General features: G+C 70.8%; 77 protein-coding genes and 2 pseudogenes (1 of these 79 cut by a window edge). 65 read left to right on the plus strand and 14 right to left on the minus strand.

The features are described from left to right. Positions 1-28: 28 nt before the first annotated feature. On the minus strand, positions 29-439 hold the full coding sequence (locus tag ACWGH0_RS19505; RefSeq protein ID WP_453405408.1) for an organic hydroperoxide resistance protein: 411 nt from the start codon (positions 437-439) through the stop codon (positions 29-31). A gap of 99 nt (positions 440-538) precedes the next feature. On the opposite strand from ACWGH0_RS19505, the gene ACWGH0_RS19510 reads away from it, so the two are divergent. Continuing rightward, positions 539-1021: a MarR family winged helix-turn-helix transcriptional regulator gene (locus tag ACWGH0_RS19510; protein ID WP_453405409.1), complete on the plus strand. Its 483-nt coding sequence runs from the start codon at positions 539-541 to the stop codon at positions 1019-1021. A 66-nt stretch (positions 1022-1087) separates the two neighbouring features. Here ACWGH0_RS19510 and ACWGH0_RS19515 read toward each other — a convergent pair whose 3' ends face one another. Beyond that, positions 1088-1477, minus strand: a complete 390-nt coding sequence (locus ACWGH0_RS19515) for a VOC family protein (RefSeq protein ID WP_453405410.1) — start codon at positions 1475-1477, stop codon at positions 1088-1090. A gap of 47 nt (positions 1478-1524) precedes the next feature. Here ACWGH0_RS19515 and ACWGH0_RS19520 point away from each other — a divergent pair, with 47 nt between their 5' ends. Further along, on the plus strand, positions 1525-2286 hold the full coding sequence (locus ACWGH0_RS19520) for a nucleoside/nucleotide kinase family protein (protein ID WP_453405411.1): 762 nt from the start codon (positions 1525-1527) through the stop codon (positions 2284-2286). A 4-nt stretch (positions 2287-2290) separates the two neighbouring features. Beyond that, complete coding sequence (locus tag ACWGH0_RS19525) at positions 2291-3478, plus strand: aminopeptidase P family protein (protein ID WP_453405412.1); 1188 nt, start codon at positions 2291-2293, stop codon at positions 3476-3478. A 99-nt stretch (positions 3479-3577) separates the two neighbouring features. On the opposite strand, the gene treZ is transcribed toward ACWGH0_RS19525, so the two are convergent. Both treZ and ACWGH0_RS19535 read right to left on the minus strand, forming a co-directional pair. Further along, on the minus strand, positions 3578-5332 hold the full coding sequence (treZ, locus tag ACWGH0_RS19530; RefSeq protein ID WP_453405413.1) for a malto-oligosyltrehalose trehalohydrolase: 1755 nt from the start codon (positions 5330-5332) through the stop codon (positions 3578-3580). Positions 5333-5402: 70 nt separating this feature from the next. Further along, a complete protein-coding gene (locus ACWGH0_RS19535; protein ID WP_453405522.1) occupies positions 5403-6356 on the minus strand; it encodes a GNAT family N-acetyltransferase in 954 nt (317 codons plus the stop codon). Between the two features lie 151 nt (positions 6357-6507). Between ACWGH0_RS19535 and ACWGH0_RS19540 the strand changes: the two genes are divergently transcribed. Next, the gene (locus ACWGH0_RS19540) at positions 6508-7056 is read left to right on the plus strand and encodes an FHA domain-containing protein (protein WP_453405414.1); all 549 of its coding nucleotides are present in this window, start codon (positions 6508-6510) and stop codon (positions 7054-7056) included. Positions 7057-7234: 178 nt separating this feature from the next. Here the strand turns inward: ACWGH0_RS19540 and treY are convergent, their stop codons facing one another. Then, the gene (gene treY, locus ACWGH0_RS19545) at positions 7235-9598 is read right to left on the minus strand and encodes a malto-oligosyltrehalose synthase (protein ID WP_453405415.1); all 2364 of its coding nucleotides are present in this window, start codon (positions 9596-9598) and stop codon (positions 7235-7237) included. Between the two features lie 330 nt (positions 9599-9928). Continuing rightward, positions 9929-12046, minus strand: a complete 2118-nt coding sequence (gene glgX, locus ACWGH0_RS19550) for a glycogen debranching protein GlgX (RefSeq protein WP_453405416.1) — start codon at positions 12044-12046, stop codon at positions 9929-9931. A 187-nt stretch (positions 12047-12233) separates the two neighbouring features. Here glgX and ACWGH0_RS19555 point away from each other — a divergent pair, with 187 nt between their 5' ends. The 4 genes from ACWGH0_RS19555 (at position 12234) to ACWGH0_RS19570 (ending at position 16710) form a co-directional block, all read left to right on the plus strand. After that, the gene (locus ACWGH0_RS19555) at positions 12234-13091 is read left to right on the plus strand and encodes a Tat pathway signal sequence domain protein (protein WP_453405417.1); all 858 of its coding nucleotides are present in this window, start codon (positions 12234-12236) and stop codon (positions 13089-13091) included. A gap of 73 nt (positions 13092-13164) precedes the next feature. Then, positions 13165-14487 carry a copper amine oxidase gene (locus ACWGH0_RS19560; RefSeq protein WP_453405418.1) on the plus strand — a complete coding sequence of 441 codons (1323 nt, stop codon included), beginning with the start codon at positions 13165-13167 and terminating at the stop codon, positions 14485-14487. A 109-nt stretch (positions 14488-14596) separates the two neighbouring features. Next, complete coding sequence (locus ACWGH0_RS19565) at positions 14597-15841, plus strand: SAV2148 family HEPN domain-containing protein (protein WP_453405419.1); 1245 nt, start codon at positions 14597-14599, stop codon at positions 15839-15841. A 146-nt stretch (positions 15842-15987) separates the two neighbouring features. Further along, the gene (locus ACWGH0_RS19570; protein ID WP_453405420.1) at positions 15988-16710 is read left to right on the plus strand and encodes an exonuclease domain-containing protein; all 723 of its coding nucleotides are present in this window, start codon (positions 15988-15990) and stop codon (positions 16708-16710) included. 66 nt (positions 16711-16776) lie between these two features. Here the strand turns inward: ACWGH0_RS19570 and ACWGH0_RS19575 are convergent, their stop codons facing one another. Then, the gene (locus tag ACWGH0_RS19575; RefSeq protein WP_453405421.1) at positions 16777-17640 is read right to left on the minus strand and encodes a phosphotransferase enzyme family protein; all 864 of its coding nucleotides are present in this window, start codon (positions 17638-17640) and stop codon (positions 16777-16779) included. Positions 17641-17763: 123 nt separating this feature from the next. Between ACWGH0_RS19575 and ACWGH0_RS19580 the strand changes: the two are divergent. Beyond that, positions 17764-18471, plus strand: a pseudogene (locus tag ACWGH0_RS19580) (carbohydrate ABC transporter permease); the annotation flags it as partial. An 86-nt stretch (positions 18472-18557) separates the two neighbouring features. On the opposite strand, the gene ACWGH0_RS19585 reads toward ACWGH0_RS19580, so the two are convergent. From ACWGH0_RS19585 to ACWGH0_RS19595, 3 genes are all read right to left on the minus strand, one after another. Next, positions 18558-19844 (minus strand): site-specific integrase, encoded by a 1287-nt coding sequence (locus ACWGH0_RS19585; protein WP_453405422.1) that lies wholly within the window; start codon positions 19842-19844, stop codon positions 18558-18560. 77 nt (positions 19845-19921) lie between these two features. Beyond that, entirely contained in the window at positions 19922-20125 is a 204-nt protein-coding gene (locus ACWGH0_RS19590) for a hypothetical protein (RefSeq protein ID WP_453405423.1), read from the minus strand. Positions 20126-20289: 164 nt separating this feature from the next. Continuing rightward, entirely contained in the window at positions 20290-20709 is a 420-nt protein-coding gene (locus ACWGH0_RS19595; protein ID WP_453405424.1) for a hypothetical protein, read from the minus strand. A 176-nt stretch (positions 20710-20885) separates the two neighbouring features. On the opposite strand from ACWGH0_RS19595, the gene ACWGH0_RS19600 reads away from it, so the two are divergent. The 18 genes from ACWGH0_RS19600 (at position 20886) to ACWGH0_RS19685 (ending at position 29271) form a co-directional block, all read left to right on the plus strand. Further along, on the plus strand, positions 20886-21131 hold the full coding sequence (locus ACWGH0_RS19600) for a helix-turn-helix domain-containing protein (protein WP_453405425.1): 246 nt from the start codon (positions 20886-20888) through the stop codon (positions 21129-21131). A 1-nt stretch (position 21132) separates the two neighbouring features. Next, the gene (locus ACWGH0_RS19605) at positions 21133-21441 is read left to right on the plus strand and encodes a helix-turn-helix domain-containing protein (RefSeq protein ID WP_453405426.1); all 309 of its coding nucleotides are present in this window, start codon (positions 21133-21135) and stop codon (positions 21439-21441) included. 88 nt (positions 21442-21529) lie between these two features. Continuing rightward, positions 21530-21772, plus strand: a complete 243-nt coding sequence (locus tag ACWGH0_RS19610; RefSeq protein ID WP_453405427.1) for a hypothetical protein — start codon at positions 21530-21532, stop codon at positions 21770-21772. Further along, a complete protein-coding gene (locus ACWGH0_RS19615; RefSeq protein ID WP_453405428.1) occupies positions 21769-22365 on the plus strand; it encodes a hypothetical protein in 597 nt (198 codons plus the stop codon). The genes ACWGH0_RS19610 and ACWGH0_RS19615 overlap by 4 nt, the downstream gene beginning before the upstream one ends. Further along, positions 22362-22619, plus strand: coding sequence for a hypothetical protein (locus ACWGH0_RS19620; protein ID WP_453405429.1), 258 nt, complete (start codon positions 22362-22364; stop codon positions 22617-22619). Before ACWGH0_RS19615 ends, ACWGH0_RS19620 begins: the two co-directional genes overlap by 4 nt. Continuing rightward, positions 22616-22954, plus strand: a complete 339-nt coding sequence (locus tag ACWGH0_RS19625; protein ID WP_453405430.1) for a hypothetical protein — start codon at positions 22616-22618, stop codon at positions 22952-22954. Before ACWGH0_RS19620 ends, ACWGH0_RS19625 begins: the two co-directional genes overlap by 4 nt. Further along, the gene (locus tag ACWGH0_RS19630; protein ID WP_453405431.1) at positions 22951-23685 is read left to right on the plus strand and encodes a hypothetical protein; all 735 of its coding nucleotides are present in this window, start codon (positions 22951-22953) and stop codon (positions 23683-23685) included. Before ACWGH0_RS19625 ends, ACWGH0_RS19630 begins: the two co-directional genes overlap by 4 nt. Beyond that, complete coding sequence (locus ACWGH0_RS19635) at positions 23682-23996, plus strand: hypothetical protein (protein ID WP_453405432.1); 315 nt, start codon at positions 23682-23684, stop codon at positions 23994-23996. Before ACWGH0_RS19630 ends, ACWGH0_RS19635 begins: the two co-directional genes overlap by 4 nt. After that, entirely contained in the window at positions 23993-24187 is a 195-nt protein-coding gene (locus ACWGH0_RS19640; RefSeq protein ID WP_453405433.1) for a hypothetical protein, read from the plus strand. The genes ACWGH0_RS19635 and ACWGH0_RS19640 overlap by 4 nt, the downstream gene beginning before the upstream one ends. 103 nt (positions 24188-24290) lie before the next feature. Beyond that, entirely contained in the window at positions 24291-24557 is a 267-nt protein-coding gene (locus ACWGH0_RS19645) for a hypothetical protein (protein WP_453405434.1), read from the plus strand. Further along, positions 24554-24985 (plus strand): hypothetical protein, encoded by a 432-nt coding sequence (locus ACWGH0_RS19650; protein WP_453405435.1) that lies wholly within the window; start codon positions 24554-24556, stop codon positions 24983-24985. Before ACWGH0_RS19645 ends, ACWGH0_RS19650 begins: the two co-directional genes overlap by 4 nt. Before the next feature lie 158 nt (positions 24986-25143). Then, positions 25144-25479, plus strand: a complete 336-nt coding sequence (locus ACWGH0_RS19655) for a hypothetical protein (RefSeq protein WP_453405436.1) — start codon at positions 25144-25146, stop codon at positions 25477-25479. Then, the gene (locus ACWGH0_RS19660; protein ID WP_453405437.1) at positions 25476-26339 is read left to right on the plus strand and encodes a PD-(D/E)XK nuclease-like domain-containing protein; all 864 of its coding nucleotides are present in this window, start codon (positions 25476-25478) and stop codon (positions 26337-26339) included. Before ACWGH0_RS19655 ends, ACWGH0_RS19660 begins: the two co-directional genes overlap by 4 nt. Further along, positions 26336-27229 carry a hypothetical protein gene (locus tag ACWGH0_RS19665; protein ID WP_453405438.1) on the plus strand — a complete coding sequence of 298 codons (894 nt, stop codon included), beginning with the start codon at positions 26336-26338 and terminating at the stop codon, positions 27227-27229. The genes ACWGH0_RS19660 and ACWGH0_RS19665 overlap by 4 nt, the downstream gene beginning before the upstream one ends. Beyond that, positions 27226-27696, plus strand: coding sequence for an endonuclease domain-containing protein (locus tag ACWGH0_RS19670; RefSeq protein WP_453405439.1), 471 nt, complete (start codon positions 27226-27228; stop codon positions 27694-27696). Before ACWGH0_RS19665 ends, ACWGH0_RS19670 begins: the two co-directional genes overlap by 4 nt. 68 nt (positions 27697-27764) lie before the next feature. Further along, on the plus strand, positions 27765-28130 hold the full coding sequence (locus ACWGH0_RS19675; protein ID WP_453405440.1) for a hypothetical protein: 366 nt from the start codon (positions 27765-27767) through the stop codon (positions 28128-28130). Further along, positions 28127-28381, plus strand: a complete 255-nt coding sequence (locus ACWGH0_RS19680; protein WP_453405441.1) for a hypothetical protein — start codon at positions 28127-28129, stop codon at positions 28379-28381. Before ACWGH0_RS19675 ends, ACWGH0_RS19680 begins: the two co-directional genes overlap by 4 nt. Continuing rightward, complete coding sequence (locus ACWGH0_RS19685) at positions 28378-29271, plus strand: hypothetical protein (RefSeq protein ID WP_453405442.1); 894 nt, start codon at positions 28378-28380, stop codon at positions 29269-29271. The genes ACWGH0_RS19680 and ACWGH0_RS19685 overlap by 4 nt, the downstream gene beginning before the upstream one ends. 218 nt (positions 29272-29489) lie before the next feature. Here the strand turns inward: ACWGH0_RS19685 and ACWGH0_RS19690 are convergent, their stop codons facing one another. Beyond that, the gene (locus ACWGH0_RS19690) at positions 29490-29702 is read right to left on the minus strand and encodes a hypothetical protein (protein ID WP_453405443.1); all 213 of its coding nucleotides are present in this window, start codon (positions 29700-29702) and stop codon (positions 29490-29492) included. A gap of 337 nt (positions 29703-30039) precedes the next feature. Between ACWGH0_RS19690 and ACWGH0_RS19695 the strand changes: the two are divergent. From ACWGH0_RS19695 to ACWGH0_RS19795, 21 genes and pseudogenes are all read left to right on the plus strand, one after another. Then, positions 30040-30111, plus strand: a pseudogene (locus tag ACWGH0_RS19695) (ArsR family transcriptional regulator); the annotation flags it as partial. Positions 30112-30477: 366 nt separating this feature from the next. Beyond that, a complete protein-coding gene (locus ACWGH0_RS19700) occupies positions 30478-30771 on the plus strand; it encodes a hypothetical protein (RefSeq protein WP_453405526.1) in 294 nt (97 codons plus the stop codon). Between the two features lie 2 nt (positions 30772-30773). Then, a complete protein-coding gene (locus ACWGH0_RS19705; protein WP_453405444.1) occupies positions 30774-31493 on the plus strand; it encodes an ATP-binding protein in 720 nt (239 codons plus the stop codon). Then, the gene (locus ACWGH0_RS19710) at positions 31493-31807 is read left to right on the plus strand and encodes a hypothetical protein (protein WP_453405445.1); all 315 of its coding nucleotides are present in this window, start codon (positions 31493-31495) and stop codon (positions 31805-31807) included. Before ACWGH0_RS19705 ends, ACWGH0_RS19710 begins: the two co-directional genes overlap by 1 nt. Continuing rightward, on the plus strand, positions 31804-32172 hold the full coding sequence (locus ACWGH0_RS19715; RefSeq protein WP_453405446.1) for a DUF4326 domain-containing protein: 369 nt from the start codon (positions 31804-31806) through the stop codon (positions 32170-32172). Before ACWGH0_RS19710 ends, ACWGH0_RS19715 begins: the two co-directional genes overlap by 4 nt. Beyond that, the gene (locus ACWGH0_RS19720) at positions 32169-32480 is read left to right on the plus strand and encodes a zinc finger domain-containing protein (protein ID WP_453405447.1); all 312 of its coding nucleotides are present in this window, start codon (positions 32169-32171) and stop codon (positions 32478-32480) included. Before ACWGH0_RS19715 ends, ACWGH0_RS19720 begins: the two co-directional genes overlap by 4 nt. Beyond that, the gene (locus ACWGH0_RS19725; protein ID WP_453405448.1) at positions 32477-32698 is read left to right on the plus strand and encodes a hypothetical protein; all 222 of its coding nucleotides are present in this window, start codon (positions 32477-32479) and stop codon (positions 32696-32698) included. Before ACWGH0_RS19720 ends, ACWGH0_RS19725 begins: the two co-directional genes overlap by 4 nt. After that, positions 32695-33006 carry a helix-turn-helix domain-containing protein gene (locus ACWGH0_RS19730; RefSeq protein ID WP_453405449.1) on the plus strand — a complete coding sequence of 104 codons (312 nt, stop codon included), beginning with the start codon at positions 32695-32697 and terminating at the stop codon, positions 33004-33006. The genes ACWGH0_RS19725 and ACWGH0_RS19730 overlap by 4 nt, the downstream gene beginning before the upstream one ends. A 51-nt stretch (positions 33007-33057) precedes the next feature. After that, positions 33058-34761 carry a DNA cytosine methyltransferase gene (locus ACWGH0_RS19735; RefSeq protein ID WP_453405450.1) on the plus strand — a complete coding sequence of 568 codons (1704 nt, stop codon included), beginning with the start codon at positions 33058-33060 and terminating at the stop codon, positions 34759-34761. Positions 34762-34808: 47 nt separating this feature from the next. Next, the gene (locus tag ACWGH0_RS19740) at positions 34809-35249 is read left to right on the plus strand and encodes a hypothetical protein (protein ID WP_453405451.1); all 441 of its coding nucleotides are present in this window, start codon (positions 34809-34811) and stop codon (positions 35247-35249) included. Between the two features lie 71 nt (positions 35250-35320). Then, a complete protein-coding gene (locus tag ACWGH0_RS19745; protein WP_453405452.1) occupies positions 35321-35638 on the plus strand; it encodes a hypothetical protein in 318 nt (105 codons plus the stop codon). 79 nt (positions 35639-35717) lie between these two features. After that, the gene (locus ACWGH0_RS19750; RefSeq protein WP_453405453.1) at positions 35718-36041 is read left to right on the plus strand and encodes a MazG-like family protein; all 324 of its coding nucleotides are present in this window, start codon (positions 35718-35720) and stop codon (positions 36039-36041) included. Further along, a complete protein-coding gene (locus ACWGH0_RS19755) occupies positions 36038-36433 on the plus strand; it encodes an SLOG family protein (protein ID WP_453405454.1) in 396 nt (131 codons plus the stop codon). The genes ACWGH0_RS19750 and ACWGH0_RS19755 overlap by 4 nt, the downstream gene beginning before the upstream one ends. Further along, positions 36430-36666, plus strand: a complete 237-nt coding sequence (locus ACWGH0_RS19760; protein ID WP_453405455.1) for a hypothetical protein — start codon at positions 36430-36432, stop codon at positions 36664-36666. Before ACWGH0_RS19755 ends, ACWGH0_RS19760 begins: the two co-directional genes overlap by 4 nt. Beyond that, complete coding sequence (locus ACWGH0_RS19765) at positions 36663-37121, plus strand: hypothetical protein (RefSeq protein ID WP_453405456.1); 459 nt, start codon at positions 36663-36665, stop codon at positions 37119-37121. The genes ACWGH0_RS19760 and ACWGH0_RS19765 overlap by 4 nt, the downstream gene beginning before the upstream one ends. A 37-nt stretch (positions 37122-37158) precedes the next feature. Next, positions 37159-37638: a hypothetical protein gene (locus tag ACWGH0_RS19770; protein ID WP_453405457.1), complete on the plus strand. Its 480-nt coding sequence runs from the start codon at positions 37159-37161 to the stop codon at positions 37636-37638. After that, positions 37631-37984, plus strand: coding sequence for a hypothetical protein (locus ACWGH0_RS19775; RefSeq protein WP_453405458.1), 354 nt, complete (start codon positions 37631-37633; stop codon positions 37982-37984). Before ACWGH0_RS19770 ends, ACWGH0_RS19775 begins: the two co-directional genes overlap by 8 nt. Further along, complete coding sequence (locus ACWGH0_RS19780) at positions 37981-38190, plus strand: hypothetical protein (protein ID WP_453405459.1); 210 nt, start codon at positions 37981-37983, stop codon at positions 38188-38190. The genes ACWGH0_RS19775 and ACWGH0_RS19780 overlap by 4 nt, the downstream gene beginning before the upstream one ends. Continuing rightward, the gene (locus tag ACWGH0_RS19785) at positions 38187-38381 is read left to right on the plus strand and encodes a hypothetical protein (protein ID WP_453405460.1); all 195 of its coding nucleotides are present in this window, start codon (positions 38187-38189) and stop codon (positions 38379-38381) included. The genes ACWGH0_RS19780 and ACWGH0_RS19785 overlap by 4 nt, the downstream gene beginning before the upstream one ends. A gap of 35 nt (positions 38382-38416) precedes the next feature. Further along, positions 38417-39058 carry a hypothetical protein gene (locus tag ACWGH0_RS19790; RefSeq protein WP_453405461.1) on the plus strand — a complete coding sequence of 214 codons (642 nt, stop codon included), beginning with the start codon at positions 38417-38419 and terminating at the stop codon, positions 39056-39058. Beyond that, a complete protein-coding gene (locus ACWGH0_RS19795) occupies positions 39055-39291 on the plus strand; it encodes a hypothetical protein (protein WP_453405462.1) in 237 nt (78 codons plus the stop codon). Before ACWGH0_RS19790 ends, ACWGH0_RS19795 begins: the two co-directional genes overlap by 4 nt. Before the next feature lie 48 nt (positions 39292-39339). Here the strand turns inward: ACWGH0_RS19795 and ACWGH0_RS19800 are convergent, their stop codons facing one another. Continuing rightward, on the minus strand, positions 39340-39816 hold the full coding sequence (locus tag ACWGH0_RS19800; protein WP_453405463.1) for a GIY-YIG nuclease family protein: 477 nt from the start codon (positions 39814-39816) through the stop codon (positions 39340-39342). Further along, a complete protein-coding gene (locus tag ACWGH0_RS19805) occupies positions 39813-40334 on the minus strand; it encodes a DUF6907 domain-containing protein (RefSeq protein WP_453405464.1) in 522 nt (173 codons plus the stop codon). The genes ACWGH0_RS19800 and ACWGH0_RS19805 overlap by 4 nt, the downstream gene beginning before the upstream one ends. 280 nt (positions 40335-40614) lie before the next feature. On the opposite strand from ACWGH0_RS19805, the gene ACWGH0_RS19810 reads away from it, so the two are divergent. From ACWGH0_RS19810 to ACWGH0_RS19865, 12 genes are all read left to right on the plus strand, one after another. Further along, entirely contained in the window at positions 40615-41367 is a 753-nt protein-coding gene (locus ACWGH0_RS19810) for a GntR family transcriptional regulator (RefSeq protein ID WP_453405465.1), read from the plus strand. Positions 41368-41512: 145 nt separating this feature from the next. Next, entirely contained in the window at positions 41513-41740 is a 228-nt protein-coding gene (locus tag ACWGH0_RS19815; RefSeq protein ID WP_453405466.1) for a helix-turn-helix domain-containing protein, read from the plus strand. Then, the gene (locus ACWGH0_RS19820) at positions 41740-41892 is read left to right on the plus strand and encodes a hypothetical protein (RefSeq protein ID WP_453405467.1); all 153 of its coding nucleotides are present in this window, start codon (positions 41740-41742) and stop codon (positions 41890-41892) included. Before ACWGH0_RS19815 ends, ACWGH0_RS19820 begins: the two co-directional genes overlap by 1 nt. After that, a complete protein-coding gene (locus tag ACWGH0_RS19825; protein WP_453405468.1) occupies positions 41889-42041 on the plus strand; it encodes a hypothetical protein in 153 nt (50 codons plus the stop codon). The genes ACWGH0_RS19820 and ACWGH0_RS19825 overlap by 4 nt, the downstream gene beginning before the upstream one ends. An 88-nt stretch (positions 42042-42129) precedes the next feature. Continuing rightward, the gene (locus ACWGH0_RS19830) at positions 42130-42435 is read left to right on the plus strand and encodes a hypothetical protein (RefSeq protein ID WP_453405469.1); all 306 of its coding nucleotides are present in this window, start codon (positions 42130-42132) and stop codon (positions 42433-42435) included. Between the two features lie 42 nt (positions 42436-42477). After that, complete coding sequence (locus ACWGH0_RS19835; protein ID WP_453405470.1) at positions 42478-42705, plus strand: hypothetical protein; 228 nt, start codon at positions 42478-42480, stop codon at positions 42703-42705. Between the two features lie 49 nt (positions 42706-42754). Continuing rightward, positions 42755-43834, plus strand: a complete 1080-nt coding sequence (locus ACWGH0_RS19840) for a hypothetical protein (RefSeq protein ID WP_453405471.1) — start codon at positions 42755-42757, stop codon at positions 43832-43834. A 190-nt stretch (positions 43835-44024) separates the two neighbouring features. Further along, complete coding sequence (locus ACWGH0_RS19845) at positions 44025-44258, plus strand: hypothetical protein (protein WP_453405472.1); 234 nt, start codon at positions 44025-44027, stop codon at positions 44256-44258. A 131-nt stretch (positions 44259-44389) separates the two neighbouring features. Continuing rightward, a complete protein-coding gene (locus ACWGH0_RS19850; protein WP_453405473.1) occupies positions 44390-44857 on the plus strand; it encodes a hypothetical protein in 468 nt (155 codons plus the stop codon). Positions 44858-44859: 2 nt separating this feature from the next. Then, positions 44860-45696 carry a hypothetical protein gene (locus ACWGH0_RS19855; RefSeq protein WP_453405474.1) on the plus strand — a complete coding sequence of 279 codons (837 nt, stop codon included), beginning with the start codon at positions 44860-44862 and terminating at the stop codon, positions 45694-45696. Positions 45697-45773: 77 nt separating this feature from the next. Next, complete coding sequence (locus tag ACWGH0_RS19860) at positions 45774-47792, plus strand: hypothetical protein (protein WP_453405475.1); 2019 nt, start codon at positions 45774-45776, stop codon at positions 47790-47792. An 8-nt stretch (positions 47793-47800) separates the two neighbouring features. Further along, a complete protein-coding gene (locus ACWGH0_RS19865) occupies positions 47801-48244 on the plus strand; it encodes a hypothetical protein (protein WP_453405476.1) in 444 nt (147 codons plus the stop codon). Here ACWGH0_RS19865 and ACWGH0_RS19870 read toward each other — a convergent pair whose 3' ends face one another. Further along, positions 48245-48433, minus strand: coding sequence for a hypothetical protein (locus tag ACWGH0_RS19870; protein ID WP_453405477.1), 189 nt, complete (start codon positions 48431-48433; stop codon positions 48245-48247). It lies immediately after the preceding gene. Between the two features lie 176 nt (positions 48434-48609). Here ACWGH0_RS19870 and ACWGH0_RS19875 point away from each other — a divergent pair, with 176 nt between their 5' ends. The 5 genes in view from ACWGH0_RS19875 to ACWGH0_RS19895 are tightly spaced (at most 24 nt apart) and all read left to right on the plus strand, a layout consistent with a single transcriptional unit that may run on beyond the window. After that, positions 48610-48837, plus strand: coding sequence for a helix-turn-helix domain-containing protein (locus tag ACWGH0_RS19875; RefSeq protein WP_453405478.1), 228 nt, complete (start codon positions 48610-48612; stop codon positions 48835-48837). Between the two features lie 24 nt (positions 48838-48861). Beyond that, complete coding sequence (locus ACWGH0_RS19880; RefSeq protein ID WP_453405479.1) at positions 48862-49242, plus strand: phage tail fiber protein; 381 nt, start codon at positions 48862-48864, stop codon at positions 49240-49242. A 7-nt stretch (positions 49243-49249) separates the two neighbouring features. Next, positions 49250-50128, plus strand: coding sequence for a hypothetical protein (locus ACWGH0_RS19885; RefSeq protein WP_453405480.1), 879 nt, complete (start codon positions 49250-49252; stop codon positions 50126-50128). Positions 50129-50137: 9 nt separating this feature from the next. Next, positions 50138-50425, plus strand: a complete 288-nt coding sequence (locus tag ACWGH0_RS19890) for a hypothetical protein (protein ID WP_453405481.1) — start codon at positions 50138-50140, stop codon at positions 50423-50425. Positions 50426-50436: 11 nt separating this feature from the next. Further along, on the plus strand, positions 50437-50983 hold the 5' portion of the coding sequence (locus ACWGH0_RS19895; protein ID WP_453405482.1) for a hypothetical protein. 155 nt of this gene lie beyond the right edge of the window; only the first 547 of its 702 coding nucleotides appear in the window; its start codon is at positions 50437-50439; its stop codon lies off the right edge, out of view.

Below are 50983 nucleotides of genomic sequence, written 5' to 3' on the forward strand. Positions count from 1 at the left end.
GGCCCGCATGCGCGAGCCCGCCGGGGTGTCACTCGATGACGAGCTCGACCTCGATGTTGCCGCTGGTGGCCTTGGAGTACGGGCAGTAGGCGTGGGTCGCCTCGACGAGCTCGCGGCCCTTCTCGCCCGCCAGGGCGTCCGGCAGCTCCACGCGCATCACGACCGCGAGCCCGAAGCCCGTGTCGTCCTTGCCTATGGAGACCTCGGCGGTCACCGACACGTCCTTGGTGTCCACCTTCATCTGACGGGCGACGGCACCCATGGCGCTGGCGAAGCAGGCGGCGTACCCGGCGGCGAAGAGCTGCTCGGGGTTGGTGCCCTGACCGTTGCCGCCGAGTGCCGGGGGCATGGCGAGGGCGAGGTCGATCTGGCCGTCGGAGCTGACGGTGCGGCCCTCGCGGCCGTTGGCGGTGGCGACAGCGGTGTACAGCGCGTTCATGGGGTGTCCTCGTTTCGTCGTCCGTCGTCCGGAGGTTGAATAGTTGCACACGCTTTAGTTGTGCACAACTAAAGCGGCCCGAGAGGTTACGCTGGACCCATGACGCCCCCGCCGACCACCGACCCGACGCTCCCCGCCGTGTCCGACGCCGAGCTGCTCCGTCTCGATCACCAGGTCTGCTTCTCGCTGCACGCGGCCTCGCGCGCCTTCGGCGGCGTCTACCGCGAGGCGCTCAGGGACCTCGGCCTCACGTACCCCCAGTACCTGGCCATGCTGGTGCTGTGGGAGCACGGCCCGCAGCCCGTCAAGGCCATCGGCGAGCAGCTGCGCCTCGACTCCGGCACCCTCTCACCGCTGCTCAAGCGGCTGGAGGCGGCCGGCCTGGTGCGCCGCGAGCGCAGCGCCGAGGACGAACGCTCGGTCACCGTCCGGCTGACGGAAGCGGGCGAGGAGATGCGCGAGCGGGCGCTGCCCGTGCCGCGCCGGATCCTCGCGGCGACGGGCCTTTCGGTCGAGGAGGTCCTCGGTCTCCAGAGGCTGCTGGGCCGCCTGACCGGCGCCCTCGACGAGGCCCATGGATAGGCCGGGCGGCGAGGCCCCGACACGGGTGGCGCTGTGGCGCCGGCGCCCCGCCCGGCCCGGCGGCCCTCAGGCCGGCTGCAGAAGGTCCCAGCGGTTGCCGTACAGGTCCTCGAAGACGGCGACCGTGCCGTACGGCTCGTGGCGCGGCTCCTCCAGGAAGCGGACGTCCGCCGCCGCCATCCTGGCGTGGTCGCGGGCGAAGTCCTCGGTGTGCAGGAAGAAGCCGACCCGGCCGCCCGTCTGACCGCCCACCCGCGCGAGCTGCTCGTCGTCCTTGGCACGGGCCAGGAGCAGCCCCGTACCGCCGTCCGGACCCGGCGGGCGGACGACCACCCAGCGCGAGCCGTCGCCCCGGTCCGAGTCCTCGACCAGCTCGAAGCCGAGCGCCCCGGTGTAGAAGGCGACGGCTTCGTCGTAGTCGCGGACGACGAGGGTGACGAGAGCGATGTGCGGCATGGGCTCCTTCCTACCCCACGCCGCCCGTCCCGGCGCACAATGCCCCCATGGAACCGCACCGCCTCGTCGACCGCGCCCGCCGCCTCGCCGTCCCCGGGCGCCGCCGCGTCCTCGGGATCGCGGGGCCGCCGGGCGCGGGCAAGTCCACCCTCGCCGCGCACCTCGTCGACCGGCTCGGCGGACTGGCCGTACTCGTCCCCATGGACGGGTTCCATCTCGCCGGAGCCGAACTGGAGCGCCTGGGGCGTACGGGCAGGAAGGGCGCCCCGGACACCTTCGACGCCGCCGGATACGCCGCCCTGCTCTCACGGCTGCGTGGCCCCGGGACGCCGGACACCGTCGTCTACGCGCCCGCGTTCGACCGGGCGGTGGAGGAGCCGGTGGCCGGCAGCATCGCCGTACCCGGTCCGTCGGACGTCCCCCTCGTCGTCACCGAGGGCAACTACCTGCTGCTCGACGAGGGGCCCTGGGCCGGCGTGCGGGACCTGCTGGACGAGGTGTGGTTCCTGGAGCTCGACCGGGACGAGCGGGTACGCCGTCTCGTCGACCGGCACGAGCGGTTCGGCAAGCCCCGCGCCGCCGCCGAGCGCTTCGTCCACGCGTCGGACGAGTCCAACGCACGCCTGGTCGCCGCCGGCCGCCACCGCGCCGACCTGGTCGTCACGCTCGCCCAGGACTCCGCGCCGCGGTCCGCGCAGGGTCCCGCAGCGGATCGCACCGCGCGGTCCGTGCCGGACACCGCGCCGGATCCGGCTTCCGGTTCCGCCGCGAATCCGGCTCGCGAGGACACCGGCCGCCGGGCAGGATGAGGCCATGTCCTCCGCCCCTCAGCCCGCCGCGCCCGCCCCTGTGCCGCCCGCCGGTCCGTCGGCCGCCTCCGCCTCCCCGCCGGCGCCCTTCACCGCCGGCGACTACCGGGCCCGGATGGACCGCGCGGCCAGGGCGGCCGCCGACGCCGGCCTGGACGGCGTACTCGTCGCCCCGGGCCCCGATCTGGTCCACCTCACCGGCTACCGGCCCCCGGCCGTCACCGAACGGCTGACGCTGCTCGTCCTGTCCGTCGAGCAGGAGCCCGTCCTCGTCGTGCCGACCCTGGAGGCGGCCGACGCCGAGCACGCGACCGGAGCCGCCGCGCTGACCCTGCGCGACTGGACGGACGGCAGGGACCCGTACGCCGTCGCCGCGCCGCTCCTCGACGTCGACGGCCGCTTCGCGGTCAGCGACAACACCTGGGCGATGCATCTGCTCGGTCTCCAGAAGGCGCTGCCGAGCACCTCGTACGTGCCGCTGTCCTCGGCCCTGCCCATGCTGCGGGCCGTGAAGGACGCGGCCGAGCTGGCGCGCCTCGAGGCGGCGGGCGCGGCGGCGGACGCGACGTACGAGGAGATCCTGCGGATCCGCTTCTCCGGGCGGCGCGAGACCGAGGTGGCCGCCGAACTGTCCCACCTGCTCACCCAGTTCGGCCACGAGCAGGTGGACTTCACCGTCGTCAGCAGCGGCCCCAACGGCGCCGACCCGCACCACGAGGCGGGCGAGCGCGTCATCGAGCACGGAGACATGGTCGTACTCGACTTCGGCGGCCTCAAGCACGGCTACGGCTCCGACACCTCCCGTACGGTCCACGTCGGCGGGCCTTCCCCCGAGGAACAGCGCGTCCACGACGCCGTACGGGAGGCGCAGCAGGCGGCGTTCGAAGCGGTGCGGCCCGGGATCGCCTGCCAGGAGGTGGACCGGGTGGCCCGCGCGGTGATCACCGAGGCCGGGTACGGCGAGCGGTTCATCCACCGCACCGGACACGGCATCGGCGTGACCACGCACGAGCCGCCGTACATGATCGAGGGCGAACGGCAGCCGCTCGTCCTCGGGATGTGCTTCTCCATCGAGCCCGGCATCTACCTGCCGGGGCGCTTCGGCGTGCGCATCGAGGACATCGTGACCGTCACGGAGGACGGCGGCCGCCGCCTCAACACCACCGCCCGCGAGATGGCCGTCGTCGACTGACCACCGCGCCCGCGCCGCCGTACGCGGCCGGGGCGCGGGCGCGTGCCGCCGCGCGCTTACGGAGCCGGCGGTGGCGGCCGCCGGCCGGTGGGCGCGCGGTCAGCCGGCGGGGCCGAGCACGACGCCGGACTCCGGCGGCAGGCGCAGGAGCCCGTCGGTGCCCGGTGCGTCGACCGGCTCCCAGGCGGCGAGGACCCGGCTGAGGCCGTTGCGGCCGAGGCCGATCGCGACGGGCTCCTTCGACAGGTTCACCGCGACGCGGATGTCGCCCCGCCGGTACGCCAGCCAGCGCGCGTCCTCGTCGTACGCGACCTTGACCGCCGCCAGGTCCGGGTCGGCGAGGTCGGGCCGCTCACGCCGCAGGGCGATCAGCTCCCGGTAGAAGGCCAGCACGCGTGCGTGCGGTTCGCCGGCGGGCTCCGACCAGTCCAGGCAGGACCGCTCCCGGGTGCGCGGATCCTGCGGGTCCGGGATGTCGTCCGCCGCCCACCCGTGTGCGGCGAACTCCCGTCGCCTGCCCTCGCGCACGGCCTGGGCGAGCTCGGGGTCGGTGTGGTCGGTGAAGAACTGCCAGGGGGTGCGGGCCGCCCACTCCTCGCCCATGAAGAGCATGGGAACGTACGGGCCGGTGAGGACCAGCGTGGCGGCGCAGGCCAGCAGGCCGGGGGAGAGGGTGGCCGAAAGCCGGTCCCCGAGCGCCCTGTTGCCGACCTGGTCGTGCGTCTGGGAGTAACCGAGGAAGCGGTGCGCGGCTGTTCGCGTGCGGTCGACGGAACGGCCGTGCACGCGTCCCCGGAACGTCGAGTACGTACCGTCGTGGAAGAACACCTGCGTCAGCGTCTTGGCGAGCGCGCCCAGGGGCGCGCGGGCGAAGTCGGCGTAATAGCCCTGGGACTCGCCGGTGAGAGCGGTGTGCAGGGCGTGGTGGAAGTCGTCGTTCCACTGCGCGTGCAGACCGAGGCCCCCCGACTCGCGCGAGGCCGTCGTACGGGGGTCCCCCTGGTCGGACTCGGCGATCAGGAAGAGCGCCCTGCCCACTTCGCCGGAGAGCGCGTCGACGGCCGCGGACAGTTCCTCCAGGAAGGTCAGCGCGCGGGTGTCGGCCAGCGCGTGCACGGCGTCGAGCCGCAGGCCGTCGAGGCGGTAGTCGCGCAGCCAGGACAGGGCGCTGCCGAGCAGGTAGGCACGCACCTCGTCGGACCCGGGGGCGTCGAGGTTGACGGCCGACCCCCAGGGCGTGTGGTGCGTGTCCGTGAAGTACGGGCCGAAGAGGGGCAGGTAGTTGCCGGAGGGACCGAGGTGGTTGTGGACGACGTCGAGCACGACCCCCAGACCCAGGGCGTGCGCCGCGTCGACGAAACGCTTGAACCCGGCCGGGCCACCGTACGGTTCGTGCACCGCCCACAGCGACACGCCCTCGTAGCCCCACCCGTGCGTTCCCGGGAACGGGCAGACGGGCATCACCTCGACATGGGTGACGCCGAGATCGGCCAGATGGCCGAGCCGGCCGGCGGCGGCGTCGAAGGTGCCCTCCGGGGTGTACGTACCGACGTGCAGCTCGTACAGGACCGCCTTCGACAGCGGAGCGCCGCCCCGCCAAGGCGTCCGCCACTCATGGGCGTTGTGGTCCACGACGGCGCTGAGGCCGTCGGGGCCGTCCGGCTGGCGGCGCGAGCGCGGGTCGGGCAGGACGGGCCCGCCGTCCAGCGAGAAGCCGTACCGGGTGCCGTCACCCGCCTCGGCCTCGGCCGTCCACCACCCGTCCCGCGCCGGATCACGCTCCATGGCGTACGCTGCGCCGGCCAGCCGGAGTTCTGCCTGCCCGGCCTTCGGCGCCCACACCTCGAACAGCACTGGCGGCCCCTCTCGTCGACGATGCCGCCACCCATGGTGCGTCAGACGGGCATGATCCGCCGGTAAATCGTCAGCTCCACGTCATATTGACCGCGCGCTCGAAATTGACGTACCCGGCGCGCTCGAAGGACTTGGCCATCGGAACGTTGGCGAGGTCCGTCGCCGCGCGGATGCGGGGCACCTCCTGTGCGGCGAGCACCCGGGTGCCCTCGGCGAGGATGTCGTCGATGTAGCCGTGACCGCGGCGCTCGGGCACCACGCCGATGTACGCGATGGTGTGGTGGTAGTTGTTGCGCGCGGGAATGACGAAACCGACCGGCTGCCCACCGTCCGGCAGTTCCGCGACGCGCCACCACGCGCGCGGCGAGGAGTAGGCCGCGAACTCCTCCCTGAACTGGAGCTCGGCGGCCTCGCGCGCGCTCAGACCCGTCGCCAGTTCGGCTCGGCTGTGCGCGTCGAGCGTGCCCTCCAGGACCAGCGTCATCAGCGCGACGAGCTCCTCCTCGCTGTGCGGCGGACGGAACGCCAGCCGTCCCGTGGGCTCCGGCACCGGCGTGCCCGGGCGCCATTCGAGACGCAGGCGCTCGACGAGCAGCCGCGCACCGGTCCGCTCCAGCACCCGCATCCGGGCCTCGACCACGTCACGCGCCGCCGCGTCGTCACGCCAGTCGGGCGGGATGAAACGGCCGTACTCGGGACGGGGCGAGCCGGTCGGCAGGACGGCGGCCGAAGCCGTCTCCAGGAGGCGCAGGCCGATCTCGCCGCGCTCCGGTTCCGGGAGCGTGTCGTCGAGGTCGAAGAAGTCGAGCGCCTGCGGCGGCTCACCGGCCCTGGAGGTCCACCAGGAGAGGCGGGCCAGCACGCGGTCCCCGCGCAGCGCCACCCACATCCACTCGGGACGGCGGCGGCCGGTGGCGAGGTCGTCCGCGAGCTCGTGGTCGAGGACGTACGGGAGCCGGCAGAAGAGGTCGAGCTCCTGCGGCCCCGCGAGCGGCCGTACGGTCGGTTCGTGGTCCTGCGGTATGCCGGTCAAGCCGTCCCCCTGTGACGTGAGTGTCCGCAGACAGTAACAATGACGATCCGGAGTCGGCAGGCGATCGGTCTGCGCAGGTCAGGTCGTACGGGATGGACCGTTCTTCTGGACACTCGCGCCCGGTCGGACCGACAATCGGCCTGTGACGTCGTCCTTCGAGTTCCACACGTATCCCGCGCGGCTGTCCGACGCCGAGCGGGACCGGGTGCTCGGGGTGCTCCGGGAGGGCGCGGCCCAGGGGAAGCTGTCGCACGACACCTTCGTACGCCGCATGGAACTCGCCCTCGTCGCCCGCCGGTCCGACGAACTGGCCGTGCTCACCTCCGACCTGGAGACCGAGGGCCGCTGGACGCGGGGGCTGTTCGGCGCGGTGCGGCGGGCGTCGGCGTTCTCCGTACGGCTGCGCGGGGCGTGGCAGGCGGAGCGGCTGCCGAAGCTGCTGTTCCCCGAGCCGGGGCCGTACCCGCTGAGGATCGGGCGCGATCCGGCGAACGGACTGCGGCTCAGCCACGAGACGGTGTCGCGCGTGCACGCCGAGCTGTCCGCGCGGGGCGGCGGGTGGATGCTGCGCGACCTCGGTTCGACCAACGGCACGTCCGTGAACGGGCGCAGGGTCACGGGGGCCGTCATGGTGCGCGACGGCGACCAGGTGAGCTTCGGACGGATGAGCTTCCGGCTCTCCGCGCGCTGACCCTTCGGGTATTCGGGCGACGACCCGGCCGACCGGGCTGAGGCTGCCCGCACGGGGGGCGGTGCGGTTGGCCGCGGCAGAGTCCGGCCACCGTGCCCCCGTCCTCGGCGGTCGGGGGCACGGCGCCGTGCACGGACCGTTCACCCGTACGTCCGGCCCGGCCGTACGACGCGCGGTGCTACGTCCCTTCCGGCGCGCGCGTGAGCAGGGACACCGGGCGCTGCGCGAACAGGTCGGCCACGCGGATCGTTCCCGTGAACGTGCGGTCCGGGGACAGGGCGTCCGTCCAGCGGCCCGCCGGGAGCGCCAGCTCCGTGTCGTGCCAGCCGCCCGCGTCCGCGAGGCGCAGGGACAGGCGCGTGACGGCCGTGACGGTCCGGCCGGAACGGCAGAACGCCACACAGTGGTCCGCCGCCGGACCCGCCGGGGTGAGCGGCGTGTACGTGCCCGACTCGCCGAACACCTCCGGCAGCGCCCGACGCAGGCCGAGCGCCGCGACCGTGACGGCGTACTTCTCCGCCGACAGGCTCTCGTCGTCGGCGGCCGGCGGCGTGAAGTCCACGGGACGCCGGTTGTCCGGATCGACCAGGGCGCGGAACTCCCGCTCCGTGCCCTGGTAGAGGTCCGGCACCCCCGGCATCGTCAGGTGCAGCAGCGCCGCCCCGAGCACATTGGCCCGTACGTACGGAGCGAGGTCCCGTGCGAACTTCGCCACCGTCTCGAACGGCGGCCCGGCCGGTCCCGCCGCCACGAAGTCGGCCACCGCCTGTTCGTACACCTCGTCCTGCTCGGTCCAGCTGGTGTGCAGACCGGCCTCCCGCACGGACTTCAGCAGCGCGGCCGTCAGCCGCTCCCCGTCCGGCTCCCCGAACCCGAACGCCGTCTGCCAGGCGGTCCACGCCAGGTGGGCGTCGGGCCCGGGGACGGTGGTGAGCCCCGCGAGCAGCCGGGCCCACCGCCCGGGGCACTCGGACAGCACCGCGATCCGCGCCCGCACGTCCGCGCTGCGCTTGGTGTCGTGCGTGGACAGCACGGTCCCGGTGGCCGGCCAGTCGCGTGCCAGCCGCTCGCAGAAGGCGTGGAAGTCCGCCGGGCTCACCCCGGGCGTCCCGGGGTCGCCGCCCACCTCGTTCGCCGACACCAGCGGCGTGTACCGGTAGAAGGCCGTGTCCTCCACCGACTTGGCCCGCAGCGCCGACGCCGTCTGCGCGAACCGGGCGCAGAACGCCGCCCGGTCCGGCCCGTCGCCCAGCCTCCCCAGGGCCAGATCGCGCACCAGGTCGACGACCGCGGCCTCCTCCGGCACCGCGAAGCCGGCCTTCACCTGGCGTGCCGCCTCCACCGGAACGGCCGCCCCGGCGCTCTCGGGACAGGGCCCGCCCGCCTTCACGTACGGGCGGTACACGGGAACGCGCACCAGCAGTTCCCGCACGGCCTCGCCCAGCGCCCAGGGCGCGTAGTCGCGCAGCGCGGGATCGCCCGCGCAGATGCGCTGGGCCGTACGGACGAGGTAGCGGGTCTCCGCCGCCAGCTCATGGGTGAGCACCTTGTACGCCGATCGTCGTACCGTCGCTTCCCAGTAGCCGCCGCGGTCTCCGGCCGGACCCGCGAAGTCGCGGTAGTGAGCTGTCAGTTCCCCGGTGCCCGCCGGATCGGTGAACAGCCCGTCGACGCGGTACAGCGCGTCGTAGCCCGTCGTTCCCGCGACCGGCCATTCGGCGGGCAGCCGTTCGGGACCGGTCAGGATCTTCTCCACGACCGTCCAGCGGCCCTCCACCGCCTCGCCCAGGCGGCGCAGATACGCCTCCGGATCGGCGAGACCGTCCGGATGGTCGATCCGCAGCCCGTCCACCACCCCGTCCCGCACGAGCTCCAGGATCTTCGCGTGCGAGGCGGCGAAGACCTCGGGGTCCTCCACCCGGACCCCGATGAGTTCCGAGATGGTGAAGAAGCGCCGGTAGTTCAGCTCGGTGCGGGCCAGCCGCCACCAGGCGAGCCGGTACCACTGGGCGTCCAGCAGCTCGGGCATCGGCAGGTGCGCCGTTCCCTCGCGCAGCGGGAACGTGTGGTCGTAGTAGCGCAGCGTCTCGCCGTCGACCGTCAGGTCGTCGAGCTCGTCGCCGATCCGGTGGGCCAGGACGGGCAGCAGCACCTTGCCGTCGCCGCCCTCCCAGTCGATGTCGAACCACCGGGCGTACGGCGAACCCGGCCCCTCCCTCAGCACCTCCCACAGGGGGCGGTTCAGGCTCTCGGGCGCCGGTACGGCCATGTGGTTGGGGACGATGTCGAGGATCAGGCCGAGGCCGTGCGCGCGGGCCGTACGGGACAGCGCGCGCAGTCCCTCCTCGCCGCCGAGTTCGGCCCGCACGCGCGCGTGGTCGACGACGTCGTACCCGTGCTGGGAGCCCGGCACGGCTTCCAGCACGGGCGACAGGTGCAGGTGCGAGACCCCGAGTGCGGCCAGATGGGGCACCGCCTCCTCGGCGGCCGAGAAGGGGAAGTCGGAACGGAGCTGCAGACGATAGGTGGCGGTGGGCGTCATGCGAACGTACGTACCCGCATTGGGGGCTTTCGTGTCATCCGCCCATGCGTCCGTGTGATGACCCGCCTTTTCGTTCACATGACGGCAGGCCCTGCGCGCACATGACGGCAGGCCCCTGCGCGCCCCTGTCGCGAGGTCGAAACCACCCGAACGGACGAGCCCGCCCGGCGCCGGCGTACGCGCCGCGACAGTGCTCCGGAGAGTCCTGCCCGGCGCGTCGCAGGCCGGCGTCACGGCCTGTGCGGCCGCCTCGCCGGGCGGCGGGGCGGCCCGCGGCGGCCACGCTGTGCGCCGCACGCGCGTGGGCCGCCCGCCCCGCCGCCCCGGCCCCTAGGCCGGCCGCTGCAACACCACCAGACTGCGCCCGATCAGCGTGACGTGCTCACCCGCTCCCACCTTGGGACCGCTCCCCGGCGGCACCCCTTCGGGCCGCGCCGTGTCGACCACCACCTGCCACTGCTTCCCGTGGTTGACCGGAATGGTGAAGTCGAGCTCCTGGGCGCTCGCGTTGAACATCAGCAGGAAGGAGTCGTCCGAGATCCGCTCGCCGCGCGGCCCCGGCTCCGAGATGGCGTGCCCGTTCAGGAAGACCGTCAGCGCCTTCGCGTGCGCGGCCTGCCAGTCCCGCTGGGCCATCTCCTTGCCGTCCGGAGTGAACCACGCGATGTCCGACAGGTCGTCGTGCGTGCCCTCCACCGGACGCCCGTGGAAGAAGCGCCTGCGCCGGAAGACCGGATGGTCCCGCCGCAGCCACACCATCGCGCGTGTGAACGCGTGGAGCGAGCCCTCCTCGTCGTCCTTGTCCGGCCAGTGCACCCACGACAGCTCGTTGTCCTGGCAGTACGCGTTGTTGTTGCCGTGCTGCGTACGGGCGAACTCGTCGCCGTGCGACAGCATCGGTACGCCCTGCGACAGCATCAGCGTCGCGATGAAGTTGCGCATCTGGCGGGCCCGCAGCTCCAGGATCGCGGGATCGTCCGTATCGCCCTCCGCCCCGCAGTTCCACGACCGGTTGTGGCTCTCGCCGTCCCGGTTGCCCTCGCCGTTGGCCTCGTTGTGCTTGTCGTTGTACGAGACCAGGTCGGCCAGGGTGAAGCCGTCGTGGCAGGTGGTGAAGTTGATCGACGCGAGCGGCCGGCGGCCGTCGTCCTGGTACAGGTCGGACGACCCGGTCAGCCGCCCCGCGAACTCGGCGAGCGTCCGGGGCTCGCCCCGCCACAGGTCGCGCACGGTGTCCCGGTACTTGCCGTTCCACTCGGTCCACAGCGGCGGGAAGTTCCCCACCTGGTAACCGCCCTCGCCCACGTCCCACGGCTCGGCGATCAGCTTCACCTGGCTGACCACCGGGTCCTGCTGCACCAGGTCGAAGAAGGACGAGAGCCGGTCCACCTCGTGGAACTGCCTGGCCAGGGTCGCCGCCAGGTCGAAGCGGAAGCCGTCGACGTGCATCTCCGTCACCCAGTACCGCAGCGAGTCCATGATCAGCTGGAGGACGTGCGGCGAGCGCATGAGCAGGGAGTTCCCGGTCCCCGTGGTGTCCATGTAGTACCGGGGATCGTCGGCGAGACGGTAGTACGAGGCGTTGTCCAGGCCGCGGAAGGAGAGCGTGGGGCCCAGATGGTTGCCCTCCGCCGTGTGGTTGTAGACGACGTCGAGGATGACCTCGATGCCCGCCCGGTGCAGCGCCCGTACGGCCGACTTGAACTCCAGCACCTGCTGGCCCCGGTCGCCCCAGGAGGCGTACGCGTTGTGCGGGGCGAAGAACCCGATGGTGTTGTAGCCCCAGTAGTTGCTCAGCCCGGCGTCATCCAGCCGGTGGTCGTTGACGAACTGGTGCACCGGCATCAACTCGAGCGCCGTCACCCCCAGTTCCGTCAGGTGCGAGATGATGGCGGGATGCGCCAGCGCCGCGTACGTGCCCCGGAGCTCGTCGGGGAGGTCCGGGTGCATCATCGTGAGGCCCTTCACATGGGCCTCGTAGAGGATCGTGCGGTGGTAGTCCGTGCGCGGCGGACGGTCGTCACCCCAGTCGAAGTACGGGTTGACCACCACCGACGCCATGGTGTGCGGAGCGGAGTCCAGGTCGTTGCGCGAGTCCGGCTTGCCGAAGTGGTAGCCGTACACCGACTCGCCCCAGTCGATCTTGCCGCTGATCGCCCGTGCGTACGGGTCGAGCAGCAGCTTCGCGGAATTGCACCGCTTGCCCTCCTGCGGGGCGTACGGGCCGTGGACCCGGTAGCCGTAGCGCTGCCCCGGCATGATGCCGGGCAGGAAGGCGTGACGTACGAACGCGTCGGACTCGCGCAGTTCCACCGCCGTCTCCGAACCGTCGTCGTGCAACAGGCACAACTCGATCCGGTCGGCGGCCTCCGAATAGACAGCGAAATTGGTTCCGGCGCCGTCGTACGTGGCGCCGAGTGGGTAAGCCTCTCCCGGCCAGACCTGCATGCGATCGACTCTTCCACTTCTGATCCGGGTGCTGCGGGGCACTTCGCACAGATCTTCCCCGAAAGTGGGGCAACCTCCTAGGACTTCGGGCCGTCCTACCGGGTGACCACGCATACCCGGTATGCCAGTTGCCGTCGCGCGTGACGCGCGGGGCGACGGGGGGCTCCGGGCGAGTAGGGGGGCATCAGTGCACAGGACAGTGCGCCGGCATCTGGGGAAGATGCTGGCGGGGACCGCGATAGCGGTGACCGGGACAGCGGTGATGATCGGCGTGACCCTGCCGGGAGCGGCGGGCGCCGCCGACGACACGCGGGGCGGGCGGACCGGGGCCGCCGCCGTCACCGGGACGGCCCAGGGCGGGCCCGGCGCCCGGGGGGAGCGGGACGGTGGGACCGCGGCGGCGGGGCAGGCGCCCGCGCCGGGCGTCGTGGAGGGCGCCCCGGCCGAGGGCGAGCAGGGCATCGGACGGGACCCCCTGACGGACGCCGAGCTGAAGCGGGTGGAGCGGCTGGCGCTGACGCCGTCGCAGTTCGCCGCCGGCAGGGACGTCGACGGGGACCGGGGGCCGCAGCACCTGGCGACCAACCTCGGCGAGACGCCGCCGTCCGAGGTGGACGACGCGGCGCCGCCGCGCCGCGCCGAGGTCTCGTTCTACGACTACGGGCGCGACGAACTGGTGACGAAGACGGTCAACCTCGCCACCGGCAAGGTCGAGCGGACCGGCGTGCTCAAGGGCGTGCAGCCGTCGCCGACCCGCGCGGAGAACCGCGAGGCCACGGAGTTGATCCTGGCGAGCCCGCTCGGCGCGGGCCTGAAGCAGGACTACCAGGACGCCATGGGCAAGCCGCTGACCTCGGCCGACCAGCTCTGGGTGAACGGCGGCATCTACCGGGCGGACCGGGAGGAGAACGTGCCGGCGGCGCTCGCGAAGTGCGGAGCGCACCGCTGCGTCCGCGTCACGTCCAAGGTCGTGAACGGACCCTGGATCGACACCCGCGATCTCGTCGTCGACCTGAGCGCGAGGACCGTCGGCCGTATCGGCTGACCCTTTCGACCCGCTCGACCGGCTCATCCTCTTCAGTCCCTTCCCGCACTTCCGTACGAGGGAGTTCATCCTCATGCACGTCAACAGAGCTTCTGGTGCCCGCAAGCGGGCCGCGGCAACCCTCGCGGCCACCGCCCTGCTCGGCGGCCTCGCCGCCGCGGGCGGCTCCGCGGCCTCCGCGACGCACCGGACAGCACCCGCGGCGGCCCCTGCGGCCCCCGCGCCGGCCCCGGCCGACTGCAGCGCGGCGTACCGCATCGAGCAGAAGCTCGACGGCGGCACGACCTGGCGCATGTGCTGGAACTACGACAGCGACGCCGGCCTGGTCCTGGAGAAAGTGACGTACCAGCCCAAGGGCGAACCCAAACCGATCCGCGTCCTGACGAGCGGCAAGCTCGCACAGGTGCACGTGCCGTACGACAACGGCGAGGAGGAGTACGACGACCTCACGAGCTACGGCTTCGGAACGGGCCTCCAGGACCTGAAACCCGCCGAGTGCCCCGGCGGCACGATCCGCACGGTCCGGGTCGCCGACATGGGTGATGTCAAAGGCATATGCACGACCACCCGGGCGCGCGGGCACGCGTACCGCCTCGCGAGCGACGAGGGCACCAAGGTCTGGCAGGCGCAGGGCAAGGACCTGCTCGTCTACACCGTCAACAAGGTCTCCTGGTACGAGTACATCACCGAGTGGCGGTTCTCCTCCGACGGCACCGTCTCGGCCAACGTCGGCGCCACCGGCAGCCTCGCGCCCGACGACTACGACGCCACCGACGGCCGTGGCTGGCCGATAGGCAAGGGCGCGCGCGACTACGCCACCAGCCACAGCCACAACGTCTTCTGGCGGCTGAACTTTGGCCTCGACGGCAGCTCCAAGAACCGGGTCGAGCAGTTCGACTCGAAGGTCACCCCGCCGCGGGGCAACGCCAAACCCACCACCAAGACCACCCGCACCCCCGTCACCAAGGAACTCGCGGGCGACGCCAAGAGCATGCGGTGGTGGCGGATCGTCAGCGCCACCGGCAAGAACAAGGACGGCCACGCGCGCTCGTACGAGATCGTGCCCGGCAGCTCCAACAAGCACCCGGGGCGCAGCTTCACGCGGCACGACGTGTACTTCACGAACTACCGCAAGTGCGAGCAGTTCGCCAGCAACAACATCCGCGACTGCGGCAGCGCGACCGCGCCGGACAGCGTGGACGAGTGGGTGAACGGCGAGACCCTCAAGAACCCGATCACGTGGGTCAACATCGGGTTCCACCACATCGCCCGGGACGAGGACCAGCAGCCGATGCCGGTCCACTGGCAGGGATTCCAGCTCGCGCCCAGGGACGTAACCGCTATGAATCCGCTCACTCCCGCCGATCTCGCAGGACAGAACGGGCATTACGAATAAGGGAGTTGGGAAAGGAGCCTGTCGATCCGGCTGCACCGCCTCCCGCTCCCGGAGTACCCTTCCTTGATCGTTGGAGACGGGGCTTCCAGGAGCTGAAGGCGGTGCGTGGGTGAGCTCGGGAGGGCTGGAACTGCCCCCCGGTGACGCGGGTCACGAGGGGGGTTCCGCAGGCGTCCCGCCCGGAGCGGTGTCGGTCGCGCGTCCGATGGAGATCGGGGCGGAACTGGACTGGGGCGCGGACGCCTGGAGCGAGGTGCGCACACGTGCGCAACGGGCCGGCCGCGCCTACATCTGGCTGAACCTCGTGGAGCAGCGGCTGCGCGCCGTCGTGTCCGCCGTGCTCCGGCCCATCTACGAGCCGGTGCACGGCGAGGACGAGTGGGTGGTCGCCGCCGCTGGGCCCGCGGGCCAGGAGTGGGTGCAGCGCGCGGTCGCGGTGCGGGAGGTGTCGCGCCGCAAGGGCTATCTCCTCGACCCCGCCGACGACAACGTCATCAGCTTCCTCACGCTGCCCCAGCTGCGCGAACTCATGGTCCAGCACTGGCCGTGCTTCGAGCCGTACTTCGACGACCGGCGGGACGTCGAACTCGCCCTCGACGAGCTGGAGGTCACCCGTAACGTCGTCTCGCGCAACCGGGCGCTGTCCGAGGCCGTGCTCGCCCAGGCGGAACGGGCCTCGGCGCGCCTCCTGGAGATCCTGGGCAGCGGCGCCGGCGTGCAGTCCTCCGGCCGCCTGCGGGTGGACGCCGTCGAGGAGCTCGTCGGGGACCGGTACGCCGATGTGGTGAGCGTCCACCCGGACCGGGTGCGCCTTCAGCGCCAGCTGCCCGCCGAGGACCTGTTCGGCGGCGCGCGGCGGCTCGACGCGATCGGCATAGGGCTCAACCTCCTCGTGCAGAACTTCTCCGGCAGGCGCCTGGTCCGGCTGGCCGAGTCGGGCTGCCGCATACGCCTGCTCTTCCTCAACCCGGCGAGCAGCGCGGTGAAGCGGCGCGAGCGGGAACTGGGTCTGAAGAAGGGCGAACTGAGCCGGTCGGTGGAGATGAACATCCTCCACATGCGGCGGGTGCGCTCGAAGCTCCGGGATCCGGGGGCCTTCCAGATCCAGGTCTTCGACGAGACGCCGCGCTTCACCGCGTACCTCGTGGACGGGGACGGCTCGGACGGACTGGCCGTCGTCCAGACGTACCTGCGCAAGGCGCGGGGGATGGAGGCGCCGGTGCTGGTGCTGCGCGGCGGCGGGCGCGGGGTGGTCCGGCACGGGCAGGACGGCCGGGATGCCGAACACGGGCTTTTCGAGACGTACCGGGAGGAGTTCGAAGCCGTGTGGGCGGACTCCCGGCCCGTGTCCTGACGTCGGCCGGTGCACTGGAGCCGGCCCGTGTCCGGTACCGGGCGGACCGCCTGGCGGCCGGGCTCCGGGGGCGTTGTCAGTGGTGCGTGCGAGGGTGGTTCTCCACCGGGGAGCTTCCGGGGGAGCATCACGAAGGAGGTCCCACGATGGGATGGCACGGGGAACCGCTGGTCGGGTTCGACCTGGAGACGACCGGCACGGAGCCGCTGGAGGCCCGCATCGTCACGGCAGCGGTCGTCGGCGTGCGGGGCGGTGAGGTGACCGGGCGGCGCGACTGGCTGGCCGACCCGGGCATCCGCATCCCGGCGCAGGCGTCGGCGATCCACGGGATCAGCAGCGAGCGGGCCGGTGCGGAGGGCAGGCCCGCCCGCGAGGTGGCCGACCAGATCGCGGAGACCCTGACGGGGTACTGGGCACAGGGGGTGCCCGTCGTCGCCTACAACGCCGCGTTCGACCTGACGCTCCTCGCCGCCGAACTGCGCCGGTACGGGCTGCCGTCCCTGAGTGAGCGGCGCGGGGGCGCGGGCCTCGGGCCGGTCATCGACCCGTACACGATCGACCGGGCCGTCGACCGCTACCGGCGGGGCAAGCGGACGCTGGAGGCGGTCTGCGCGGAGTACGGCGTGGTCCTGGACGGCGCCCACGAGGCGTCGGCCGACGCCCTCGCGGCCGTCGGGGTGGCCCGTGCGATAGCCGAGCGCCACCCCTCCATCGCGGCGCTGACCCCGGCGGAACTGCACGACCGGCAGATCGAGTGGTACGCCGACTGGGCCGCCGGCTTCCAGGAGTTCCTCCGCAAGAAGGGCACCGCGGACGCCGTCATCGACCCCCGGTGGCCGCTGCGGGAACCGGCCCCCGTCGCGCTCTGACGCCCAGGGCCCCACACCCCGCACTCACCGCATCCCGCAGTCCCGGCGCGGGAAGTCCCGTCGCCGCTAGAACGGATGCCAGCGGACCTCGGGATCCCCGTCGCGCAGGGAGGCCACCCGCCTGCGGAACTCGGCCGCCGCCGCCGGGCTGGACGGGGCGTGCTGGGCCACCCAAGCGCAGCTGGCCGTCTCGCGGGCGCCGCGCAGCACGGCGCAGCCGGCCCATTCGCGTACGTCCCAGCCGTACGCCGAGGTGAACGCGTCGTACGCGTCGGGCGCCAGGCCGTACCGGTCGCGCGACAGCGCCATGACCACCAGGTCGTGCTCGCGGAAATCGGCGGCGAAGGTCTCCAGGTCCACCAGGACCGGCCCTTGCGGACCGACATGGACGTTGCGGGGCAGCGCGTCGCCGTGGACCGGCCCCGGCGGCAGGTGCGGCGTGAGCGCGGCCGACGCCGCCGCGAACCCGTCCCGCCGCTCGCGCAGGTACGCCGCGTCGGCCGGGTCGATCGCGTCCCCGGCGAGCCGCAGCCACCGTTCGACGCCGCCGAGCAGTTCCCGCCGGGGGAGGGGGAAGGAGGGCGCGGGCAGGGCGTGGACGAGCCGCAGCAGCTCCGCCAGGTCCCGGGGGCCCGCCGGCCGCACGGACTCGGGCAGCCGGTGCCACAGCGTCACCGGGTGGCCGTCCACCACGCGGGGCTCCGGCTCGGCGGCCCGTACCGCGGGAACGCCCGAGGAGTCGAGCCAGGCCGCCACAGCCAGTTCCCGCGTGGCCCGCGCCGCCAGCTCGGGGTCGCGGCGGCCGACCTTGACGACCAGGGAGCCGGCCGCGAACACCGCGTTCTCGCCCAGCGCCAGCAGTCGTGCGTCCCCGGGGGAGGCGGGGAGCCCGGCCGTGGCCAGGACCTCGCGTGCTCGTGTCTCGTCCATGACCACCGATTCTCGCATTCCCGCAGGTGGGGTTGACGAACCGATGACCCGTCAGCACGATGACGGGGGCCGCCGGGGCGGCCGGGGACCCGAACGGCCGAGCCGCCCGAAGGAGTCGAATCCGTGACAGGCACCACCGCGAAGGCACGGTCCGGCAGAGGTCCCGGCAGCCACGGGGAGTACGGCGCCTGGTTCCTGGTGCTGCCCGCCCTCATCCCGATCCTCGTGCTCAGCGTGGGCCCGCTGCTCTACGGCATCGCCCTCGCCTTCACCGACTCCCAGTCGGGCCGCACCACCCCCACCCAGTGGACCGGCCTGCTGAACTTCCGGGACCTGCTGCACGACACGTTGTTCTGGGACTCGTTCCGGATCGGCCTGCTGTGGGCGGTCGGCGTGACCGTGCCCCAGTTCCTGCTGGCGCTCGGCCTCGCCCTGCTGCTCAACCAGAACCTCCGCTTCCGCTGGCTGGCGAGGGCCCTGGCGATCATCCCCTGGGCGATCCCGGAGGTGGTCGTCGGCATCATGTGGCGCCTGGTCTACCACCCCGACGCGGGCATCCTGAACGAGGCCGTCCGCGACCTCGGGCTGGGCGACGGACGGGACTGGCTGACCGGCCTCGCCACCGCGCTGCCCGCCGTGATCATCGTCGGTGTCTGGGCCGGCATGCCGCAGACGACGGTCGCCCTGCTCGCGGGCCTCCAGAACACCCCGCACGAGCTGCACGAGGCCGCCGCCCTCGACGGCGCCGGGGCCTGGCGCCGCTTCCGCACCGTCACCTGGCCGGCCGTCAAACCGGTCGCCCTCGCCATCACCGCACTCAACTTCATCTGGAAGTCGGGTGATCGGGGCCCCAAAGTGGCCTGACCTGCGGTTCCCTTGATCCCGATAGGGGGAGTGGGAAACAAGTGGGAGATGATCTAGCTTTTCGGGGCCTTCGGCCCCTCCTGCAACAGGTCCCAACGCTGCTGCAACGTCTTCATGATGGCACGCTCCATCGGCACCGTCACGCTGCTGTAGACGCCCTCGACCCCTGGCACCTCGTGCCCCATCCGAGACTCCACCGCGAACTTGCTGTGCCCGTCCTCGTCCAGCCACGCCTTCGCCCCGTGCCGGATCAGGTACAGGCGCCGGCCCTTGAACGACGGCACCGCCGGGATCGCGGGCCGCGGCTTGCGCACCTTCGGGCCCTTGCGCTCCTTGATGCCGTCCGCGATCGGCCGCCAGTACTTGTAGTCGAAGTTCACCGCGCCCAGGCTGCCGCCCTGAATTGCCGGGAACACCCAGTCGCTGCTGTGTGAGTCGAGGAGCTTCTCGAGCGCCTCCGCCAGGAACGGCGGCACGACCAGCGTGCGGCTGCTGCCGTACTTCGGCGGGAAGAACTGGAGCTTGCTGTCGGCGTACTGAACTTGGCGCTCCACACGAATCGCCGGCATGAGCTCGTCGCCCTTGCCGTACCGCTCCATCTCCTCGTCGTACCGCTCAACCTCATCCGGATCCGGGCGCGGATCGGAGGCGGGCCAGTTCGGGTAGCAGTACTCCCGCGTCAGGCCGAACAACTCAGCCGGTCGCATGCCAGTGCAGGCCATGGTCCAGATGAACACGTAGCCCGCGAAGCCGAAGTACGTCTCAGCGTTGCGGGCCAGTTGCTCGACGACTTCAGGGAGCATGTCCTTCTTGCGCTCCTTGGCCTTCTTCTCGTGCTTGCCGCGGCGCCGGTTGCGCTCGACGGGCGACGAGACGATGAGCCGGGGAACCGCATCGTCGAGGACCATACCCAGGACCATCAGCACGTTCTTCGCACTGCTGGGCTTGAGCACGCTGTTCACGTGCTTCCGGAACGCCCGATAGGCAAGGACGTCGACGTCCGCGACCGCGGTGCGGCGCTTCTTGAAGTACGGACGGATGTGGTTCTCGATGCAGGACCGGTAGCCGCGCTCCGTCAGGTGGCCGTGGTCCATGCCCTCGAGCCAGTCGTCGAGCCAGTCGGTCATCAGCGTGGCGCCGTCGCGGTTCTTGACGTTCGTGCCGTGCCGGATCTCGTACAACTTGTCGAGGCCGTGCTGGAACGCCTTCTCCTCGTCGGTGAATCCACCCTTGGACTCGTACCGCTTACGCCCGTTCTCGAGGTACTCGCCGCTCCACCACTTCACGCGACAGGTGCCGCCGCGCCACTCGAGGTGTACGTGCTGGTGGATGCGCGCCATCGTGCTACCCCTTCAAGCCGGGAGATGCGGTGGACCGGCAGGTACCCCTACCGCCGGAACTCCGCATGTCCATGGTGTCAGTCGCCGCTGCCCATCGGGCAGTTGCGACATTCTCCACAGTTCCCTCCAAGGTTCTCGACCAGCTCCCGCATCAGGCCGGCATCGGCACTGTCGGGGGTCAGCTGGCCGGGAACCACACAGACGATCCCTTTGTCGGTCTTGGTGGCCTGACCGTTGAAGCCGGGCCCGTAGTCGACTATGAGCGCGTCTCGATACAGCATGGCTCCCCCTATGTCCGGGTGGTTGCGGGAGCCTCCAAGGACGTGATCCGACTGTGCCACGAGTTGTGGAAGTTGGAACCACTTGAGCCCAAAGTGATCAGACGAATCTTCTCAGTATCTGAAAAGTCTCAAAAGGTTGTACGTCAATCGGCGGAGTTTCTGGGTCAGATCAGGCCGCGACCCCGGAGATCTGCCACCACACGCTCGCTGAGAGCGCGGATCTCGTCGGAGGTCAGCCCCTTGGTGGTGGCGATGGCGGCGAGCTGTACGACGTCCCGCGCCTCCTCGTCAAGGACCTCGGGAGGGATGACCGAGATGTTGACGTCCGGGCGCGACTTGGCCTCTTCGATGGGGATCGGCTCGCCGCCTTCGAGGACCGCCAGGCAGCTGCCGGGCGCCCACTTCAGGAGAGCGTCGATCTTGACGTAGTTGGTGGGCCGGAGCGGCATGCCCTTTTCGACCCTCTGCCACGTGCCCTTGGACGTGCCGGCGTCCTTGGCGTTGCGGTCGTTGAGTGCGAGGCCTAGGGCGTGGCGGCGCTTCTGCGCGGCCCCGGCGAGGCGGTCAAGGTCACTGGGTGCCATGCCCCCATCTTGGCAGGACTCGGCGGGACCAACCAGGACTAGCCCCGGAATGGGCTTGAAGTTGTTCCTGCATCGCCCCAGGTCAGGGGCAGCTATGGCCAACGCTTGTCCATGCGTGGGCAACCCGTGGGCATGTATGGGTAGACAGCGTGGGCAACTAGGGCTAACTTCAAGGCATGCACCACACCTCAACCACCTTCGAGGTGGACGGGGCGGCGATACGCACGAAGCGCATGCAAGCGGGGCTCGAGGCTCAACAACTCGCCGACCAGATCGGCTGCACCGCCAGTTACCTGCGAAAGCTCGAAACCGGCACCCGCACCCGCATGAGACCGGGCAAGTACGTCCGCCTCCGAGCCGCTCTGAAGGCGACCGACGAAGACCTCCTCGCCCCCCAACGAGGACACAAAGAGAGGAAGTGAAGTGGCCAGCACCAGGTCCCCCAACCTGCCTGAGAAGCGGGACGACCCGAACGCGCCGAAGAAGCCGGACGACCCGAACGCGCCGTACTTCAACATCCGCGAGGCGGCCTACCTGCTCAAGTGCAGCGTCAAGACCGTGCGCCGGCGGATCAACGTGGACGGCTACCCCCACAGCCGCTTCTCGGAAGGCGGGCCGATCCGGATCAGCCGCGAGGACCTCGCCTACTACTACGAGGCCAACCGCGTCACCCCGGCGCCCATCCGCCGCAGCCGGCCGACCTCGCGCAAGCCGGTCGCCGCAGCCGCCTAGAGCGGCAAACGGCCCCGACCGCCGGTGGCTAGACCGGCAGCAGGGGCCTCGATCCACCTCTCACCACTCCGAAGAGACGAGGCAGACCGTGCCTACATCATCCACCACTCCTGTACCTGATCGGGTCGCTGACCTGATCGCCTCCCAGCTCCCGCCCCGCATCAAGGTGGCGGTCCGTGAGTCGGCGAAGGCCGCGACGGCGTTCAGCTGGTGCCGTTCCCCGCTGACCCGTGAGGCCCGCGAGCACGCCATCTCCGACGTGCACCGCCAGAACAAGATCCTCGCCGCGTACAACCCGGGCCTCATCGTCACCGCCGGAGGTGCCCGATGAGCGAGCACCTGACCGCCGAGCAAGAGGCCGAGATCCGTAACCGCGAAGGATCGGCGACCCCTGGCCCGTGGGGCGTCTACTTCGACGGTGTCGTCTATGACGTGGCGTCGCAGATCAAGCTGACGAGTACCGGGTTCCAGTGCCGGCGGGCGATTGCTCGCCTGGACGACGAGCCCATCGACAACGACCCGGCGCACCGCGACTGGACGGCAGAGCAGGACGCCGTGCAGGTCTACCACGACGCCACCTTCGTTGCCCGCTCCCGCAGCGACGTACCCGCTCTCCTCACGGAGGTGGACCGCCTCCGCGCCGAGCTGGCTGCGACCCGGCGAGCGAAGGCCGAGAACGACGAGCGGTTCCAGATCGCCGCGGCCGAACAGCGCGACCGGGCCGAGAAGGCCGAAGCCGCTCTCACTGCGAGCCCGCAGGAGGAGTACCCCGGCGAGCTCGCCCACCTTCGTGACCTGCTGCGCGCTGTCGGCCGTCTCGCCGACACCCAGCCGGAGGGCAACCCCCTGACGGAGCTGCTCATCGACCACTACTCCGACAGCCGCATCGCCGACGCCCAGCTCGCGAAGGGCGGCACGTCATGACCACTGCGACCCCGAACCCGGCCGGACATCGCGACATCGCCGACCTGGATGTGCCGGCGGAGGTTGTCGCCGCCCAGGTCGAGGCCCTCGTTGCCCGCCTCAGGTCGCAGCGTCTGGCTGTTGGCCGGGCCGCCGAGCTGCGCCACCAGGGCGACCCGTGCGACACCGCGTTCGCCCGCCTCGCTTGCGAGCACCCCGAGAAGTGCAGCACCGAAGCCGACTATCCCGGCTGGACCCCCGGAGGGACCCGATGACTGACCGCACCGAGTACATCGCTGGCCTGCGGCAGTTCGCTGACTGGCTGGAGCAGAACCCAGAGATTCCCGTCAGCCGCCAGCGCCTGCTGTTGGCGCTGCAGACCAACCCGGCGGTCGAGGCGTTCGCCGCCGAGCACGGCCTGACCGTCACGTTCGACGGCGAGGGCAACGCCTTCTGCAGTCTCCAGTTCGGTCTGATCCAGTACTACGCCTACGGCTACGCCGACTTCAAGCAGCACTGCGCCGACCTGGACGCGAAGCGGGCCCGCAAGTGGGCTGAGACGAACGGTCTGGCATTCGTCCCCGCCGACAGCAAGGCGGTGACGGCATGAGCGAGTACCCCGAGATCGCCGCACGCTTCAAGCGCGAGACGGCCGGCCACGAGATGACCGTCCTGCACGACGACGGCCTGTACCGGCACCTGCGGTTCGCCCCGAAGGACAGTTCCCTCTGCTGGTGGGACCTGATCACCTGGCCGTACAACTTGATCGTCAACGGTTCGCACGGCTCGTTCCACTTCTGCCGATTCGGCCCGGACACCCAGGACATGCTCGTCCTGTTCCGCGACAGTCGCGCCGGACGCTACATCAACCCGCAGTACTGGGAGGAGAAGCTCCGCGCCGGCAAGGCGAAGGGCTGGTCCGAGCCCAAGTTCCGCGCCTTCCTGGTTGAGGAGGCTGCCGCGCTGGAGGCCCGCTACCCGGGCACCGTGGAGGCGGTCGGCAAGCAGATCCTCAACTCGGACGAGCACAACACGGAGTACGAGGAGACCGCCCGCTGGGCCTGCGCCCAGTTCCGTCACGGCGACGTGACGCTTCGGTTCCCCGACGAGTGGGACCTGTCGTTCGAGGAGTTCGACTGGCAGTACCTGTGGCAGTGCCACGCGATCGTGCGCGGCATCCACATGTACGACTCGACGATCTGCGGCAGTCGCTGCCCCGAGCACCCCGAGCAGTACTGCCGCCGCTCGCCCGGCCACCAGCCGGGGATCTGCCGCGACGCCAAGCAGAAGGGCACGGAGAGCTGCACCTGGGACCCGGCCCGTAAGGCGGTGGCCGCATGATCACCAACGAAGAGCGGGCGGAGATCAAGGCCGCCGCCAAGTACGAGGCCAAGCTGAAGGCCGACCAGGAGGAAGGCCAGCGGCAGGCCGACGAGTGGAACCGGCTGCACCCGATCGGCACACCCGTCGTCGCGTACCCCGGTATTCGCCCCGAGGGCCGGTTCGCCGGGTGGGACTGCAAGCGACTGGAGACGGTCACCCGCACCCCCGCTTGGACGCTCGGCCACGGCAAGCCCGTCGTGAGCGTCGAGGGCTACCCCGGCGGGATCAGCCTCACCCACGTGGATGTCATCCCGGAGGCGGCGTCATGACCGCCCCGACGGTCGAGACGGTGATATCCCCGGTCCTCTCTCTTCCCGTCGTCTCAGGCCCGGCTGCCGCTCTGCTGCTGGCGGGCATGGATCTGGTCCCGCGCACCACCGTCCCGGCGTGGATCACCGACCCGGAGCTGAGGGCCGGCATCGTCGCCGCCCTCATGGACATCCCCGACGGGGGTGCCTGATGCACCGCTTCCTCGCCAAGTGCGCCGCCCTCATGGCCGCACTCACCGCCACCGGAATCGCCCTCATCGCAGCAGGGCGCCGGATCAACCACGGGGGGACCCGATGACGACCGCACCCAGCCCGCTGGAGGCCCACCTCCGCGCCGAACTCCGCGAGGCCAGGGAACAGCTCGCCGCCCTCAACGAGCGGTGCCTCGACCTCCAGGCTGCCAACGAGGCGGCGTACCAGGCGTCCTACAACCTCACCGGCGGACCCAGCTTCGACAAGGCCAAGCCGTTCGGTCAGCTCGCCGAGAACACCTTCGCCGACCCGGTCAAGCAGGCCGCGGCACGGCTCCTCCAGCGCACCGAATGGGAGACAACGGCATGAGCGTCGCCCAGGATCTCCGCACCCGCGCCAAGCACCGCGGCTTCACCCCGTGGCAGCTCGTCCAGAAGATCGGCCGCCTGGAACGCGAAGCCGACGACCGGACCTGCCAACTCGTCGCACTCACCACGGCCATCGGCGAATTCCAAGCCGAACGCAACCAACTCGAAGCCCAGCTCGACACCGCCGGCATCGAACTGTCCGGGGCCCGCGAAGACCTCGCCGCCGCCCACCGTGAGCTGACCGAGCTGCGGGCGTTCAAGGCCAACGTCACCGCCGTCGACTCGCCCACCGGTCACCGGGACATTGACCCCGACGACCAGCCCACCCACCCCGCCGGGATCAACGTCACGACGCTCCGCGAAGCGCTCGGGCCCGTCGTAGACCCCGGCCAGACCACCTGGGGCGCCCGCCGCGAGCGGAGCGACTGACCCCACCAGCGCGCCGGGCCGGAGGTGTCCCCGCCTTCCGCCCCGGCGACCAACCGGCCGTGAGCGCCACCCCCAGGCAGCTCCGGTCGCAGGGCCCGCCGCCCACCTCCCCCCGTCGCGGCGGCGGGCCCCCTCAACGACGTCACAAGGAGAAGCACATGAGCACCACTCCACTCACCATCACCCAGGAAACCGCCCGCCACGTCCTGTGGATGTTCGGCCACCCCGGCGGCCAGCAGCCCGGCCGGTTCACCCAGCACCTCGCCGCGGCCATCGAATGCGCCGACCGCAAGCACGCCGCGATCCTCGCCGAGGCGTTCCCCGACCTGGCCGGCGCGATCCTCCTCGCCAAGCACGCGGAGGACGGCATCCAGCAGCTGAAGGAGATGGTCGCCCCGCGGTGCACCCGCTGCGGCGACAAGGACGGCCCGTTCACCCCGGCCGGCTACTGCGAGCCGTGCGACCGGCCCGTGCCGCTCGGCGGTGTCATGTGAGCGCCGCCGTCGAGGAGACCGCCCCGGCCCTGGGGCTGCACGCGGACCTGCCGAACGAGGCGTACCACGCCGACAAGACGTCACTCTCCTCGTCCGGCGCCCGCAAGCTCCTCCCGCCCAGCTGCCCAGCCAAATTCCGGTACGAGCAAGACCACCCGCAGCCCCACACCAAGACGTTCGACTACGGCAACGCCGCCCACAAGACCGTCCTCGGCAACGGCCCTGAGCTGGTCGTCATAGACCACCCGGCCTGGACGACGAAGGAAGCCAAGACCGAAGTCGCCGAGGTCCGAGCCCGGGGCGGCATCCCCCTCAAGCAGCACGAGATGGACATGGTCAACGAGATGGCCGAGGCCATCCGTCGCCATCCGCTCGCCGCGGCCCTCCTCGACCCTGCCTACGGAGCCCCCGAGCAGTCCGGGTTCTGGATCGACGGGCCTACCGGGATCCGGCGCCGCGTCCGCTTCGACTGGCTGCCATCCGTCCAGTCCGGCCGCCTCATCATCCCCGACTACAAAACGGCGGACGACGCCAGCAACGACGCCATGCAGAAGGCCATCGCTAAGTACGGCTACAACCAGCAGGCCGACTGGTACGAGGACGCGGCCCGGGCCTTCGGCCTCGGCGGAGAAGACGCCGAACTCCTCCTCATCGCGCAAGAGAAGAAGCCGCCGTACCTGATCAACGTCGTCGGCATCGAGTTCGGCTCCCGCGTCATCGGCCGGGCCAAGAACCGGCGCGCCATCGAGATCTGGGCCGACGCCTCGGCGACTGGCGTCTGGCACGGCTACGGCGACGAACCCAACTACCTCGCCCTCCCCGGATGGGCCGAGAACCGCGACAAGGAGATCTACCTGTGAACTTCCCGGACCAGATGCCCGCCGCTCCCGGAGCCGACCGCATCGGCCAGGGCACTGCAGTCGAGCAGTCCCGCGCCGTCGCCGAAGTCCAGGCCGCGATCTATGTGGCCCGCCAGTTCCCCCGAGAGATCGGCCGGGCCCGCAACACCATGCAGTCCGCGTGCGGATCCATGGCCCTGGCCAGCAAGGCGTTCTACCGGTTCCCGCGGGCCGGCGGCGCCGTCGAAGGGTCCACCATCCACCTCGCCAAGACCCTCGCCCAGTCCTGGGGCAACATCCAGTACGGCGTCACCGAGCTCCGCCGCGACGACGAGTACCGCCAGTCGGAGATGCAGGCGTGGGCCTGGGACGTCGAGGCCAACACCCGACACGTCCTCACTTTCATCGTGCCCCACGCCAAGTTCGCCGGGGGCAAGGTCAGCGCACTGATCGACCTGCGGGACATCTACGAGAACAACGCGAACAACGGCGCCCGCCGACTGCGTGAGGCGATCTTCGCGACCATCCCGGACTGGTTCATCGAGGAAGCCGAAGACCTGTGCCGCCAGACCCTCAACAAGGGCGACGGTAAGCCCCTTCCCGAGCGAATCGAAGGTGCCGTCCAGGTCTTCGCCGGCCTCGGCGTCAGTGCCGAACGGCTGGAGCAGAAGCTCGGCCGCAAGCGAGACCAGTGGACCGGGCCCGACATCGCCCAGCTGCTCATCACGCACAAGTCGATCCAGCGCCGCGAGATCGCCGTCGAGGACGAGTTCCCGCAGGCCCGCATCACAGCCAGCGAGATCAAGAGCAAGGGGACCGGCAGGAAGGCGCCGGCCACGCCGCCGCAGGAAGACGACCCGTGGGCTGGCCAGGACGTCGCGCAGCCCGGCAGCAAGGGCGGTGCCACATGAGCGAGCACAACGAGACCGCGGCGCCGGATGTGGCGGGCAAGACCTGCGGGAAGTGCGGGACGCCCAAGCCCGAAATCGCCTTCCCGAAGCTAAATGGGCAGCGCCGTAGGTCGATCTGCACGACGTGCCACAACGAGAAGCGCCGCAGTAGGGGTGATAGCGCGCGGAGGCGCGCAGCTGAGGCGCCCGGGGAGGCACGCTGGCGAGCCATCAGCGAGCGATACGGGATCACCCGCGATCAGTACATCGCCCTGCTCGACGCACAGGCCGGCACGTGCGCCATCTGCAAGAGAGTGCCGCAAGCAGGCAAGAGCCTCGCCGTCGACCACTGCCACAGCACGGGAGTCGTGCGAGCGCTGCTCTGTACCCGCTGCAACGTGATCGTCGGGATCTACGAGAACCACCGCCAGACGGCAGCCGCGTACCTCTCCACCTACGCCGCTGGCAACCCGCTGCTGAAGCCATGAAGGCCGGCCGCCCCCGCGGGAATCGGGGGCGGCCCACTCCAGTACACCAGCCTGAAGGGACACCGCCCATGACCCGCCACCTCTCCGTCGCTGAGCGTCTCGCGTCCGCCGAGAAGGACATGCTGCTCGCCGACATAGCCAAGACCTCCAGCTGGGACCGGTTCCTCGTCGAGCAGGCCGTCTACGCCTACGGCCTGGCCAACGCCGAGTTCAGCGCCAACGACCTCCGCGACGTGCTCCCCGAGATGGGCCACGGATACCTCGGCGCCGCCATCGGATCCCTCCGCGCCGGCGGAGTCATCGAGCACACCGGCCGCATGGTCCCCTCCACCTCCGGCCCCACCCACGGCCACCGCCTCAGCGTCTGGCAGTTGACCGCCAAGGGCCACGCCATCGCCGAGCGGCGCCGCGCACGGACGGAGAAGGCCGCATGAGCGCCGTCACGATCGCCGCCGTGCTCATCGCCCTCGGCATCGGCCTCGCCCTCGGCCACTGGTCGGCCCTCTGCCAAGCCCGCCGCGAACACCGCGTCGCCCAGCTGCGCGCAGCCCGCATCGCCGACATCCAGAACCGCCGGCCGGAGAACGTGCCCGCCGCGGACGACAACACGGCCGGACTCAACCTCGACCTCCACGACCAGTGCGAACTCCTGTGGGGCCAGCCCACCCGGAAGGAGCAGACGTGACCACCGCCCGCCCCATCCCGCCGCACGGCACCTACGCCCGCGCCAACGGCAGCCCCGGCTACCGGCCGCCCTGCAAGTGCGAGCCCTGCCTCATCACGCGCCGCCGCAACGACAAGCGCGGGAAGGTCAACCGGCAGCTCGGCCGGCGCGCAGAGGTCGACGCCACCGAAGCCCGCCAGCACATCGAGCTGCTTCGAGCCACACGGACCTGGGCGTCCATCAGCGAGGCCACCCAAGTCACCCAAAGCGGCCTGCTCTACATCGCCAACGGCAGCCGAACCAGCATCCACCGCAGGACGCACGCACGCATCCTCGCCGTCCAGCCCCTGTCGCAGCCCTTCACCCACATGCAGATCGACGCCCTGGGGACCCGACGCCGACTTCAGGCCCTCATGGCGATCGGCCACTCGTTGCGCACCCTCTCCACGGCCGCATCAGTCGCCAAGGACCGGGTCCACGACATCGCCATGGGGCTGCAGCCCACCGTGCGGTACGACGTGGCCGAGCGGATCGCGGCCACCTACGAACGCCTCGCGTTCCGTCCGCCGGCACGCGACAAGTTCACCTCCCGCACCCGCAACCTTGCTGCCTCCCGGGGCTGGCACGGGCCCCTGGCCTGGGACGGCGACATCGACGATCCGGCCACCACTCCGGAAGCGGGGGAGGCGTACATCCCGGCCGCCAAGTACCGCCGTGACCCGCTGCGCCGCGGGGAGATCGAGCACCTCTACCTGCTCGGCGAGTCCGTGCCCTCGATCGCCAAGCAGCTCGGCGGCAACGAGCGGTACATCGCCGACCGGGTCGACGACATCATCCGCGAACGCCAGGCCAGGGCCGAGCAGGAACGGCTTGCGGCCAGGCAGCGCACCGGTCAGCAGGCCGCGGCGTGAGGCCCCATCCCCTAACCCAATCGGGTGAACCGCGGCGGCGCCGGGTTGTCAACCGGCCGGCTGCTCGGGGCTCCTGACCGGCGCGACGAGACACCGGGTTTGTGCACGTCAGAGGCGTGCGCCGGTGATCGGTCCTGTGACAGGGCCCATCGAAACGCACCACGATCCACGCACGACAAAGCCCCGCCAACTGGCGGGGCAGGAAGGGAGGGGACGTGTCAGGAGTCGGAGTTCTCCGCCTGCTGGGCCTCGTGCGCAGCCTTGAGGCCTGCGACGTACTTCTTCGCGCGCCACTTGGCGACGCGGGAGTGCGCGTGGCGGCGGAGGTCGTCAGCCCTCGACGTCCCTTCCTCCTTGCACAGCTCCCCGTATGCGGCCCAGGTCTCGTCGTCGATCCGGACCACGCGGCCGGGGGTTCCCTTCGTCGTCATGTCGACAGCGTATCTGACCGTGCAGGGGATGGGCACCCTGCCCCACATCGACTGTCCATTGACCTACTGGTGACCGGTCACCCTGGGGTAGAGTCGAAGCGTGCCGAGGGATCGGTAATGCGCACCAAATGGCCGCCGTAACGGCCTGGTTCCACGCGCCTTGATCCCACCCACACCGCCTGAAAGAAGATCATCGATGCCGAGTCGGTTCGAGTACGAGCGGGCGATCCGTAACAGCGAGCTGCCTCCGCCGTCACGGCTGCTCACGCTCACGCTCGCGACATGGGCAGACGTGAAGACCGGGATCATCCCCGACCGCCTCTCTCCCTCTCTGTCGATGCTGGAGTCCTCGACCGGCCTGGACCGGTCCACCGTTCGCCGGCACCTGAACGCGCTGGAGAAGGACGGATGGGTCGGCCGCAACCGCCCTGCGGTCGCCGACGCCCGGTCGAAGAAGGCGCGGACCATCTACAGCATCACCATCCCCAAGGGCGCTGCGGTGCCCGAATCGGACGGAAATGAACTAGAGGCAGAGAGCCCCGTGACTGGGGGCACACAGCCCCTAGCCGACACGGGGCTAGGGGCACAGCGCCCCATGCCTAGGGGCACACAGCCCCTAGAGCTAGGGGCAGAGAACCCCATGGCTAGGGGCACAGTGCCCCTCAGTAGTTCCTACGGTCCTGAACGGTCCACAAACGACCAACTACATCAGGGACCCGCCGTCGTGAGCCGCGGCGCCGGAGATGCGGATGCACTTCGCACCGTCCAGCCCCTCATGGACGAGATGACCCAGCGCGGCATGCGCATCAGCTGGCAAATGCCGGCAGGCGACTGGAAGGAACTCGCCGACCTCGTCCGCACCCGCAGCGTCCCGGTCCTCGTCGACCACGCCGAGCGCGTGTGGAAGGCCGCGAAGTCCACGCCCTACTCGGCCCGGTACTTCCTCGATGGCTGGCGCGGGCTTCCCGAGTCGTCCGCCAACGCCGCTCCTCCGCTGCGCGCCGTGTCCGGCGACGGCTACCGGCCCTTCCAACTCGCCAAGAACGTCGACTACTCGAAGGGATTCTGACCATGCCCGACCCCCAGCCCCTCGGAGGCGAAGCGGTCACCCGCCGCTTCCAGCGCATCCTCGAAGCCCGCGGCCTCCAGCACGTCGAACCCGGACCGATCGACGACGCCCCGGAGCCGGCCGAGCCCGGCCACCCCGAGTACCACCGTCAGCGGCGAGCCGACTGGGCCCTCAAGCGCTGGATCACCGCCACCCCGTACCGCTACCAGAACGCGACCGCCACCCACCCCGACGTCCGCGCCTGGGCCGACCGGGCCGCCACCACCCCGAAGCAGGCCGGGTTCCTCCTCCTTACCGGCCCGTTCGGCACCGGCAAGACCCACGAGGCTTACGGGGCGCTCCGCCGCATCGCCGAGGCCGGGCCCGAGCGGTACGAGGTCATCGCCCTGACCGCCCCGGACATGTACGCCCTGCTCCGCCCCAAGGGCAGCGACAACGGGCCCGAGTTCGAGGTGAAGCGGCTGATGCGGGCGCCGCTGCTGCTCATCGACGACCTGGGCACCGAGAAGATCAGCGAGTTCACGGAGGAGGCCACGTACCGGCTGCTGAACTCCCGGTACAACGAGTGCCTTCCGCTGATCATCACCAGCAACCTGCCGACCCAGTGCGCCGACGGGCCGGACCTCGTCGACAAGCTCGGCGAGCGCATCACCTCCCGCCTCGCCCAGATGACGACGGTCGTCGAGATCAACGGCCACGACCGCCGGCGTGGCGCCGCCTGATGGACGTCGACCCGGATGACGTGAAGGCGATGCGCTCCGAGAACGGCGGCCGGGACTTCCGGGCCTTCATGCGGCAGCAGATCGCCGACAGCAAAGCCCGCCGCACCAAGCCCGCGCCCGCCAAGCCGCCCCCGCCGCCCGGTCACCGCCCCGGCGCCTGGCCCACCGGCACCCGGCCCCCCGATCCGCCACCCGCGTTGCCGCCCGCCCTCTGGGCCGACGCCCTCCACCGGCTCCGCAACGGCACCCAAGACCGAACGCCCTGCGGATGCGGCACCTGCACACCCGACGACGACACCGAGGAGAACCAGTGACACAGCCCGCTCGTATCCAGCGCCGCCGCACCAAGGACTGGCGGCTCCCCGACAATGCGGTGATCGTCAGCCGCCCCAGCCGCTTCGGGAACCCGTTCACCATTCAGCAGGCCATCGAAGCCGAGTGGAGCGAACCGCACCGCGCCTGCGCCGAGGTCTACAGCGAGTGGCTCCGGGTCGGAACCGCGGGCGGCTGGTACGAGGAGACCTACCGCATCGGCAAGCAGGTCTTCGACCGACGTCGAGTCCTCGCTGAACTTCACCTGCTTCGCGGCAAGGATCTTGCTTGCACCTGCCCACTCAGCCAGCCCTGCCATGCGGACGTCCTGCTGAAGCTGGCGAACGCAGCGGAGGTGCAGTCATGAGCCGCCACTCCCAGGCCCCGATGCCTGCGTCGCTCCGCCACTTCATGCGCGCCGGCCAGCACCCGGCCCGCGCCTTCCCGTGCCCCCACTGCGGCGCCCACGCCCACCAGCCCTGCGCGCTCCGCACCAACGGCAAGCAGCTGCCCCAGCCGCACCCGCAGCGCATGGCCGCCTGGGCGCAGACCACCGCGTGCTGCTCGACCTGCCAGGTCACCCCGACCGTCCCGTGCCACCACGACGGGCGCGCCCTCCCCGGCGGCACCGTCCACGCCGAGCGGTACGCCGAAGCCGAAAGGACCGCCGCATGAAGACCACCGCCGCCGAAGGCCGCTGCGCCCGCTGCGGGCAGCCCCGCGTCCTCTTCGCCCCCAACCCGGCCTGGGGCCGAGTCCCCGGCCCGCTGTGCACCAGCGACTGGCGGCTGTACGCCGAAGCCCGCGCGAACAGCACGTTCGTCGACTGGAACGACACCTTCGACAACGGCACCGACGAGCAGCTGGCCGCAGGACTGGGAGGCAAGTCGTGAAGATCCGCGCCGACATCGTCGAACTCATCGGACAGGGCTTCAACAACGAAGAGATCGCCCGCCACCTCGACGTCGACCCGAAGACCGTGTCCCTCGCCCGCCAGCGACTCGGCGTCCACCAAGCCCCCGCCCGCCGCCCGGCCACCGCCCTTGAGCGGCTGTACGCCGAAGCCGTCCCCACCGGCCAGGTCCGCGACTACAAGCCGGCCCGCATGCCCATGTCGCCCGCTCAGCAAGCGGCCAACCGGGCCGCGCTCCTCGAAGCCGTCCGCCGCCCCCGCCGCCCGTTGATCCGCGACGCCGCCTGATGCCCTGCCCCGCCTGCGCGCCCACCGTCATATCGAAGGAGCACTGACCCCATGTACCGAAGCGACAACGACGCCCTCACCGTCATGGACTGGTTCTGCGGCGCCGGAGGCTCCAGCCAGGGCGTGCACGCCGTCCCCGGCGTCCGGGTCGAGCGTGCCGCGAACCACTGGAAGCTCGCCATCGAGTCGCACGCCACGAACTTCCCCACCACCAGCCACTACCAGGGCGACATCCGCAAGGCCCCGGTCTGGGACTGGCCCGTCACCGACATCTTCTGGGCCTCCCCGGAGTGCACCAACTGGTCCGTCGCCAAGGGCAAGCGCCGCGACTTCGCCAGCGCCATGCAGGGCAGCCTCCTCGACCTCCTCGCCGCACCCGACGAGGAGGAGCCGTCCGCCGAGGAGGAGTCCCGGGCGCTGATGGAGGAAGTGCCGCTGTACCTGCGCGGCGTCCAGGAACGCGGCGGCCTGGTGAAGGCCGGCATCGTCGAGAACGTCGTCGACGTCCGCGCCTGGGACCAGTGGGACCGGTGGATCGGCGAGATCCACAAGCTCGGGTATCTCACCCGGATCATCGCCCTGAACTCGATGCATGCCGACCCGCGGTCCGTGCACCGGGCGCCGCAGTCCCGTGACCGGCTGTACGTCGGCTACTGGCACAAGTCGCTGGGCCGTACCCCGGACTGGGACAAGTGGCTCCGCCCTCGCGCCTGGTGCTCCGGCTGCGACCAGCACGTGCAGGCGGTCCAGGCGTTCAAGGACCCGAAGCGGGACATGGGCCGTTACCGGCAGCAGTACGTGTACCGCTGCCCGAACGCCTCCTGCCGGAACCAGATCGTTGAGCCGGAGGCGCTGCCTGCCGCGGCGGCGATCGACTGGTCCATCCCCGGGCAGCGGATCGGCGACCGTGCCAAGCCGCTGGCCGACAAGACGATCGCCCGCATCGAGGCCGGCCTGAAGAAGTTCGCGCGGCCCGTGCCGATGATGGTCCCCGCCGGTGGCACCTGGCGCGACGCTGCCGTGTCGGTAGGCGAGCCGATGCCGGCCCGCACCACGCGGGAGAACGACGCGCTGATGGTGCCGCCGCTGATGGTCCCCGTCGAGGGCAGGGAGGGGAAGAGCGCAGCCTCGGCGGACGCGCCACTGCGAGCCATGACGACCCGCAACGAGACCGGGCTCGCCTGGCTGCCGTTCATCGCCGAGCTCCGCGGCGGCGGCTCAGTCGCCCGCTCGGTGTCGGAGTCGCTCGCCACCGTGACCGCCTCCGGGAACCACCACGGGCTCGTCATGCCCGCCATGGTCATGCGGAACAACGGATCGAAGGGCGACGGCGGCGAGCACTGCACCACACCGACCGAGCCGTTCCGGACCATGACGACAGCCGGCCACCAGTCGCTCCTCACGTGGGAGCACATGCTCGTCCCGTACTACGGCAACGGCGCCCCGCGGTCAGTCAACGACCCGATTGGCGCACTGACGACCCGGGACCGGTACGCCCTGGTGCGCGGAGAAGTCGACATCAACGACGTGCTGTTCCGGATGCTCGAGCCGCACGAGATTGGGCGGGCCATGAGCTTCGCCGACGAGTACGTCGTCCTCGGCAACAAGCGGGAGAAAGTCCGCCAGTACGGCAACGCCGTCACCCCCAACGCCGCCGAAGTGCTGGTCTGCGCCCTCGTCGAAGCCATCACCGGTGAGGAGATCGACCGGCACGCCGGTGAGCAGCCCTCCGCCCGACTGGCTGCCGCCGCCTGACTTCCCAGCCCGAAGCTCTGCCCCGACTGCACCCCGAAGGAGAACCGATGACCGACACGATCACCACCACCACCCCGCGACGCGCCGACTGCCCGACCTGCGGCCTCGACTTCTGCCTCACCAAGAGCGGCACCATGTTCCGGCACGTCGGCATGACGCCCGCCGGCTTCTCCACCGGCGAGACCTGCCCCGGCACCGGCCAGGCTCCAGTCGTCACGTACCGGGTCGAGTTCGGGCACCTCGGCGACAGCCGCCCCGTCCCGGACCTGACCGTCACCACGAACGACATCAACGTCCTGTGCCGGACCGCCGTCGAGCACGCCCTCCCGCACATCACGCCGGTGCTCACCGCCATGGGACGTCCCGAGGCAGCCGACTGCATCTTCCAGACCAACGCCGACCGTTCGATGGGCCAGTTCCTCTGGCTCGACCTCGCCACTGGCCACGGCGCGCGCTTCCTCGCCGCCCGGATCACCACCGCCCCGTGACAGCAGTGCACCCGTCCGGGGCCTAGCCGGACGGGTGCCGCTCCAGCCAACCACAACCCGAGGAGAACCCTGTGACCGTCAGCATCTCGACCTCAGCCGGACCGATCACCGTCAGCGTGGCGGAGCCCGTCCCGGGGCTGCACGTCTACGAGATCCCCACCAGCGTCAACCCGCTGTCCCCGTACCGCTGGGTGCTCGCCCACCACGAGGGCCCCGCCCTGGCCTCGTTCGAGACCGAGCGGACCGCCACGTCGGCCGGCGAGAAGGTGGCGCCGCTCGTCGACTGGACGCGCAGCGCGGTGACCGTCGCCAACCTGATCGGCCCCTCCGGCATGCAGAGCCTCACCGCCCTGCTCGTCGACAACGGCGGCCAGCACCCCAACGCCTGAGCCCGGACATGCGAGTGGCCGCCCCGCTCGAACCGGGGCGGCCACCCCACCAGCAGATCACGAACCCAAGGAGAGTCACATGCTGAACCCCGACCACTGGAAGACGATCAACGGACTCGTCGAGTGGATCGACGGCGAGAACGGCCGCGATGCCCACGAAGTCGCCATGCGGATCATGAAGGTCACCGAAGAGGCCGGCGAGGTCTCCGCCGCGTACATCGGCATGACCGGCCAGAACCCCCGCAAGGGCGTTACGCACACCGTCGAGGACGTGCAGGACGAGCTGTGCGACGTCATCCTCGCCGCTGCCGTAGCGCTCGCGTCGCTCACCGACAAGGCGCAGGACGTCCTCGACGCCAAGCTCGCCAAGGTCGCGGCACGGGCGGCGGAGGTGACCCGATGAGCGATCAGCCGTACCGCGTGCTCGTCACCGGCTCCCGTGACTGGGCAAAGCGGGCCCTGCTCTACACGACACTCAACGAGGTGTACGACGTCGCGACGAAGGCGACCCGCCAGCTCGTCGTCGTGCACGGTGCCTGCCCGCGTGGTGCCGACGAGATCGCCAGCAACTGGGCGCAGGCGGCGATCTCCCTCGGCGACAACGTCATCGAGGAGCGGCACCCCGCCGACTGGCAGATCAACGGCAAGCGGGCTGGCTTCATCCGCAACGCCCACATGGTTCACCTCGGCGCCGACGCCTGCCTCGCGTTCATCCGCAGCGGCAGCAAGGGCGCCAGCCATACCGCGGCCCTCGCCGAGCGCGCCGGCATCCCGACGCGGCGGTGGACGTCGTGACCGACATGGTCGCCGGCGCTGTCCAGCCGCCGCTGTGGTCCGACGGCTGGGAGACCGAACCGTGCGACACCGCCGCCGCGGACGAGCAGGCGCACCTCGACCTCCACGCCCCCAGGCGGCAGGCGAATGCCTTCGACACCGACCCGTGGCACGGCTACGCCCGCCCCGCCACCAGGCCCGCCCGCAAGTTCAACCCCTACCGCGACATGCACGACGTCCTGGAGGACCTGTGACGCCGCCCCGCTACGGTCTTCCGCTCTCGGCGCGGGAGCTGGCCCTGCTTCAGCTCATGAGTGCGGGGCGCACTTTCCACCAGGCGGGCAAGGCGCTCGATCCTCCGGCGAACGAGCGGAACGCCCGCGTGATCATGTCGCACGTCTACGTGAAGCTCGGCGCAGAGAACCTGCCGAACGCGATCCTCCTCGCCTGCCAGGCGGGGATCCTCGACGGCCGGCCGCGCCGCCACGGGGACCACGCCGGGTTCCGGGCGCACGAGCGCCGCGGCGAGGACCCGTGGGCATGCCCGCCGTGCGCCGAGGGGGAGCGGGAGTACCGGGCCGGGCGGTCCGCGACGACACGTTCGCCCGCAGGAGGCCCGAGACGGCCCACAACGGGCCCCAGGAGCGCCTCGCAGCCTTCCGGCGGACTCCGGGAGCCCCAGCCCTCCGTGCGGCAGCGAGGCGCCTGAGCCCGCCAGCCGTCAACACGCCCCGAAAGGAACCGAAATGACCGACCCCGTAATCACCGACCTCCGCCGCGAGTTGGAGAAGGCGCGCGACGCACTCGCCGCCGCCGAGCAGCACCTAGCCCGGCACGCCGAGATGAACGCCGCCCTCCACTGCGCCGAGCGCGTCATGTACTCCCCGCTCCACGCCAAGGTCCACGCCGCCATGACCGGCGTTGACCACGCCCTTGCTCGCACCGAGCCGGGCCCCGACGACGAGCGGGCCGCCAAGGAATCGCGCCGCGACTCCGCCCTGGTCGGCGTGCTCATCGACCTGGACCGGTGCGTACACGGGCGGCACGAAGGCGACGTGTGCGGCGGTACTTGCGGAAGCGTCTCGCAGGGCAACCCGCACCTCCGGCCTGGCAGCGTCATCGGCTACGGGATGCGCCGGGACCAGATCGTCATGCCGAGCCGCGACGACAAGCACAACCCCGCCGCCTGGCGCAGGCCCGCACCCACCGGAGGACCCGATGCCTGACCAGCCCACTGACCCGCTGCGGGAGCGGTACGCGGCGGCGATCGTGCGAGGCGGCGGCTGCATCGACCTTGCCGCAGCTACCGACGCCGTCCTCGCCGTCCGGGACCGTCGCATCGAGGAGCTCACCGCCGAGGGGGAGCGGATGCGGGGGCAGATCGCGCGAGTCCGGGACGCCCTGACCGAACGCCGCACCCAAGTCGCCGAGTACGAGGCAGAGAACGAACCGTCCTCCTGGAGCGACGCCGTCACCGTCACCTGCGCACGCGTCGAGGACGCCCTCCGCGTCTTCCCCGAACCGGGAGCCGTCCGCGTCGATGACGACGGCCAGCCGCAGGACCGGCCGTGATCGCCCGCCTGGTCGGCCGGCTCGCGGTCGCCCTCACCCGTCTCGCCCACCAGCTCGGCACCCACCACTACCTGTCCACCGGCTGCCTCCACGGCGACCACGCCTACTGCCAAGGCAAGACCGGGCTCGTCGGGGCCAAGCGGCCGTCGCGTTGCAAATTCTGCGGCTCCCCTTGCCGGTGTCGATGCCACGAGGAGCGCTGGTGAGCGACTGCATCCACAGCCTCAACTTCTGCGACGAGTGCGGCGGCCTGGAGGTCACCCGCTGGGACCGGGTCCCCGGCGTCATCAGCATCGACCTCGGCGACGGCCCGGTCTTCGGCGCCGAGGTGTTCTTCAGCCCGCCGCCCGAGCCCTGCATCCCGCCCGACGACCCGCAGGACCCCGCCACCGCCTGACCCACCCCCGCACCCGCACGCCGCAAGGAGTGACCGTGAGCCTCGACGACGCGACCGCCCCCGCCTGCACGATCTGCCGAAGCAACCTGTACGCCGACGAGCTGGGTCGGTACGCGTGCCGCCCCTGCGAGCGACGCATCGACCGCGACCTCCTCGCCCTCGCCGGCCCCGGCGGCCTGTACGCCCGGCTCTGCCTGCGCATCCACCCCGGCAAAGGCGGCGGCGGCCCCGCAGTCTCCGGCTCCCGCGGCTCGACCATGCCGCCGAACGAGACGGTGCTGAGCCTCACCGCGAACGGGGGGATCGTCAGCACGCTGGAAACGTGGGTGGAGGACTGGGCCACCTACGGACTGGGCCGCGCCGGCGACGGGGGCCGACTCCAGCACCGCGTCGACCAGGCCATCGGAACCCTGCGCCTCAACCTCCCGCGGGCGGTCGACAGGCACCCCGCGCTCGACGAGTTCAGCGAGGAGATCTGGAAGCTCAAGCGGCAGTGCGAGGCGCAGATCAGCGGTGAGCGGGCGCCCCGGCGGATACCCGTCCAGTGCCCCTGTGGCGGGGTCATGTGGGTCACCCTCGATACGCCTGGCGAGACCTGCCCCGGCTGCAAAACCAAGTACGGCCACACTGAAGTCCTGCGGCTGACGCCGACGACAGGCAGCCGGACCGCGGCATGAGCGACGACGAGCACATCGAGCCGGCCAGCGACCGCATCCCCATCGTCACCGACCGCCAAGGCCAGGCGTACATCCCCGCCGAGGGCGTCGTCGAACTCCTGCGGGCCCTCGCCGAGGTCTGCCGCAAGAACGCCAGCAACCCCGACTACAGGCTCGACTCCGTCGCCGACGCCATCGACTCCGAGGCTGACGCCCTCGACTGCCGGGCCATCCTGCGGACGCGGACCACGTGAAAAAGCCCCCACCTGCTAAGGCAGGTGGGGGCTTCCGTGCGTCCGGGGTCAGGGGGAGCCGACAGACCAGGGGCCGACTGCGGGCCGTTTCGGCAGCCTGGCGGAAGGGCGGCGAAGGTACCAGCGTATGAACGCTACGATCGCCGCACTCCGGTTGGTTCCAGCTGCCTCAGTGGCCCGACCAAAGCTGTGCCACAGATCCGCTCCTGCTCGCACCTTCGCTACGAAGCCGTACCGCCCTGTGTCCTCTTTGCGGGCGTCGCCAGGCTTGCGCGTCGGGGAGTGGGTCACGTTGTAGCGAGGGCGCTCCTTGATGATCGTTGCAGTCTCGGCCTGCTCGGCCTCCGCTCGGAGGGGAAACCACTCGACGGTCCTCCGGGCCACCTGAGGCCACCAGGTCTTCTCGCCGGCGTGGTACGACCATCGGGTTGTTGGGTTGTTGGCGATGCCTACGTACAGCAAGTCGCCGCGAGAGTCATACAGGCGATACAGGGCGGTGGCCTGCCCTTCGGTGGCTTGAGTCACGAACGCTCCTCTGAGTAGCTCGGCTTGCTTGACGCGCTCCTGCGCGCGGGGATGGGCTCGGCTCCGGGCCGCGTATTCGCCCGGTACTCAGCCCGCGCCAGCACCAGCTCAGCGTGCGCCTGCCGCATCGCGTCCAGCCGCTCAGCCAGAGTGTTGATCACCGTCTCCAGACCGTCCGGGTCCAGGCCCTCGATCCAGCAGTCGTCGATCACCTCGATCGACACGTGCGGCAGCCGGTACGCCAGTGTCGTCGAGAACGGCAGGACGTTCGTCGTGATGCTCAGAACCCGGAACTCCTCCGGCGTCCCGTTCTCGTTGATCGGCAGGGTGACGACCTTGTGGAACGACTGGCACCAGACGTCCTCGGGGTCGATCGGCGTCTCCGACTCGCGGCTGTGGTCCAGCTCGCAGCCCCGTAGGCACGTCACCCCGACCAGTTCGCCCGTGGCGCGGTTCGTGAACGTCCAGGTGCGAGGGCGGTCCGTAGAGACGGATGCGGGCATGGTTGATACAGTCATGGCGATTCCTTCTTTCGCGAGACGGATCACTGATCAGCGAGGTGCGAACTCGCTGGTTGAACTGGCCGGACGGGTGCGAACCGTCCGGCCGTTTCTGTTTCCGGGCACGCCGGTTAGCCCCCGAAGATTCCTCGCCGTGGCGAACCGGTTACAGGAACCGTAGCTCTCTAGAGCAATCCATGGCTAGTCGCTCGGCGCAACCCGTGCGGCCCAGACTCCCGGCCACTGCACTACAGCGGGTAGCGTTGCTCTAGATGGATCCGTCATCAGAGGAGGTCATGTGCCACGCAAGCCCGGCGAGCCGCTGAAGTACAAGGAGATCGCCGACGACCTGCGGCGGCGCATTGACAGCGGAGAGTTCGCAGACCGCAAGCTGCCTCCCGAGCGGAAGCTCGCCGAGGCATACGACATCGCGCAGGGGACGATGCGCCAAGCGCTTGGTGTCCTGCGTGACGAAGGAGTCGTGGCCTCTCGCGTCGGCTCCGGGTGGACCGTCCTTGAGTGGCGCCCCATCGTTCGCCACGGCATTGAGCGCCTATCCGCCGACCAGTGGGGGGCCGGGAAGTCCATCTGGGACGTCGACGTGGAGGGGCGCAAGCTGACGCCGGACGCCGTTGAGATCGAGCACCCGGGCGCGAGCCCTGAGGTAGCCACGGCCCTCGGCATCAATGAGGGTGACCTGGTCTGCAAGCGCAACCGGCGATACCTCCTTGATGGAGTCCCCGTGCTGCGCTCGACTGCCTACATCCCCGAGGATCTGGCCCGGGGGACCCGCATCGCGCAGTTGGATACCGGTCCGGGCGGCGTGTATGCGCGGCTCGCTGAAGCTGGGCATGCGCCGGCCTCGTTCAGGGAGGATCTCCGCTGCCGCAAGGCCACGCCTGTCGAGGTGGAAGACCTTCGCCTGTCTCTCGGTGCTCCCGTGATCGAGGTTGTGCGGTACGCGAGCGAGGCTTCGGGCCGGGTTGTCGAGGTTAACCGAATGATTCTGGACGCGTCTCGTTACCTGCTGCGCTACGACTTCAGCGCCTGACCTGCAAGGACTGGCCCCCGCCGCATTCCGGCGGGGGCTTTCTGCTGTCCGGAAACGGCGACATTCGCTCTAGAGCCATTGATTGCATCAAAGCAATCTGCTCCAATGGTGACGTCAGCCCAGCCGACCCGCATGGGAGCACCCAATGACGTCCGCATCCGCCGCTCCCGTGAGCGGCTTCCTCACCACCGGGCAGGTGGCCGACCGCATCGGCGCCACCTCCCAGTACGTCCGTGAACTGATCCACTCCGGCGTTCTCGACGCCATCGACATCGGCATCGGCGACCGGCCCCGTTTCCGGGTCTCCGCCGAGTCCGTCGCCCGCTTCCTCACCGACCGCGTCGTCACCCCGGCTGCGAAGGCGGTGGCCTGATGTCGAACGAAACCCCCGCCCCGTCCCGCCGCTTGATCGCCGCTGGCGTGAAGCGCGGTTCCGGCCCGCTGGTCATCGAGCAGCCGGAGTACCCGCCGCTCCCCGCCGAGCCGGCCGCCCGCCGCCGCGCCATCGCCGTCAGGGGCTGGTGACGATGTCGCCGTCCGAGCTGACCGAGCTGGCCAAGCTGACCACCTATGACGCCGAGGCCCTCGCCGCCCTGCAGCGCGCAGAGGAAGCCCGCCAGGGCGCCGAGGAAGCCGAGTGGCGGCGCATGGCCGCCCAGGCCGCCCAGCGCTAACCCCCCAGACCGCCGCCGGGCGGATCCAACCCCGCACCCCGCCCGGCGGCGCTCCACCCCATCCGCCTGACCAACGGAAGGCACAGCCATGTCTCAAACCACCCAGACCGCTTGGCCCGAGGGCGTCATTGCCCGCTACCTCGCCCTTGGCGGCGCGACCGTCGACCTCATGCACCGGCTGACCGTGACGAACCCGCCTGAGCCGTTCGCGACGTCAGCCGCCTGCGCCGGCTGCCCGGCCCGTGAGGACTTCAGCCACTGGGTCGGCTCGGGTGCCCACTTCGACGGCACTTACAAGGAGCAGCGCGACGAGGAGCAGGCCAACGAGAAGGCCCGCGTCTGGGCCCAGGCCCACGCCGAGACCTGCCGGTCCATGCCCCGCCCCACCGCCTGACCTCCCATCCCATCCGGCTTGACCACCCGAAGGAGTAACCCCATGTCTCTTCGCCTGATCACGAACGAGCTCGACGCCTACGAGGCCGAGCGCGCCGCCCGCCTCCGGGCCGCCCAGGACGCCTACGAGGCCGAGCTGGAGCTCATCACCCGCTACGAGATCGCCGTCGGTGTCGGTGACCAGGTCGGCATCCGCAGCGCCAAGAAGGCCATCGAGGACCACGACCGCGTCCACGGCAGCCAGCTGCTCGCCGAGCTCGCCGCCGCCTGATGGGCGCGTCAGCCATCCGACCCCATGGCCTGCGGGCCGAGGAGGAATCGTGAGCTTCCCCAGCAAGGTTCAGGCAGGCGTCCGCCGCCTGGACGTCTTCGCCGCAGTCGAAATTCTGCTCACCCTGGCCGCCCTGGTCTTGGTCGCCGTGACCGTCGGCGGGCAGCTGGGCCAGATGCTCGGCCTGTACGGCAAGTCGGCGATCGTGGCCGGCTGGTCCATCGCCCTCGTGTACGACGCCCTATGGATCGGCGCCCTGCGCATGTCGGAGGTCGCGATCCGGCAGCGGTCGCGGATCGGCATCGCCGTGATGCTCGGCCTGTCGGTCGTCGCGGTCGGCACGTCGACGGCGACCCTGTTCGTCCTCGGCCATGCCGAGGTGTTCGCCGGCGTCCCGGTCGCCGCCGCTCTGTTCATGGGCCTGCGCCTGTTCGTCGGCAACGTGCTCGCCGACCCGGCCACCGCTGCCCGCATCGCCGAGCAGTCCGCTGCCGACCGGAACGCCCGAGCCCTGGCTGCGGCCGATGCCCGACACCTTCGGTCCGGGGCGATCACGGACGTGACGACCGAGACCGCCGGGCACCTCGCTGAGATGGTTCGGCAGACCGCCCGTGCAGAGGTTCTGACGAAGGCGCAGGCCGAGATCGAGAAGGCCCGCGCGAAGGCCGAGAAGGTGCTCGCGAAGGCCGACGACAAGCACGGCGAGGCCGCCCGAGCCTTCATGGGGCGCGACCTGGCGCTCGTCGGGTCACGGCCTGCGGTCACAGGCAGTGGTCACACCTTGGTCACACAGGCCAGGCCGGAAATCGGACCCGTGACCACACCCCCCGTGACCCCGGTCGAAACGGACACCGTTGACGAGGTCCAGCAGACCTTCGTCGAGGACGCCGCCACGCTCCAGGAGCTGGCCGAGGTCGCCGGCATCGAGCTGCCCAAGCCGGGCGTGACGATGTCCGACGAGCAGCTCGAAGTCGTCCTGCGCTGGCTGCGCTACGCCATGGAGCCCCCGCGCTCCTACCGGCAGGCGCAGAAGGCATTCCGGGACGCCGGGTTCACCGCCCGCGAGGAGCGAGTCCGCCGCGTATGGGGCGAGATCGAGACCCGCGAGTCCAAGGCCCCCGCCAACTGACGGCAAGCCGGCCCGCCCAGTGAGGCCCAGCACCGCCGAGGTTCTGGTCCTTGCTGAGACTGCCGGAAGCAGTCGAACCAGCAAAACCGCAGGTCAAGCCCGGTGAGTGACCCGGTGAGCGGAACCATCGCAGACCCGGCGAGCAGACCCGGACCGCCCGATCCGATCCCAGCAGCAGGAGGTGAACACCATGGCATCGCGAACACGACGCCCCCGACAGGCCGACCGGCAAGCCCGATCCGCCGAGCACTGGGGTCAGCGCCGCCGGGCCGCAGAGCAAGAGGGCCCGGCCGCCGTCCTCGCGGTGGCCATGGACCACCTGCGGGCCACGATCTCCCGGCTCCCCGAATCCCAGCGGCCGGCCGCCGCCACGGAGGCCGCCCGGATCGTCGACCAGCTCCGCCAGTCCATCGCCGATACCTAACGCCACGTAATGGCTCAACGGCTCGGCTCAAGCCGTCCGGAGCGAGCCAAAGGATCTCAACGCGCCCCTGCGCGCCCGCGCGCACGCGAGGAAACCACTAACGCACCGTAACCGCAAGGGGGAACACCAAAATGCCCATCATCGACGCAGGGATCTCCGCCGCAACCGGCGGAACCTGCCTGGGACTCGCCGGCGTGATGTACGCCGCCGACCGCCTCCCATGGATCAGTCGCTTCGCCGCGAAGATCAAGAGTCCGCAGATCCAGGTAACGCTCGTCCTCGCCGCATCGGTCGGCCTGGCGTCCACCCCGGTCGGTCTCACGCTCAACAGCCTCATCACCCGCCTCGACGGCATGCTCAGCTCCCTCGTCGGCGAGTACACGGGCCTCGGGATCACCTTCGCCCTCGCCCTCGCCGCCCTGCTGTGGCTGATCAGCGACTTCATGAGCGGCGTGAAGACGCGGACGCTGATCCTCGCCGCCGTCACCCCGGTCCTGTGCGTGATGATCCCCGGCAACGTGGGTGAAGGCGCGGCCAGCGCGCTCGGCTTCATCGCCACCCAGGTCGGCTCCCTCGTCATGTGGCTGATGGGCGGCTGACGATGCTCGGACTCATCCTGCTCTTCGCCCTCGCCTACGCCTGCGCCCGCGCCATCGAGAACGGCATGGACGAGGTATCGGCCAAGCATAAGAAGCGCATCAAGAAGACCGCGAAGAAGAAGGGCCGCCGCACCGGGGCCAAGCTCGCCGCCTGGGCAGCCACCAGTGCGACCGCGGCTGGAACCTTCGCTCAGGGCTTCAAGCGCGGCTGGCAGCGCGAGTGGCCCAAGGCCCGCAAGCGCGCCGCCGCCAAGTTCGCCCGCCAGCCCGAGCCGGAGCTCGCCGTCGGCGACGACATCGGCCCCGACGGCGCACCCGCCACCACCCCGGCCCCGGTGAAGCCCGCCGAGCCGGCGCCGGCGCCCACCGCCCCGAAGGCCCCCTCGCTCGTCCTCGTCAAGAACGACCCCACCCAGCCCGACACGACCACAGGAGACCCCATGTCCCTCGCGACCATCCCCGAGATCACCGGCGTCGACACGCTCAAGAGCGCCGTCGCCCGCTTCGCCTCCGAAGCCGGCGTCACCGCCGAAGAGGCCGGCGCCATCGCCCAGCGTGCAGCCGAGCAGCTCGCCGCCATCGAAGCCGCCATCGAGCAGGCGACCGCCCTGGAGTTCGGCGACGACGGCGGCACCCTCGACGAACTGGCCGCCCTGCGCGACCAGTACGCCGCCGCCCTCGCCGCAGCCCAGAGCCTGCAGAAGGCCGCCGTCGACAACGCCGCCATCGCCGCCCAGTCCTCCAAGAACATCCACACCCGGCACGCCGGCATCCAGGAAGCCATCTCCGCCCAGGGTGGGCGCATGGCCGCCAAGCAGGCGTACACCGTCGACGCGTAACCCAACCGCGGCCCCGGCCCCCCGCCGGGGCCGCCCCCGCTCAACCCCCTTCAGCACCCAGAGGAGACGCGACCGCCATGCCCCAGACCATCACCGACGTCGAGAAGGTCACCAAGACCGGCGACAGCAAGGGCGGCCGTCCCAGTAAGAAGCCCAGCAGCAAGGCCGCCCGCCGCGCGATGCGTGTCGCCTACCGCACCCGCCGCACCATGGCCCCCCTCTACGCCACCGCCGCCCAGGCTGTAGCCGGAAGCGTCCTCGCCGTGCCCGCCGACGGATGGAAGACCGCGCTCGCCGCCACCGCGGCTGGAGCCATCACCACCGTCGCCTGGGGCCGCTGGGACGCCCGCATCGGCAAGAAGCGCCTCCGCAAGCGCCTCCCGCCCCGTGCAGACTTCATCGCCGCCGCATCCGCCGTGACCACCGGCGGCGGCCTCGTCACCGCCATGGCCGCAACCGGCGGCCTCCAGCCCGGCGACAGCCCCTACCCGGCCCTCACCGCCGCCTGGGGGATAGGGCACGGCATCTACTGGTGGCGCCGCGGCAAGAAGACCGCCGCCCCCGTGCCCGACCTCGTCGAACAGATGAAGCTGTGGCAGGACGAAGTCGCAGGTTCGGACGGGTCACTGCCCGGCTCCCGCCTCGTCGGCGTCGTCACCACCGACTACGGCTGGACCGGCACCATCGTCCTCCGCAAGGGCAACTGGCGGCGCGCCGTGTCCGCGGCCAACGACATTGCCGGCGACCTCGACATCCCCGAGGAAATGCTGCAGATCGAGAAGGCGACGGGGAAGTCCGCCCGCCGGGCGATCATCGCCGTCTTCGACCGCAACCCTCTGCAGGACGTCCTCGACTTCCCCGGCCCCCAGATCCTGAACACGAAGACCGGCCAGGCGCAGGTGGGGATCTTCTACGACGGGGAGCCGGTCCACTACGCCTTCTGGAAGCCCTCCGGACCTGTCCACAGCGTCATCTACGGCGCGACCGACGGCGGTAAGAGTCGCTTCCTCGACATGCTGCTCGGCACCGAGCGCCACAACGGGATCGTGTCCTGGGTCTGCGATCCCCAGGGCGGCCAGTCTCTGCCCCGCTGGCGCGAGGCCGTCGACTGGTACGAGGACACGGCCCAGGGCGGCCTCGCCATGCTCTACGAGGTCCGCAAGGTCATGTACGAGCGGAGCGCCCGCTACTCGATGATGGAATTCATCGACGACAAGGGGCGCAAGCTCCGGGGCCGTGACCACTTCGTCGTCGGCGACCCCGACCCGCTGATCTCCGTCACCATCGACGAAGCCCACCGCGTCCTCAACCTGCCCGGAGCGCCCGAGCTGGCCCTGGAGCTCATCCAGATGGCCCGCAAGTGCGGCATCAAGATCCGGTTCGTCTTCCAGGGCCCCAAGTCCAACATGTACGGCAGCGCCCCCGAGAGCACCGACATCCGGGAGCAGGCCCAGAGCGGCAACACCGTCATGTTCCGCACCGCGTCCGCGCTCACCGACTCCATCGGTCTGCCCGGCTGGGACATCAACCCCTCGCAACTGCCCATGTACTGGCCGAACAAGACGACGACCGCCGGCCTCGGCTACATCAAGGGACCTGACAACCGGCAGGCGATGATGCGCGCCTTCTTCGACCGCGACCCCGCCCACTGGGCCACCACGGGAACCACGCCCACCGTCGAGGCGTCCGCCGCGGCCTGCACCGGCAAGGCGTACACCGAGCGCCTCGACCGCCTCGCGGCCCGCCTCCGTGGCGAGACCCCCCAACTGCCCGACGACGCCTTCCAAGCCGGCGGCACGGACCCCGCCCGCCTCGCCCCGTCCACCGACCCCATCGCCCAGGCCGCCGCAGCCATCGCCAACGAAGCCCCGGCCGGCACCGACGACATCGTCCACGCCTTCCTCCTCCAGCGAGGCCGCCCCGTGGGCCGCAACGTCATCGCCCAAGAGACCCGGCTCACCGTGAGCGCCGTCAAGAACGCCCTCAGCCGACTCAAGAAGACCGGCCAGGCCGTCGACGTCGACCGCGGCATCTGGGCCCACCCCGACCACGCCGACAGCCCCGCAGAGACCGCCGAGCTCGACCAAGCCGCCTAGGAGCCCTCATGACCGTCCAGCCCGATCCCCAGCTCGTCGCCGACGTCGACGCGATCTACCACGGCCCGACCACCTTCAGGGACGACACCAAGCCCCCCGTCGTCGGCACCGCCCCGCCCGTGCCCCAGCCCGGCCGGCCGCCCATGAGTCAGAAGGCCACCGACGCCAGCGCCCTCATGCTGTCCGTAGGGGCCGGGTCGCTGCTCCTCGGCGGAGGCGTCAGTCTCGTCATGCTGACCTCTGGGCTCGCTGACGCAACCGTGATCGCCTGGATCTGCGCCGCGCCCGCCGCGGTCGCCGTCCCGATCCTCGCCCTCAGCCGGCTCCTCAAGGCCGCCGGGCAGGCCGCGCCGGCTGAGACCCACCAGCACTTCAACGGGCCCGTGCGGAACACCACGCAGAACATCACGAGCAAGGCCAGCCTTTGGAGCCGGACGACCAACCAGCTGTGACTACGCCTCGACGCGGCCCCGGACTTCGCGGTCCGGGGCCGCTGGCGTGACCGCCCGCGCCACCCAGCCCGGCCCCACCGCATCCGTCGGCCGCATCGTCGGCTCCGCACCCAGCAGCCGGCACAGCTCGTCCAACGCCGCCTGGCACTGCTCACGGGTCCGGCCGCGGACCATGTAGCTAACCCCCATAGGGGAAGTCTCGACCACGCCGCATTCGACGACACGGAAAACGGCATTCTCAATACCGGTTGATTATGGAAGGACTTGACTTCCTACCAGGACCGAAGCATCCTGTGATCAATCTGCATCACGTGTAGCTCGGGCCACCCCTTCGGGTGGCCCTTCGTCGTTCCGGAGGTGACCGAATGCCTCCAGCGCTCGCCACCGCGGCCGATGCCGCCTACTGGGCCGGCCGACCCGTCGGAACGATCTGGCGTTGGGCCAGCGAAGGACGCATCACCCGATACGGCAGCGGCAAAAACGTCCGCTACAACGTGCACGAGATCCCCCAAGCCGTGCGCGAGGAATACACCAAGGAACTCATCGAGCCCGGTGACACGCCGCCCCTGCCCAGTGGTGCGCGCGCCGCCTGACCCCTCCACCGGAAGGAGCCCGACGTGGCCAGCCTGACCGACGTGGCCGAGAACAGGGCTCTCGACTGGCTCTGCGGCAATTCCACTACCGCCCCGTCCGGGCAGCTCAAGGTCGCCCTCGTGACAGCCACCGGCAGCGACAGCGCCGCGGGTACCGAGGTGACCGGCGGCTCCTACGCCCGGCAGAACGTGACCCTCGCGGCAGCATCCGGCGGGGCCACCTCGAACACCGGCGACCTCGTCTGGACCGGCATGCCGGTCGCCACCGTCGTCGGCGTCGAGATCTATGACTCCGCGGGGACGCCGGTCCGCTGGTGGCACGGCGCTCTCTCCGCGAGCAAGACGCTGCAGGCCGGCGATGAGCTCAGGATCGCCTCGGGCGAACTCGATCTGACCCTGGGCTAGGTGAGCCGTGCCCGGCTTCAACGCGCTCCAGGACGACTTCAACGACGGCGTACTCAACGCGGCTATCTGGTCCGCCAGCTACGGGCCCGTGGACGAGACCGCGGGCCGGGCCCGCATCCCGTGCGACACCGGCTACTCGGGGCTCAAGTCAGGCTTCGAGTACACGCTGACCAGCAACGGGATTTCGCTCCAGCTCATCGCCCCAACTCCCAGCGGCGCCGCTACGGCTGCTGCCTCGGTGCTCGTTCTGTCCGCCACGGGCGGCACCGACGCCGGCTTCATCGTCGACCCCGCCCAGTCCGCCGTCGGTCTGTACGTGCGCGAGGGCTACTCCGATCCCGGCGCGGTCTTCCTCACCTTCAGCGCCACCGACCACGCCTGGCTGCGCTTCCGCGAGACCGCCGGATCCCTGTACTGGGACACCAGCGCGGACGGCATCACCTGGACGAACCGGCGCACCGCCACGACGCCCGCATGGGCTGCCGAGACCGGGCTTGCCTTCCTCGTCGAGGGCCACCGGGACGCCGGCACAGCCGACTTCGTCGAGGTCGACAACGTCAACGTGCCGCCCATCACGACCCACGACGCGTCCGCGAGCCTCAGTGCGACCGGCGGCCTCACGGTTGCTGGCATCCGCACCGCGGTGTCGAGCGCCACCCTGGCCGCCGATACGGCTCTCGCGCCCACCGGTACAGCGGTCCGGCCCGCCGGGGCCAGCCTCACGGTTAACGGCACCCTCGCTGCGGCAGGACGTCGAACCGCACGAGCCTCGGCCACGCTCACCGCCACGGCGACGCTCACCGCCCGCACGGCTGGCAGTCAGCTCGACAGGCTCACCGCAGGTACCCCGCGCACCCGATGGTCCGCAGGGACGCCACGAACCTGAGGGGGCGACGTGGACCGGTCCAGCCTCGAAGAACTGATGACCCCGATCAGTGCCGGGAGCGGCGACCCCAGCGACTATCCAGTCCGGGTCGCGCTCCTCGCCGACGGCGTCCGCCCCGACGCTGACGACTGGCACACGGCGACCTGGACCACCACCGACGGCGTCCACTACGCGGTCCTCCTCGTCGGCCCCGGCGGCGCGGTCACCCCGACGCCGGGCGTGTACCGGACCTGGACGGAGATCACCGCCGCCCCGGAGAAGCCGGTCGTCGTCTCAGCCAGATTCCACATCACCTAGGAGCCCGCGCCATGGCCGACGACCTGCTCGTCATCATCCCCACCCGCGGCCGGCCCGACAGCATCCCCGCCATCGTGCAGGCGTGGGACGACACCGGGGCCACCGCGGACCTGTTGTTCGCCGTGGACACCGACGATCCGGAGCTGAAGGGCTACAAGGCGCAGGCCGCGAAGCTCAAGAGCGACCAGCGCGTGCGCTTCACCTACGGCAAGCGGCGGCGCCTCGTCGGCACGCTGAACCAGCAGGCGGTCAAGGCGGCGAAGAGCTACCGCTTCCTGGCGTTCATGGGCGACGACCACCGGCCCCGCTCGGTCGGCTGGGACGCCCGCATCCGCGAGTGCCTCTCAGGCGGCCCCGGCATCGTCTACGGCAACGACCTGCTCCAGGGCGAGAAGATGGCCACCGCAGTTGCCATGACCTCCGACATCGTCGCCACCCTCGGCTACATGGCGCCCCCGGTCATGGTCCACCTCTGCGTCGACCTCGTCTGGGTCGACTGGGGCAAGGGCATGAAGCGCATCACCTACCTGCCCGACATGGTCATCGAGCACCTCCACC

Source organism: Streptomyces sp. NPDC054887 (assembly GCF_053610585.1).

What these genes read in the sequence shown, in the direction of transcription:
- ACWGH0_RS19775 (WP_453405458.1), top strand. Translation starts at nt 37,631, where the DNA reads ATGCCTGACCAGCCCACTGACCCGCTGCGGGAGCGGTACGCGGCGGCG.
- ACWGH0_RS19645 (WP_453405434.1), top strand. Translation starts at nt 24,291, where the DNA reads ATGACGACCGCACCCAGCCCGCTGGAGGCCCACCTCCGCGCCGAACTC.
- ACWGH0_RS19585 (WP_453405422.1), bottom strand. Translation starts at nt 19,844, where the DNA reads ATGGCGCGCATCCACCAGCACGTACACCTCGAGTGGCGCGGCGGCACC.
- ACWGH0_RS19680 (WP_453405441.1), top strand. Translation starts at nt 28,127, where the DNA reads ATGAGCGCCGTCACGATCGCCGCCGTGCTCATCGCCCTCGGCATCGGC.
- ACWGH0_RS19770 (WP_453405457.1), top strand. Translation starts at nt 37,159, where the DNA reads ATGACCGACCCCGTAATCACCGACCTCCGCCGCGAGTTGGAGAAGGCG.
- ACWGH0_RS19620 (WP_453405429.1), top strand. Translation starts at nt 22,362, where the DNA reads ATGACCACTGCGACCCCGAACCCGGCCGGACATCGCGACATCGCCGAC.
- ACWGH0_RS19690 (WP_453405443.1), bottom strand. Translation starts at nt 29,702, where the DNA reads ATGACGACGAAGGGAACCCCCGGCCGCGTGGTCCGGATCGACGACGAG.
- ACWGH0_RS19600 (WP_453405425.1), top strand. Translation starts at nt 20,886, where the DNA reads ATGCACCACACCTCAACCACCTTCGAGGTGGACGGGGCGGCGATACGC.
- ACWGH0_RS19640 (WP_453405433.1), top strand. Translation starts at nt 23,993, where the DNA reads ATGACCGCCCCGACGGTCGAGACGGTGATATCCCCGGTCCTCTCTCTT.
- ACWGH0_RS19725 (WP_453405448.1), top strand. Translation starts at nt 32,477, where the DNA reads ATGAAGACCACCGCCGCCGAAGGCCGCTGCGCCCGCTGCGGGCAGCCC.
- ACWGH0_RS19795 (WP_453405462.1), top strand. Translation starts at nt 39,055, where the DNA reads ATGAGCGACGACGAGCACATCGAGCCGGCCAGCGACCGCATCCCCATC.
- ACWGH0_RS19630 (WP_453405431.1), top strand. Translation starts at nt 22,951, where the DNA reads ATGAGCGAGTACCCCGAGATCGCCGCACGCTTCAAGCGCGAGACGGCC.
- ACWGH0_RS19850 (WP_453405473.1), top strand. Translation starts at nt 44,390, where the DNA reads ATGCCCATCATCGACGCAGGGATCTCCGCCGCAACCGGCGGAACCTGC.
- ACWGH0_RS19625 (WP_453405430.1), top strand. Translation starts at nt 22,616, where the DNA reads ATGACTGACCGCACCGAGTACATCGCTGGCCTGCGGCAGTTCGCTGAC.
- treY (WP_453405415.1), bottom strand. Translation starts at nt 9,598, where the DNA reads ATGACGCCCACCGCCACCTATCGTCTGCAGCTCCGTTCCGACTTCCCC.
- ACWGH0_RS19615 (WP_453405428.1), top strand. Translation starts at nt 21,769, where the DNA reads ATGAGCGAGCACCTGACCGCCGAGCAAGAGGCCGAGATCCGTAACCGC.
- ACWGH0_RS19805 (WP_453405464.1), bottom strand. Translation starts at nt 40,334, where the DNA reads ATGACTGTATCAACCATGCCCGCATCCGTCTCTACGGACCGCCCTCGC.
- ACWGH0_RS19835 (WP_453405470.1), top strand. Translation starts at nt 42,478, where the DNA reads ATGTCTCTTCGCCTGATCACGAACGAGCTCGACGCCTACGAGGCCGAG.
- glgX (WP_453405416.1), bottom strand. Translation starts at nt 12,046, where the DNA reads ATGCAGGTCTGGCCGGGAGAGGCTTACCCACTCGGCGCCACGTACGAC.
- ACWGH0_RS19740 (WP_453405451.1), top strand. Translation starts at nt 34,809, where the DNA reads ATGACCGACACGATCACCACCACCACCCCGCGACGCGCCGACTGCCCG.
- ACWGH0_RS19845 (WP_453405472.1), top strand. Translation starts at nt 44,025, where the DNA reads ATGGCATCGCGAACACGACGCCCCCGACAGGCCGACCGGCAAGCCCGA.
- ACWGH0_RS19815 (WP_453405466.1), top strand. Translation starts at nt 41,513, where the DNA reads ATGACGTCCGCATCCGCCGCTCCCGTGAGCGGCTTCCTCACCACCGGG.
- ACWGH0_RS19505 (WP_453405408.1), bottom strand. Translation starts at nt 439, where the DNA reads ATGAACGCGCTGTACACCGCTGTCGCCACCGCCAACGGCCGCGAGGGC.
- ACWGH0_RS19675 (WP_453405440.1), top strand. Translation starts at nt 27,765, where the DNA reads ATGACCCGCCACCTCTCCGTCGCTGAGCGTCTCGCGTCCGCCGAGAAG.
- ACWGH0_RS19525 (WP_453405412.1), top strand. Translation starts at nt 2,291, where the DNA reads ATGTCCTCCGCCCCTCAGCCCGCCGCGCCCGCCCCTGTGCCGCCCGCC.
- ACWGH0_RS19855 (WP_453405474.1), top strand. Translation starts at nt 44,860, where the DNA reads ATGCTCGGACTCATCCTGCTCTTCGCCCTCGCCTACGCCTGCGCCCGC.
- ACWGH0_RS19590 (WP_453405423.1), bottom strand. Translation starts at nt 20,125, where the DNA reads ATGCTGTATCGAGACGCGCTCATAGTCGACTACGGGCCCGGCTTCAAC.
- ACWGH0_RS19575 (WP_453405421.1), bottom strand. Translation starts at nt 17,640, where the DNA reads ATGGACGAGACACGAGCACGCGAGGTCCTGGCCACGGCCGGGCTCCCC.
- ACWGH0_RS19860 (WP_453405475.1), top strand. Translation starts at nt 45,774, where the DNA reads ATGCCCCAGACCATCACCGACGTCGAGAAGGTCACCAAGACCGGCGAC.
- ACWGH0_RS19710 (WP_453405445.1), top strand. Translation starts at nt 31,493, where the DNA reads ATGGACGTCGACCCGGATGACGTGAAGGCGATGCGCTCCGAGAACGGC.
- ACWGH0_RS19875 (WP_453405478.1), top strand. Translation starts at nt 48,610, where the DNA reads ATGCCTCCAGCGCTCGCCACCGCGGCCGATGCCGCCTACTGGGCCGGC.
- ACWGH0_RS19755 (WP_453405454.1), top strand. Translation starts at nt 36,038, where the DNA reads ATGAGCGATCAGCCGTACCGCGTGCTCGTCACCGGCTCCCGTGACTGG.
- ACWGH0_RS19700 (WP_453405526.1), top strand. Translation starts at nt 30,478, where the DNA reads ATGGACGAGATGACCCAGCGCGGCATGCGCATCAGCTGGCAAATGCCG.
- ACWGH0_RS19520 (WP_453405411.1), top strand. Translation starts at nt 1,525, where the DNA reads ATGGAACCGCACCGCCTCGTCGACCGCGCCCGCCGCCTCGCCGTCCCC.
- ACWGH0_RS19705 (WP_453405444.1), top strand. Translation starts at nt 30,774, where the DNA reads ATGCCCGACCCCCAGCCCCTCGGAGGCGAAGCGGTCACCCGCCGCTTC.
- ACWGH0_RS19635 (WP_453405432.1), top strand. Translation starts at nt 23,682, where the DNA reads ATGATCACCAACGAAGAGCGGGCGGAGATCAAGGCCGCCGCCAAGTAC.
- ACWGH0_RS19865 (WP_453405476.1), top strand. Translation starts at nt 47,801, where the DNA reads ATGACCGTCCAGCCCGATCCCCAGCTCGTCGCCGACGTCGACGCGATC.
- ACWGH0_RS19870 (WP_453405477.1), bottom strand. Translation starts at nt 48,433, where the DNA reads ATGGGGGTTAGCTACATGGTCCGCGGCCGGACCCGTGAGCAGTGCCAG.
- ACWGH0_RS19570 (WP_453405420.1), top strand. Translation starts at nt 15,988, where the DNA reads ATGGGATGGCACGGGGAACCGCTGGTCGGGTTCGACCTGGAGACGACC.
- ACWGH0_RS19670 (WP_453405439.1), top strand. Translation starts at nt 27,226, where the DNA reads ATGAGCGAGCACAACGAGACCGCGGCGCCGGATGTGGCGGGCAAGACC.
- ACWGH0_RS19750 (WP_453405453.1), top strand. Translation starts at nt 35,718, where the DNA reads ATGCTGAACCCCGACCACTGGAAGACGATCAACGGACTCGTCGAGTGG.
- ACWGH0_RS19735 (WP_453405450.1), top strand. Translation starts at nt 33,058, where the DNA reads ATGTACCGAAGCGACAACGACGCCCTCACCGTCATGGACTGGTTCTGC.
- ACWGH0_RS19820 (WP_453405467.1), top strand. Translation starts at nt 41,740, where the DNA reads ATGTCGAACGAAACCCCCGCCCCGTCCCGCCGCTTGATCGCCGCTGGC.
- ACWGH0_RS19595 (WP_453405424.1), bottom strand. Translation starts at nt 20,709, where the DNA reads ATGGCACCCAGTGACCTTGACCGCCTCGCCGGGGCCGCGCAGAAGCGC.
- ACWGH0_RS19720 (WP_453405447.1), top strand. Translation starts at nt 32,169, where the DNA reads ATGAGCCGCCACTCCCAGGCCCCGATGCCTGCGTCGCTCCGCCACTTC.
- ACWGH0_RS19515 (WP_453405410.1), bottom strand. Translation starts at nt 1,477, where the DNA reads ATGCCGCACATCGCTCTCGTCACCCTCGTCGTCCGCGACTACGACGAA.
- ACWGH0_RS19655 (WP_453405436.1), top strand. Translation starts at nt 25,144, where the DNA reads ATGAGCACCACTCCACTCACCATCACCCAGGAAACCGCCCGCCACGTC.
- ACWGH0_RS19560 (WP_453405418.1), top strand. Translation starts at nt 13,165, where the DNA reads ATGCACGTCAACAGAGCTTCTGGTGCCCGCAAGCGGGCCGCGGCAACC.
- ACWGH0_RS19830 (WP_453405469.1), top strand. Translation starts at nt 42,130, where the DNA reads ATGTCTCAAACCACCCAGACCGCTTGGCCCGAGGGCGTCATTGCCCGC.
- ACWGH0_RS19650 (WP_453405435.1), top strand. Translation starts at nt 24,554, where the DNA reads ATGAGCGTCGCCCAGGATCTCCGCACCCGCGCCAAGCACCGCGGCTTC.
- ACWGH0_RS19510 (WP_453405409.1), top strand. Translation starts at nt 539, where the DNA reads ATGACGCCCCCGCCGACCACCGACCCGACGCTCCCCGCCGTGTCCGAC.